58 protein-coding genes, 1 tRNA gene and 1 pseudogene (1 of these 60 cut by a window edge) are annotated in these 57671 nt (G+C 41.9%); 36 read left to right on the top strand and 24 right to left on the bottom strand.

Features of this window, described 5'->3' with window-relative positions; genetic code table 11:
• The 4 genes from GY065_RS10885 to GY065_RS10870 form a co-directional block, all read left to right on the top strand.
• Positions 1-42, top strand: partial view of a hypothetical protein gene (locus GY065_RS10885; RefSeq protein WP_174834128.1) — the end only. It extends 123 nt beyond the left edge of the window; only the last 42 of its 165 coding nucleotides appear in the window; its start codon lies beyond the left edge, outside the window; its stop codon occupies positions 40-42.
• Positions 43-66: 24 nt separating this feature from the next.
• Complete coding sequence (locus tag GY065_RS10880; RefSeq protein ID WP_025331533.1) at positions 67-1458, top strand: NAD-dependent succinate-semialdehyde dehydrogenase; 1392 nt, start codon at positions 67-69, stop codon at positions 1456-1458.
• Positions 1459-1790: 332 nt separating this feature from the next.
• Positions 1791-2573, top strand: a complete 783-nt coding sequence (yaaA, locus tag GY065_RS10875; protein WP_174834127.1) for a peroxide stress protein YaaA — start codon at positions 1791-1793, stop codon at positions 2571-2573.
• A gap of 120 nt (positions 2574-2693) precedes the next feature.
• Positions 2694-3032 carry a zinc ribbon domain-containing protein YjdM gene (locus tag GY065_RS10870; protein ID WP_025331531.1) on the top strand — a complete coding sequence of 113 codons (339 nt, stop codon included), beginning with the start codon at positions 2694-2696 and terminating at the stop codon, positions 3030-3032.
• Positions 3033-3150: 118 nt separating this feature from the next.
• Here GY065_RS10870 and GY065_RS10865 read toward each other — a convergent pair whose 3' ends face one another.
• The 3 genes from GY065_RS10865 to hutW are packed head-to-tail and all read right to left on the bottom strand — an operon-like array spanning position 3151 to position 5732.
• Complete coding sequence (locus tag GY065_RS10865; protein ID WP_174834126.1) at positions 3151-3795, bottom strand: NAD(P)H-binding protein; 645 nt, start codon at positions 3793-3795, stop codon at positions 3151-3153.
• 10 nt (positions 3796-3805) lie between these two features.
• On the bottom strand, positions 3806-4309 hold the full coding sequence (gene hutX / locus GY065_RS10860; RefSeq protein ID WP_202984086.1) for a heme utilization cystosolic carrier protein HutX: 504 nt from the start codon (positions 4307-4309) through the stop codon (positions 3806-3808).
• Between the two features lie 40 nt (positions 4310-4349).
• Positions 4350-5732, bottom strand: a complete 1383-nt coding sequence (gene hutW / locus GY065_RS10855; RefSeq protein ID WP_174834125.1) for a heme anaerobic degradation radical SAM methyltransferase ChuW/HutW — start codon at positions 5730-5732, stop codon at positions 4350-4352.
• Between the two features lie 460 nt (positions 5733-6192).
• On the opposite strand from hutW, the gene GY065_RS10850 reads away from it, so the two are divergent.
• Entirely contained in the window at positions 6193-6729 is a 537-nt protein-coding gene (locus GY065_RS10850) for a hypothetical protein (protein ID WP_174834124.1), read from the top strand.
• A gap of 446 nt (positions 6730-7175) precedes the next feature.
• Positions 7176-8258 carry an ADP-ribosylglycohydrolase family protein gene (locus GY065_RS10845; RefSeq protein WP_174834123.1) on the top strand — a complete coding sequence of 361 codons (1083 nt, stop codon included), beginning with the start codon at positions 7176-7178 and terminating at the stop codon, positions 8256-8258.
• Between the two features lie 255 nt (positions 8259-8513).
• Here the strand turns inward: GY065_RS10845 and glmS are convergent, their stop codons facing one another.
• Positions 8514-10355 carry a glutamine--fructose-6-phosphate transaminase (isomerizing) gene (gene glmS / locus GY065_RS10840; protein WP_174834122.1) on the bottom strand — a complete coding sequence of 614 codons (1842 nt, stop codon included), beginning with the start codon at positions 10353-10355 and terminating at the stop codon, positions 8514-8516.
• Between glmS and GY065_RS10835 the strand changes: the two genes are divergently transcribed.
• A complete protein-coding gene (locus GY065_RS10835; protein WP_174834121.1) occupies positions 10345-10686 on the top strand; it encodes a hypothetical protein in 342 nt (113 codons plus the stop codon). The genes glmS and GY065_RS10835 overlap by 11 nt on opposite strands.
• Positions 10687-10790: 104 nt before the next feature.
• Here GY065_RS10835 and GY065_RS10830 read toward each other — a convergent pair whose 3' ends face one another.
• The 6 genes from GY065_RS10830 to GY065_RS10805 all read right to left on the bottom strand — a co-directional run bounded on the left by GY065_RS10830 (position 10791) and on the right by GY065_RS10805 (position 16536).
• Positions 10791-11063 (bottom strand): FeoC-like transcriptional regulator, encoded by a 273-nt coding sequence (locus tag GY065_RS10830; protein WP_100115984.1) that lies wholly within the window; start codon positions 11061-11063, stop codon positions 10791-10793.
• A gap of 144 nt (positions 11064-11207) precedes the next feature.
• Positions 11208-13532 (bottom strand): Fe(2+) transporter permease subunit FeoB, encoded by a 2325-nt coding sequence (gene feoB, locus GY065_RS10825; RefSeq protein ID WP_174834120.1) that lies wholly within the window; start codon positions 13530-13532, stop codon positions 11208-11210.
• Positions 13529-13771 (bottom strand): FeoA family protein, encoded by a 243-nt coding sequence (locus GY065_RS10820; RefSeq protein WP_051506485.1) that lies wholly within the window; start codon positions 13769-13771, stop codon positions 13529-13531. Before GY065_RS10820 ends, feoB begins: the two co-directional genes overlap by 4 nt.
• Before the next feature lie 326 nt (positions 13772-14097).
• Entirely contained in the window at positions 14098-15468 is a 1371-nt protein-coding gene (glmU, locus tag GY065_RS10815; protein WP_174834119.1) for a bifunctional UDP-N-acetylglucosamine diphosphorylase/glucosamine-1-phosphate N-acetyltransferase GlmU, read from the bottom strand.
• 81 nt (positions 15469-15549) lie between these two features.
• Positions 15550-15819, bottom strand: a complete 270-nt coding sequence (locus GY065_RS10810; protein WP_025331518.1) for a hypothetical protein — start codon at positions 15817-15819, stop codon at positions 15550-15552.
• 72 nt (positions 15820-15891) lie between these two features.
• The gene (locus tag GY065_RS10805; RefSeq protein ID WP_084562505.1) at positions 15892-16536 is read right to left on the bottom strand and encodes a pyrimidine 5'-nucleotidase; all 645 of its coding nucleotides are present in this window, start codon (positions 16534-16536) and stop codon (positions 15892-15894) included.
• 97 nt (positions 16537-16633) lie between these two features.
• Here GY065_RS10805 and GY065_RS10800 point away from each other — a divergent pair, with 97 nt between their 5' ends.
• The 4 genes from GY065_RS10800 (at position 16634) to fba (ending at position 21459) form a co-directional block, all read left to right on the top strand.
• Entirely contained in the window at positions 16634-17641 is a 1008-nt protein-coding gene (locus GY065_RS10800) for a thiamine ABC transporter substrate binding subunit (RefSeq protein WP_037394268.1), read from the top strand.
• 145 nt (positions 17642-17786) lie between these two features.
• Positions 17787-19337 carry an iron ABC transporter permease gene (locus tag GY065_RS10795; RefSeq protein ID WP_174834118.1) on the top strand — a complete coding sequence of 517 codons (1551 nt, stop codon included), beginning with the start codon at positions 17787-17789 and terminating at the stop codon, positions 19335-19337.
• Entirely contained in the window at positions 19331-20266 is a 936-nt protein-coding gene (locus tag GY065_RS10790) for an ABC transporter ATP-binding protein (RefSeq protein WP_174834117.1), read from the top strand. Before GY065_RS10795 ends, GY065_RS10790 begins: the two co-directional genes overlap by 7 nt.
• Before the next feature lie 128 nt (positions 20267-20394).
• Positions 20395-21459: a class II fructose-bisphosphate aldolase gene (gene fba / locus GY065_RS10785; protein ID WP_025331513.1), complete on the top strand. Its 1065-nt coding sequence runs from the start codon at positions 20395-20397 to the stop codon at positions 21457-21459.
• 101 nt (positions 21460-21560) lie between these two features.
• Here the strand turns inward: fba and hpaC are convergent, their stop codons facing one another.
• The 5 genes from hpaC to ffh all read right to left on the bottom strand — a co-directional run bounded on the left by hpaC (position 21561) and on the right by ffh (position 27867).
• Entirely contained in the window at positions 21561-22091 is a 531-nt protein-coding gene (hpaC, locus tag GY065_RS10780; RefSeq protein ID WP_244621526.1) for a 4-hydroxyphenylacetate 3-monooxygenase, reductase component, read from the bottom strand.
• Position 22092: 1 nt separating this feature from the next.
• Positions 22093-22545 carry a homoprotocatechuate degradation operon regulator HpaR gene (gene hpaR, locus GY065_RS10775; RefSeq protein ID WP_037475056.1) on the bottom strand — a complete coding sequence of 151 codons (453 nt, stop codon included), beginning with the start codon at positions 22543-22545 and terminating at the stop codon, positions 22093-22095.
• 329 nt (positions 22546-22874) lie between these two features.
• Entirely contained in the window at positions 22875-25724 is a 2850-nt protein-coding gene (locus GY065_RS10770; protein ID WP_174834116.1) for a valine--tRNA ligase, read from the bottom strand.
• 424 nt (positions 25725-26148) lie between these two features.
• Positions 26149-26313 carry an SEC-C metal-binding domain-containing protein gene (locus GY065_RS10765; RefSeq protein WP_037475061.1) on the bottom strand — a complete coding sequence of 55 codons (165 nt, stop codon included), beginning with the start codon at positions 26311-26313 and terminating at the stop codon, positions 26149-26151.
• Positions 26314-26508: 195 nt separating this feature from the next.
• Positions 26509-27867: a signal recognition particle protein gene (gene ffh / locus GY065_RS10760; protein WP_174834115.1), complete on the bottom strand. Its 1359-nt coding sequence runs from the start codon at positions 27865-27867 to the stop codon at positions 26509-26511.
• 223 nt (positions 27868-28090) lie between these two features.
• Between ffh and GY065_RS10755 the strand changes: the two genes are divergently transcribed.
• The 20 genes and pseudogenes from GY065_RS10755 to GY065_RS10660 all read left to right on the top strand — a co-directional run bounded on the left by GY065_RS10755 (position 28091) and on the right by GY065_RS10660 (position 43900).
• Positions 28091-28891 carry an inner membrane protein YpjD gene (locus GY065_RS10755; protein WP_174834114.1) on the top strand — a complete coding sequence of 267 codons (801 nt, stop codon included), beginning with the start codon at positions 28091-28093 and terminating at the stop codon, positions 28889-28891.
• 49 nt (positions 28892-28940) lie between these two features.
• Positions 28941-30338: an MFS transporter gene (locus GY065_RS10750; protein ID WP_174834113.1), complete on the top strand. Its 1398-nt coding sequence runs from the start codon at positions 28941-28943 to the stop codon at positions 30336-30338.
• Between the two features lie 80 nt (positions 30339-30418).
• The gene (locus GY065_RS10745) at positions 30419-31411 is read left to right on the top strand and encodes a nucleoside hydrolase (protein ID WP_174834112.1); all 993 of its coding nucleotides are present in this window, start codon (positions 30419-30421) and stop codon (positions 31409-31411) included.
• A 238-nt stretch (positions 31412-31649) separates the two neighbouring features.
• A complete protein-coding gene (locus GY065_RS10740; RefSeq protein ID WP_037475072.1) occupies positions 31650-32489 on the top strand; it encodes a MurR/RpiR family transcriptional regulator in 840 nt (279 codons plus the stop codon).
• Between the two features lie 144 nt (positions 32490-32633).
• Positions 32634-33092: a hypothetical protein gene (locus GY065_RS10735; protein ID WP_174834111.1), complete on the top strand. Its 459-nt coding sequence runs from the start codon at positions 32634-32636 to the stop codon at positions 33090-33092.
• 99 nt (positions 33093-33191) lie between these two features.
• The gene (locus GY065_RS10730) at positions 33192-33845 is read left to right on the top strand and encodes a YiiX/YebB-like N1pC/P60 family cysteine hydrolase (RefSeq protein WP_194241856.1); all 654 of its coding nucleotides are present in this window, start codon (positions 33192-33194) and stop codon (positions 33843-33845) included.
• Positions 33846-34330: 485 nt separating this feature from the next.
• The gene (locus GY065_RS10725; RefSeq protein ID WP_371731960.1) at positions 34331-35038 is read left to right on the top strand and encodes an AzlC family ABC transporter permease; all 708 of its coding nucleotides are present in this window, start codon (positions 34331-34333) and stop codon (positions 35036-35038) included.
• Positions 35031-35333, top strand: coding sequence for an AzlD family protein (locus GY065_RS10720; RefSeq protein ID WP_025331502.1), 303 nt, complete (start codon positions 35031-35033; stop codon positions 35331-35333). The genes GY065_RS10725 and GY065_RS10720 overlap by 8 nt, the downstream gene beginning before the upstream one ends.
• A gap of 343 nt (positions 35334-35676) precedes the next feature.
• Complete coding sequence (locus tag GY065_RS10715) at positions 35677-36276, top strand: nitroreductase family protein (protein ID WP_037475083.1); 600 nt, start codon at positions 35677-35679, stop codon at positions 36274-36276.
• A gap of 1884 nt (positions 36277-38160) precedes the next feature.
• A complete protein-coding gene (locus tag GY065_RS10710; RefSeq protein WP_174834109.1) occupies positions 38161-38361 on the top strand; it encodes a hypothetical protein in 201 nt (66 codons plus the stop codon).
• Between the two features lie 342 nt (positions 38362-38703).
• Complete coding sequence (locus tag GY065_RS10705; protein ID WP_025331498.1) at positions 38704-38955, top strand: hypothetical protein; 252 nt, start codon at positions 38704-38706, stop codon at positions 38953-38955.
• A gap of 43 nt (positions 38956-38998) precedes the next feature.
• A complete protein-coding gene (locus tag GY065_RS10700) occupies positions 38999-39199 on the top strand; it encodes a hypothetical protein (protein WP_144353296.1) in 201 nt (66 codons plus the stop codon).
• 281 nt (positions 39200-39480) lie between these two features.
• On the top strand, positions 39481-39681 hold the full coding sequence (locus GY065_RS10695; RefSeq protein ID WP_174834108.1) for a hypothetical protein: 201 nt from the start codon (positions 39481-39483) through the stop codon (positions 39679-39681).
• 281 nt (positions 39682-39962) lie between these two features.
• On the top strand, positions 39963-40163 hold the full coding sequence (locus GY065_RS10690) for a hypothetical protein (RefSeq protein ID WP_174834107.1): 201 nt from the start codon (positions 39963-39965) through the stop codon (positions 40161-40163).
• A 233-nt stretch (positions 40164-40396) separates the two neighbouring features.
• Complete coding sequence (locus tag GY065_RS10685) at positions 40397-40675, top strand: hypothetical protein (RefSeq protein ID WP_144353295.1); 279 nt, start codon at positions 40397-40399, stop codon at positions 40673-40675.
• Between the two features lie 234 nt (positions 40676-40909).
• Positions 40910-41200 (top strand): hypothetical protein, encoded by a 291-nt coding sequence (locus GY065_RS10680; protein WP_174834106.1) that lies wholly within the window; start codon positions 40910-40912, stop codon positions 41198-41200.
• Positions 41190-41710 (top strand): annotated as a pseudogene (locus GY065_RS13645) (O-acetyl-ADP-ribose deacetylase). Before GY065_RS10680 ends, GY065_RS13645 begins: the two are co-directional and overlap by 11 nt.
• Before the next feature lie 746 nt (positions 41711-42456).
• Positions 42457-42807 (top strand): hypothetical protein, encoded by a 351-nt coding sequence (locus tag GY065_RS10670; protein WP_174834105.1) that lies wholly within the window; start codon positions 42457-42459, stop codon positions 42805-42807.
• 282 nt (positions 42808-43089) lie between these two features.
• Positions 43090-43536 carry a hypothetical protein gene (locus GY065_RS10665; protein ID WP_037474354.1) on the top strand — a complete coding sequence of 149 codons (447 nt, stop codon included), beginning with the start codon at positions 43090-43092 and terminating at the stop codon, positions 43534-43536.
• Entirely contained in the window at positions 43517-43900 is a 384-nt protein-coding gene (locus GY065_RS10660; RefSeq protein ID WP_174834104.1) for a hypothetical protein, read from the top strand. Before GY065_RS10665 ends, GY065_RS10660 begins: the two co-directional genes overlap by 20 nt.
• A gap of 507 nt (positions 43901-44407) precedes the next feature.
• Here the strand turns inward: GY065_RS10660 and GY065_RS10655 are convergent.
• Positions 44408-44920, bottom strand: a complete 513-nt coding sequence (locus tag GY065_RS10655; protein WP_100116985.1) for a ClbS/DfsB family four-helix bundle protein — start codon at positions 44918-44920, stop codon at positions 44408-44410.
• Positions 44921-45259: 339 nt separating this feature from the next.
• On the opposite strand from GY065_RS10655, the gene GY065_RS10650 reads away from it, so the two are divergent.
• Genes GY065_RS10650 through GY065_RS10640 form a run of 3 tightly spaced genes read left to right on the top strand, consistent with a single transcriptional unit; the run spans position 45260 to position 47634 of the window.
• Positions 45260-46270, top strand: coding sequence for a peptidase U32 family protein (locus GY065_RS10650; RefSeq protein ID WP_174834103.1), 1011 nt, complete (start codon positions 45260-45262; stop codon positions 46268-46270).
• A gap of 16 nt (positions 46271-46286) precedes the next feature.
• On the top strand, positions 46287-47210 hold the full coding sequence (locus GY065_RS10645; RefSeq protein WP_174834151.1) for a U32 family peptidase: 924 nt from the start codon (positions 46287-46289) through the stop codon (positions 47208-47210).
• Positions 47197-47634: an SCP2 domain-containing protein gene (locus GY065_RS10640; protein WP_174834102.1), complete on the top strand. Its 438-nt coding sequence runs from the start codon at positions 47197-47199 to the stop codon at positions 47632-47634. Before GY065_RS10645 ends, GY065_RS10640 begins: the two co-directional genes overlap by 14 nt.
• 75 nt (positions 47635-47709) lie before the next feature.
• On the opposite strand, the gene ubiG is transcribed toward GY065_RS10640, so the two are convergent.
• The 4 genes from ubiG to GY065_RS10620 all read right to left on the bottom strand — a co-directional run bounded on the left by ubiG (position 47710) and on the right by GY065_RS10620 (position 53035).
• Positions 47710-48459 carry a bifunctional 2-polyprenyl-6-hydroxyphenol methylase/3-demethylubiquinol 3-O-methyltransferase UbiG gene (gene ubiG, locus GY065_RS10635; RefSeq protein ID WP_037391979.1) on the bottom strand — a complete coding sequence of 250 codons (750 nt, stop codon included), beginning with the start codon at positions 48457-48459 and terminating at the stop codon, positions 47710-47712.
• Between the two features lie 5 nt (positions 48460-48464).
• Complete coding sequence (locus GY065_RS10630; RefSeq protein WP_232617020.1) at positions 48465-50087, bottom strand: glycosyltransferase family 39 protein; 1623 nt, start codon at positions 50085-50087, stop codon at positions 48465-48467.
• Positions 50088-50241: 154 nt separating this feature from the next.
• Positions 50242-51654 (bottom strand): amino acid permease, encoded by a 1413-nt coding sequence (locus GY065_RS10625; protein WP_370524053.1) that lies wholly within the window; start codon positions 51652-51654, stop codon positions 50242-50244.
• 310 nt (positions 51655-51964) lie between these two features.
• Complete coding sequence (locus GY065_RS10620; RefSeq protein WP_174834101.1) at positions 51965-53035, bottom strand: metallophosphoesterase; 1071 nt, start codon at positions 53033-53035, stop codon at positions 51965-51967.
• Between the two features lie 306 nt (positions 53036-53341).
• On the opposite strand from GY065_RS10620, the gene GY065_RS10615 reads away from it, so the two are divergent.
• Positions 53342-53417, top strand: a tRNA-Arg gene (locus GY065_RS10615).
• A 76-nt stretch (positions 53418-53493) separates the two neighbouring features.
• On the opposite strand, the gene GY065_RS10610 is transcribed toward GY065_RS10615, so the two are convergent.
• The 3 genes from GY065_RS10610 to GY065_RS10600 form a co-directional block, all read right to left on the bottom strand.
• A complete protein-coding gene (locus GY065_RS10610; protein WP_174834100.1) occupies positions 53494-53943 on the bottom strand; it encodes a lysozyme inhibitor LprI family protein in 450 nt (149 codons plus the stop codon).
• 354 nt (positions 53944-54297) lie between these two features.
• A complete protein-coding gene (locus GY065_RS10605; protein WP_037393333.1) occupies positions 54298-54747 on the bottom strand; it encodes a lysozyme inhibitor LprI family protein in 450 nt (149 codons plus the stop codon).
• Positions 54748-54761: 14 nt separating this feature from the next.
• Entirely contained in the window at positions 54762-55238 is a 477-nt protein-coding gene (locus tag GY065_RS10600) for a LysM domain-containing protein (protein WP_174834099.1), read from the bottom strand.
• Positions 55239-55704: 466 nt separating this feature from the next.
• Here GY065_RS10600 and GY065_RS10595 point away from each other — a divergent pair, with 466 nt between their 5' ends.
• The gene (locus GY065_RS10595; protein ID WP_174834098.1) at positions 55705-56238 is read left to right on the top strand and encodes a hypothetical protein; all 534 of its coding nucleotides are present in this window, start codon (positions 55705-55707) and stop codon (positions 56236-56238) included.
• 615 nt (positions 56239-56853) lie between these two features.
• Here the strand turns inward: GY065_RS10595 and GY065_RS13100 are convergent.
• Positions 56854-57432: a hypothetical protein gene (locus GY065_RS13100; RefSeq protein ID WP_202984085.1), complete on the bottom strand. Its 579-nt coding sequence runs from the start codon at positions 57430-57432 to the stop codon at positions 56854-56856.
• Positions 57433-57671 lie beyond the last annotated feature (239 nt).

Raw genomic sequence — 57671 nt, 5'->3', positions numbered from 1 at the left:
GGCACACCAAAAATAGCCAACAGGGCAGTAACCGTGGTGTAACTTTTACTCATGAGAGGTAATTATATGGCGTACGCTAGTACCAATCCTTATACCGAGCAACAGGTAAAGGCATTTTCTGATACTACCGATATTGAGCTGGAAGCAGCATTAAATCATGCTGATGCCGCTTTCCATCAGTGGAAAACTACTACATTTGCCCAGCGTGCGCGTATTCTGCAAAACGCTGCGGATATTCTGCGGGCTAATATTGAAGAATATGCCAGTTTACTCACACTGGAAATGGGTAAACTGTTTAGTGAAGCTAAAGCAGAAACTGAGCTTTCAGCACAGATTCTTGAATATTATGCAGTTAATGCTGAACGGCAGCTTCAGCCGGAAGTGTTACCGGTTACATCCAATAAAGGTAATCGTGCCCGTATTGAATTTGCTCCGCAGGGTATTATTCTGGCTGTTGAGCCATGGAACTTCCCTTATTACCAGATAGCACGTATTGCAGCCCCGCAACTGGCTGCCGGTAATGTGATTGTGCTGAAACATGCTTCTAATGTACCTCAGTGTGCAGCGAAAATGGAGGCGATGTTTCTTCAGGCCGGTTTAATGGCCGGTGCTTTCCAGAATCTCTATCCAACTCATGCTCAACTGGCCAAAATCATTGCAGATCCGCGTGTACGCGGTGTAGCGCTGACTGGCTCTGAAAGTGCCGGTGCCATTGTTGCCGCTCAGGCCGGAGCCGCAGTGAAAAAATGTACCCTTGAACTGGGTGGTGCAGATGCGTTCATCGTACTTAATGACGCAGATATCGAAAAAGCAGCTAAATGGGCTGTCTTCGGACGTCACTGGAATGCTGGTCAGGTATGTGTCAGTGCCAAGCGTATTATTGTAGAAGATGGTGTATACGACCGTTTCCTGAGTTTGTATCGTCAGGGTGTGCAGCAATTGCGCATGGGTGATCCGATGGATGCAGCCACAACACTGGCTCCGCTGTCTTCACGCTCAGCCGTTACTGGTTTACAGCAGCAGCTGGATGAAGCAGTTAAGCTCGGTGCGCACGCTGAGGAAATCCCGCTGGACATGCCTGCTCAGGGCTGTTTCTTCCGGCCAGTTATTCTGACCAATATTCAGCCGGATAATCCGGCACGTCACTGGGAATTCTTTGGTCCGGTTTCTTCAATTTACCGTGCTAAAGATGCAGCACACGCTATCGAGATTGCTAACGATAGCCCGTACGGATTAGGCGGATCTATCTTTACTGCTGACGAAGAACGCGGTGCACAGCTGGCTCAGCAGATTGATACCGGTATGGTATTTATTAATCATCCAACCATGGTAAAAGCTGACTTACCTTTCGGTGGTGTGAAACGTTCCGGATTCGGACGTGAATTACTGGATCTGGGCTTAAAAGAATTTGTTAATGCTAAGCTGGTAAGTATTGCCGATATTGACGGTGAATTCTAAGCAGAGCAAATAAAGCAAAACAGGGCTGACAGTGTGCAGCCCTGTTTTTTTATTTTCGGCTGTCAGTAAATTAATTTTTTTCTTTATTTTCTCCATTGTGGTTAGCAATCTGTTTTTCGGTTCAGTAAAGTGTTTACCTGGAGAGACATATACGTTACTGAAATGTAATATATATGTAGCATTATGCTAAATTCCGGCTATTGTGTTCTGCTGACAATATTTTCTCAGGTAAAGTGGTGATATCGAGTTTTTATGCATTATCTGATTGATAATAATATTTTATTTCACCATGATGAGCATAAATGTGTACCAGTGATTGAACAGGAGGCCGTATGTTAACCATTATCGCTGCACCCACCAGTCAGGACTTTGCTAATCCGCGCCTGAGTGAAAAGTATACTCAGCCACAGTTTCTTAAACAGAGCGAACAGTTAGTACATTATTGCCGTCAGCTAAGTGTGAAACAGCTGGAAGAATTGATGCACATCAGCCCGCATCTGGCTGAGCTTAATCAGCAGCGTTTTCGTGACTGGCATACGCCATTTACCCCTGATAATGCTTTACAGGCGGTTTTTGCCTATAGTGGTGATATCTACACCAGACTGAAAGTCAGTGATTTATCCCTGCATGAACTGGATTATATGCAAACCGCCGTATGTATTCTTTCCGGTTTGTACGGCATATTGCGTCCGCTGGATTTAATCCAGCCCTACCGCCTGAGCATGAATGTACGTCTGGAGAATCCTAAAGGTATTAATTTGTATCATTTCTGGCATGAAACCCTGACCAGCCATTTGAATCAAATAGAAACTGAAACCATCATTGATTTAGCTTTTGATAATTATTTCAAAGCAATAGATAAGGATAAACTTAAAGCACAGGTAATTAAACCGGTTTTTCTGGATGAAAAAGCGGGTAAATACATGAATGTTAATGCTTATGCGAAAGAAGCCATGGGATTGATGACTCGCTTTATTGTACGCAATAAACTGCACTCACCTAAAATGCTGCATGAATTCAATGAGCATGGTTACCAGTTTGCTGCACATGAATCAAGTGAGGATGAACTGGTGTTCAAACGTTCAGAAAAAACAGCTCAGCAATACCGTAATTAGGCATATTATTCAGTATAGCTGTACAAAAGTTGCAAAAAAAGCAGAGCAAGTACATAAAAATGTGGTAGTTGTAGCAAAATTAGGTACAATCGCCGCTTTTACCATCGCAAAGGTGTAACCATGTCTGAATCAACCCCAATCTGCCCGCAATGTGCCAGCGAACAAAATTATTTTGATGGTAGCTTTACTGTCTGTCTGGAATGCGGACACGAATGGGATGCTGCTAGCAATACCGGTTCATCACAAGAGCTTGATGTTAAAGACAGTAACGGTAATCCGTTGTCGACTGGTGACGACGTTATTCTGATTAAAGACCTTAAGCTTAAAGGTAGCAGCACTGTTCTGAAAAAAGGTGCCAAAGCTAAAGGTATTCGTCTGGTTGAAGGCGATCATGAAATTGATTGCAAAATTGACGGCATGAAAATCATGCTTAAAGCGTGCTTTGTGAAAAAGGCCTGATATTTTTTCAAAGAGATACGTACACAAAACCCACCATGTCTGCCAATTTTTAATTGTAGATAGGGTGGGTTTTGATCTGTGGATAACTAAGTTATCCACATACAGGCGCCAATATGCTCTAATTATTGTCAGAAGTTAACCTCGGATCAACGACTGCATAGATGCGGTTGTCCAGAACACTGGCACTTATTCTTTGCATAATGACATTAGCCAGTTCAGTACGATGAATAAAACCATGTACCTCCTGCTGATAAAAACATTTACCTGTGCCAGTAACGTCACCATTAGACAAACCGCCCGGACGCAGAATTTCATAATTCAGCTTACTGGTTTGCAGCCATACCTCTGCCAGAGATTTTTCCCGTACAGCATGCCCGAAAGCAGTTTTTGCGCGTTCAGACATAGTATGCCATGAGTCGCCGCAGCCCAGAGAGGTAACCAGCAGCATCCGGGAGATACCAGCTTGTTCAGCTGTATCAATAATCAGGCGCTGAGCCAGATAATGTGCGCCAGCTGATCCACCCAGAGTAGAGACAATTATGGTATTGGTGCCGGCAAGCCGGCATATTTCTTTGACACTGGATTCATCGGTAGCATCACCAACCACAGTCTGCACACCCTGCTGGTTTAATTCAGCGGCAAAAGCGGCATCGCGTACCAGTGCCGCACAGCGCCATTCAGATGATTGTTGTAATGCCAGCTGTAATACCTGATAGCCGGTGCCTTTTTTGGGGCTCACCCCGAACAATAATAGCGTTTTCATCAGTTTTTCCTTAGTCTGGACGGAAACGTTGAGCCAGAATTCTGAATTTATCTAATTGCTGTGCTTTTAATTGTCTTTGTTCATCACGTCCGACAAAAATTTTAAACATAGCTTCACCCTGACGGTTCAGAAAAATAATTCCCGCGGTAGCCATATGCATAAAACTGCGCTCAACAAAAGCGATATGTGCACAGTTTTCTGCCCGGATATGCCCACCGAATGCTTGCTTATGCTGCAAATTAAAATAACCGGCACCATATTTTCCAGCTGGCAGTTCACCGGAAAATTCAGCAATAATGTCCGGAGTGTGAACCAGAAAAGTAATTTCACCCCATGTAAGCACTTCCTGCCACACAGTATCAAATTGATTTCCGTCTGTCATCACTGCATCAGGCATGGCTTCAATTACTGCAGTTAAACTAGTCTGATATTGCCGGGCAATCTGTTCCAGCGTACCTTCCGGGTTACTTTGCATGAAAAGTTTAAGATTATTACTTGCAGACTGTTCAGTCATTCTTATTTCCTTAAATTAAAACTGTTTTGACGCTGAGATATTACGGAGCAGCGGTATGCCCTGGCGCGGATTTTCCGCTTTGGCGCATCTGCATCATTTTTTCCTGCCGCTCAAGATGTTCCGGATTATTCAAAGACAATAGTAATTGCTGCAAAGCCTGTAACAGATTGCTCGACCAGAAACGGCCTGATGGTGTTAGCAACAGACAGCGTGCATCATTGACGAGTAAACCCGCCTGCTGCCATTGTTCCAGTAACGGATCCAACAAGTGAGCCTGTGTTGTCAGTGCCGCTAAATCAACCCGACCCTGTTCTATACCAGCCTGAAGCTGATATAACCATTCTCCTAGTAAAGATTGGCCGGTAAGCATCATCAATGGCTTTTTGCCTTGTTTCAGCCGGGTATAGTACTCAGCCAGATCGCGTTGCAGCATAAATGACTGACCGCCCAGCCGGCCACCGGCACCGGAGCCAAATGCAAAGAAATCAGCACCCTGCTTAATTAGCAGATTATATAAATTTCGTTCACGTGTGGTTTTAGCCCAATGGCTGTTACTTAGCTGCATCCAGCCCTGCCGGCGTAAAAAAGCTTCACCCTGTAAATAAAAATGACATTTATCCGCTACTGAAGGTAATTCAAGTTGGCCGTTTTCCACCCGCTTAGCCAGCGGTGTGGAAGAGAGCAGATTTAGAGCATACAAATCCACACCATCCAGCGGCAGACCGGCAGCAAGTTCTAAATCTGTCTGCCAGCTCTGAGGCGTCTGCCCGGGTAATCCGAACATCAGATCGCACACCAGTGCTACACTGTCTTTAGCGGCAATCCGTTCAAATGTTTCTATAATCTGTTCACGTTTGGATAGGCGTCCGAGCTTCTGACGAATATTGGTATCGAAAGTCTGAATACCGATTGAAAACCGGTTTGCACCTGCTTCTATATAACTATCTGTACGTGCCTCATCGAAATCAGAAATTCGTCCTTCAATAGTAATTTCACAATCAGGTGCAAGAGGTAAAGACTGTTTCAGTAAACTGATTACCCGGGCTAGCTGACCGGCGGGCAGAGCGGATGGTGTACCACCTCCGAAATAAACCGCATGAATGGGTGCAGACTGTAATGCCGGATTGTTGATTTCCAGAGTGATTTCGGTTAGTAAAGCATTAATATATGCTTCAGTATCAAATTTGCGCAGCAGATTCTGGTAAAAACCACAAAACTGGCAGTGAGTATCACAAAAGGGGATATGAATATAAATCAGCCTTTTATTGCCGGTAAGTTTGGTTTGCTGTAATTGTTGCCATTGCTTTTCGATATCTTCCGCAGCCAGTGGCATACTTGCGCGTAATGGCATCACAGCCCAGCGATCCTGAAACGGTAAACCAGAACATGCAGCATAATAACGGCTTAAATCCAATGATTTCATAACACAGACATAAATTGAAAGCTGCAAGAATTAAATAATAATTATTATCATATGGCAATGGTTTTATGACCATGTATACTTAACAATATCCTGTTTATTGATACATATCAACAGACATGAATATGCCAATAAAAATGTTTATTCTGTAGAATAATTGTGTAAAAACTATTTTATGCGTGCCAGAATTCATCTATCAATGATTAAAGGTAAAAATTAGATGGATTAGTAAAAAGAAGAGAAGATGAAGCTAAATTTTGAGAAAAAGGATTATAGTAATGAAGAAAATTCTACTAATTATATTAATATTTATGAGTAACAATGTTTTTAGTGATAGTTTAATAGATAAAGTGAATAATGGTATGAATAAAGAAATAAAACATAATTCAACTATAATAGATAAATTATCTAAAATTCTTTTAAAAAAAATATTGATATTTTTCAGGAGGAATGGGAAAGTGAGTTGAATAAAAAATGTAACTGGGTACGTGATAATATTGATGTTTACCTCTGCGGTCAGGAGGATAGACTCAGTTATTCATTATGTTTACTTAGCGAACAAAATTCTTTTATTAATGAATTAATTTTATTGATATATCATAAAAAGATACCAGTAAATATTAAATTACAAAAATACATCACTAAAATTCCAGAGCAAAAACAATATAATATTTATTTCAATCTATTAACAGAGAAATATGCTTCAAAATTTTGCAACACATTTTATACTTCAACAGATATTAATGATTGTATGAATCGTTTCCTTTTAACTCAATATCAGCCCGAAGAATATGGATTTAAGCTTACAGTGGATAAGAGTTATCTATATGATTCTCCAAATTTAAAAAATAAAACAAAAATATATTTAATTAGGGAGGATAAAATCGAATTATTAAATTATAAAAATAACTTTTATGAGATCGAATATACAAAAAAAAAAAATAAGATAATTAAAAAATGGCTTCACTGTTCTGCTATTGATGCTTGTATTTCTGATTAATAAAATTAATCTTAAACGGCAAGAGAAATATTTAAAATAAATGTTTCTCTTGCAAACCTTAATTTAGTTGTTGCTAAAAATTATTTATTATCATCAAACGGTTATCTATGGGTAAAAAAATGCGGCTGAATCAGATGGGAGTGTGAATAAATTTATCTTTCTGAATTAAAGCTTTATAAGCCTAAAACTGAATTTATAAAAATCAATATTGATTAAAGTTCTGATTTTTGAATTAATTGAATTTATTAAATGGTAATTATATAAACTCTGTATTCTGACTATATATTTAATTGGCAGCAGGTTATCTTTATGGCTAAGCATTATTATTGAATATTCTGAAAATAAATAAAAATTTGATAATCTCAACAGTTAAAACAGGAAATAATAAAGAAAATACTGTATAGTTAACATTTGTAAATTTATTATTCATCCACCGGAAATAAATTATGCAACAAACCCAATATGTCCGGCAGATTACCGGATTGCTTATTGGTACCGCAGTTGGTGATGCAATAGGGCTGGCTCGTGAAGGTATTGCTCCTAAGCGAGCCAGACGTATGTTTGGCGATAAAATTCAGCACAACCTGATTGTTACTCCATGGGGGAGAATAGGGTTATGCAGTGATGATACTGAGCATGCAGCGATGGTGGCACAATGTCTGCTGAGCTGTAAGCTGAATCCGAAGGATTTTAGTGGCCGGCTGGGCAGAGGCATGAGGCGATGGTTTCTGACCATGCCGGCCGGTTTGGGTATGGCTACTTTAAAAGCCTGCCTGAAATTGTGTCTGGGTATAAATCCGGCTAAAAGCGGTAATAATTCTGCCGGTAACGGAGCGGCTATGCGTGCACCGGTTATAGGCTGGTTTTTTGCCGGTAATCCAGACATCATGCGTGAATGTATTCATGCAGCTACCATCATAACTCATACTGATCCGCGTGCTGAAGAAGGCGCATGGGTGATTGCCATGGCTGCCGGTTATGCCAGCCGGCAGCAGTCTGAGGTGTCTGCTGACAGTTTCTTTGCTGAGATTATGCCTGCGCTAAGCGGAGAGCAGCTTATCAGTCACTTGCAACTGGCTCAGCAGAAACTTAAGCAGCAGGCTCAATTGCATGATTATCTGCTGGCGCTGAAACTGGAAAAAAAAGGGATTACTGGCTATATCAACAATACCGTGCCTGCTGTTATCTATGCATGGCTGCGCTATTATGGTGATTACGAACAAACCGTCAGTGCATTAATACATGCGGGCGGGGATACTGATACCACGGCAGCCATTGCCGGCGCTCTTGCCGGGATTTATGCGGGCGAAGCAGGTATTCCGGAACAATGGCTGCAAGGTGTGAAAGAATGGCCAATGAGTATGAATTATCTACGTAAACTCTCGGTGGCACTCGCTGACAGAAAACATCATCCGAAACAGATTATCAGTCTGAAACAGCCACCATATGTTTTCTTATTATGCAGAAATATACTTTTTTTCTGCATAATCATGTTGCATGGTTTCAGACGGCTGTTACCGCCCTTCTAAATTATTAAAAATTAATACTCTTGTTCTTGATAAAAACTTATAACTATAAAAATATCTTTAAAATTCAATAAATAAGCCACCTTAAAGGTGGCTTATTATATAAAATTAATCAATATTTAAATTATGATGGTATTTTAACCTTATAAATAGAAATCAATGTTTAGTTAGGTAAAGCAAAAAACTAACAACTCTGCTGTAGTTATGCAGTAGGGGCTTTTAATGTAGTTAAAGAATTAAAAGACATATACTGGATATTTATTCTACAGTCACCGATTTCGCCAGATTTCGGGGTTTATCTACATCAGTGCCGCGAGCCAGTGCGGTGTGGTAGGCCAGTAGCTGTACCGGTATGGTGTGTACAATCGGGGAAAGTACGCCCATATGGCGCGGGGTACGGATAACGTGTACGCCTTCATCGGCGCTGAATTCGCTGTCCAGATCGGTGAATACAAAGAGCTCGCCGCCGCGTGCGGCTACTTCCTGCATATTGGCTTTAACTTTCTCGAGCAGGCTGTCATTAGGTGCAATCACCACTACAGGCATATTCTGGTCTACCAGTGCCAGCGGACCGTGCTTAAGCTCACCGGCGGGATAAGCTTCGGCATGAATATAGGTAATCTCTTTAAGTTTCAGAGCACCTTCAAGGGCGATGGGGTAATGAATGCCGCGGCCTAGAAACAGTGCGTTATTTTTAGCGGCAAACTGATTTGCCCAGCCGGCAATTTGCGGTTCGAGATTAAGTACATGCTGCACGCTGCCGGGAAGCAGGCGCAGCTCATTAGTATATTGCTCTTCTTCTTCAGGGGTAACCAGTCCGCGCATTTTGCCCAGTGTTACCGCCAGTCCGAACAATGCCACAAGCTGAGTCGTAAAGGCTTTGGTAGAGGCTACACCAATTTCGGCACCGGCGCGGGTATACAGTACCAGTTCACTTTCACGCGGCAGAGCCGATTCCATTACATTGCAAATAGAAAGGCTGTGCTGCATGCCCAGTGACTGGGCATATTTAAGCGCTTCCATGGTATCAAGTGTTTCGCCAGACTGAGAAATCGTGATGACCAGCTGTTCCGGGTCGGCAATAACTTTGCGGTAGCGGTATTCACTGGCAATTTCGACGTCTGTCGGTATTTGCGCAATGGCTTCCAGCCAGTAACGGGCAGTGAGTGCGGAGTAGTAGGAGGTACCGCAGGCAAGAATTTTAATGTTACGGATTCGCTCAAAGATGCCGGCAGCACTGGCGCCAAAGTTTTCTGGCTCAAAGCCGCCTACCAGAAATACTTCGGCGGTATCGGTGATGGCTTTGGGCTGTTCGTGAATTTCTTTTTGCATGAAATGGCTGTACAACCCCAGTTCGAGCGAAGCTAAGGACAGTTCAGACATTTTGATTTCACGTTCTGCCGGCTGATCGTGTTTGTCGAGCAGAATATCAATGCCTTGTGTGGATAGCTGAACAAGGTCGCCATCTTCAAGAAAGACAACACGACGGGTATAAGCAATAACGGCGGAAACATCGGAAGCGATAAAGCTTTCATTTTCACCCAACGCCACTAACAGCGGACAGCCCATACGCGCAGCTACAAGTTTATCGGGATTATCTCTGGCAATAACGCCGATGGCATAGGCACCCTGAAAACGTTTGCAGGCAGTTTGTACCGCCTGAAACAGGTTGCCGGTGCTGGTGTGGGTATATTCGTAATGGATGCTGTGAGCGATGACTTCCGTATCAGTTTGGGATGTGAATTCGTAACCCAGTGCTTGTAGCCGGCTGCGCTCACTTTCAAAATTTTCGATAATGCCATTATGAACAATGGCAATCATATTGTTAGAAATGTGCGGATGAGCGTTGGGTTCAGTAACACCACCGTGTGTTGCCCAGCGGGTGTGACCAATGCCCAATCTGCCCTTGAGTCCGGCAGCCTGAGCGGCTTCTTCCATAAATTTAACGCGGCCGACACGGCGTACGCGCTCAATACCGTTCGGTGTCCATACGGCAATGCCGGAAGAGTCATATCCGCGGTATTCCAGCCGTTCCAGACCGCTGGTAAGAAATTCTACTACGTTATTCTGTGCGCGAATGGCGCCAACTATGCCACACATGGTTTATCCTTTTTCAACAGGCATGGTTGCAATGCAATTACGGTTTTTTTACCTGGCTGGAATGCGGCTATTGCGGTTTGCGGGTTATGCCGTGCTGATTCCAGTTTATGTGTATCGTCTGCCTGATGATGCTGTTTCAGTTTTATTTGAAATGAAGATTGTAATGGAAAAGGCGGATTTGTACAGTAAACTTTGTTTACAGCCTGCTGTACAAACAGACAGATATGTTTATGCTAATGGTTTTCAGGATGATGTTGGGGAGGTAAATTATCTTTATATATCAGATATTTTATTCATTTGTTCTGTGGGTGTCATTAAGTATCTGGTTTAGGGATATGTTAGTGGTATTGATTTATGCCGGCAAATTGTTAATGTGTTTTCACCTGAAAAGACAGTTCTGCATCCAGGTAAGTCAGATTTGAAATTTTTGCTGGTTCAGGCTAAGCGGCTAATCGGAATGGTTCTGTCTGTGCCGGTGACGGCCTGATAAATTTTTCTGGCACCTTCAGGACAAATAAAGCAGTCGCTGCATTTACTTTGCTGACAGGAAGGCTGGTAAGGACCTATCTGGCGGATGATCCCTTTTCTGAGCCAAAAATTAAGCATCTGCTCCATGGCACTTTCCTGCACCTGAAAATGGCGGGACAAATCCTGCAGGCTGGCTTGTCCGATAGTGATAAGGTAGTCACGAATGGCAGTGATAAGCATATCCGGTAGTCCTTTATCTGGGTTGGCTGATGGTTTGTTCCTGCTGTATGAATAACTTAATACAAACAGATAGTGATGATTTTGCAAATATCACTATCTGTTCAGGTAAATAAGTTTTGGTAATTAGTAAAAATGCCTGATTACTCAGTGACAGCAGCTACTTTTGCTGTGCGGGCAGTTTTTCATGGTTATCTGGCAAGTCTGACGCCGGCTGCCGATAAATTTCATACTGCAAACAACAAGAATAAACAGGCAGACTACTCCGCCAATCCAGTATGCGGCACTGGTACTGTGACTAAGCTGGTGGTACTGGTAGTAAATGGTGGCACAGCTCCAGCCGGTAAAGAATGTCCAGCCGGCTACAAACAGCATCCAGCGTCCACCGGCTTCGCGGTAAATGGTGCCTAGAGCAGCCGCACACGGTGTATATAGCAGGATGAATATGAGATAGGCCATTGCGGCAGCACTACTGCCGAAAGAGGTTTCCAGTTTGGTTACTGTGCGTCCGGTCATGTCCATATCCTGCTGTACGCTGTCAGCACTCTGATTCAGCGCACTAAACCCCAGAGGATCGAGAAAGGAACCGGCCAGTTCGTTTAAGTTGGCTGGTATGGTGTTCAGGGCTTTGATGACACCGGCCTGAAAATTAAAGGTTTCTTCTCCGCCATCCTCTTCCGCTTTCATAGAGTACAGGGAGTTGAGGGTGGCAATGACGGCTTCTTTGGCAAAGATACCGGTAAATATACCTACCGTAGCCGGCCAGTTTTGTTCATTGATACCCATAGGTGTGAATACTGGGGTAACTTTCTGACTGGCAACCGACAGTACAGACTGGCTGCTGTCATTGTGGCCGAATGATCCGTCGCTACCCAGTGAGTTAAGTAGGCTAAGAATGGTTACCATGAGTACGATGGCCTGTCCGGCACGGAAAATAAATCCTTTCAGACGTGACCATGTCAGGTAAAGCATGCCGCGCAATGTGGGCAAACGATAAGCGGGCATTTCCATAATAAAAGGGGTAATGTCACCGGGCAGCAGGGTGTGCTTGAGAATAATACCGGTAAGAATGGCAACACCGATACCGAGCAGATAAAGGATAAAAACCACGGTTGAGGCGTTTTCAGGAAAAAACAAAACAGCAAACAGGGTGTAAACCGGCAGTCTGGCACCACAGGACATAAAAGGTATCATGCTGATAGACATGAGACGGTCACGGGCGCAGTCCAGTGTGCGGGTACCCATAATGGCGGGTACACCACAGCCGAAACCGACCAGCATAGGAACAAAGGCTTTGCCCGGCAGACCAATGGCGCGCATGCCGCGATCGACTACCATTGCAGCACGCGCCAGATAGCCGGAATCTTCGAGAAATGACAGGCACAGAAACATGGCTGCAATAACCGGAATGAATGTGGCCACTGTTTGAATACCACTGCCGATTCCGTTGGCCAGAATAGCAATCAGCCACTCGGGAGAGCCGAGTCTGGTGAGCAGGGCGGAGAAGCCATCGACAAATATGGTGCCAAAGAGGATGTCGAAAAAATCGATAAATACAGAGCCGAATTTAACCGCTACCATAAACATCAGGTACATGACGAACAGAAAAAACGGGATGCCGGTATAGCGGCCCAGGGTAATACGATCAATTTTATCGGATAAGGACAGATTTGCTTCACGCGGCTTTTCAATTACAGAGCGGCTTAGCTTATCGATGGCATCATAACGGGCACTGGCAAGGGCAACGTCGATTTCATGGTTACACCAGTCGGACAGGGCATCACGGCATTGTTGCAGGATATGCTTTTCAGTTTCAGTAAGAGAAACGGGGTTCTGTTTAAGTAATAATTCGATCAGCGACCACTGGTCGAGCTGGTGTACGGCACTATCGGCCGGAAGCTGAGCCAGATAGTTGCGGATAATGGTGCTTTGTTTGCTACCAAGAGTATCCAGCTCGGGATGGGCAGCTACAGGGTTGGTGATGGCCTGTGCAATTGCCTGTTTGAGTTGCGGTATTCCGGTTTTTCGCGCAGCGGAAATAGCGATAACCGGACAGCCAAGCTGTTTGCTCAGTGTGCTGATGCTAATATTTTCCCCTATGTTATGCAGGGCATCGATCATGTTGAGAACCACCAGCATTGGCCGTTTGAGGTCAAGCAGCTGGAAAGTCAGGTACAGACTGCGTTGCAGATTAGTGGCGTCGATAATGTTGATTATCAGGCTGTCTGGTTCATTGAGAACAAACTCACGCGCAATCATTTCATCTTGAGAAGCAGCTATGTCGAGATTTTCTATGGCATAGGTACCGGGCAGGTCGATGATTTCTACCTGTTGCTGGTTTATCTGGATACTGCCGGTTTTGCGTTCTACAGTTACCCCAGGCCAGTTTCCTACCTGCTGGCGTGAACCGGTAAGCGCATTGAAAAGCGTACTTTTGCCGCTATTGGGATTGCCGATTAATGCTATTTTCATTGTGTTGCCTCAACTACGCCGATGGCTTGTGCTTCACTGCGCCGCAGGCATAGGTAAAATCCGCGGGTTTTGATTTCCAGCGGATCGCCTAATGGTGCTGTACGGATTACGGTAACGTGGCTGCCGGGCGTAATGCCCATGGCTAACAGACGCCGGCGGAAGGGCAGAGATTCGGGCAACAGTCGGGTTATAACTGCCGGCTGACCAAACGGTAGTTGATCAAGAGTAAGTATTGGCACTGCGGTTGACCTTCAGTAGTAGGTAAGGTGTCTTTGTTATTATTGGGAATCATTTTTATTGTGCATGATATTACTTTTGCCTGTTAATTTGCTTGTATGAATGGCTAAGAGAAAATGCTTTATTCAGTTATTTTGTAAAGAATATAGTGAATAAAGTGATTATTTTGCGAATTATAATTATTTTGTGTATTTTTTAAACGTAGATATGTAATGCTTTTGATTAAAGTATGGCGGGTTTGGTCAAACAGATGTAAAGGTGGGAAAGATTAGTGAATACAGATAATCAGCCCGGCAGGCAGGATAACACTGGCGGGCTGATAAAGAGATTATTTTTCGTTGTTTTTTTCTGGTCGCTGCCATTCTGACAAAGTTGTCTGGCGACTGCGTGACAGTGTCAGTTTGTCTGGCGGACAGTTTCTGCTCAGAGTACTGCCGGCACCGGTAGTGGCACGGTCACCTATAGTGATGGGCGCAATAAGCATATTGCCGGAACCGATGCGGACATGATTGCCAATGGTAGTACGGTATTTGTTAACTCCGTCATAATTACAGGTGATGGTACCGGCGCCAATGTTGCTGTTTTCGCCAATAGTGGCATCGCCCAGATAGGTAAGATGATTGGCTTTGCTGCCATAGCCAATGTTGCTGTTTTTAACTTCGACAAAATTACCGATATGCACTGCGTCACCAATCTGTGCCTGCGGTCGCAGACGTGCAAACGGACCAACCCGGGCATCGCTGCCAATATTGCAGTTTTCCAGATGGGAATTGGGGTGAATGATGGTACCGGAGCCGATGGTGGCGTTTTTAATCACACAATTGGCACCAATGGAAACGTTGTCACCGAGATCTACATTTCCTTCCAGAATGACATTAATGTCGATTATTACGTCTTGTCCGTGGGTTAGCTGTCCGCGTAAGTCGAAACGGGCAGGGTCACGCAGGGTTACGCCAGCCTGAAGCAGTGCTGTAGCCTGCTGCTGTTGCAGGATGCGCTCCAGCTGTGCCAGTTGCAGTTTGTTATTAACGCCGGCTGCCAGCCATGATGCACGCACTTGCAGCGGATGAACGGGAATATTGTCCTGTTGGGCCAGTGCAATGACATCAGTCAGGTAGTATTCTTGCTGACTATTGTTATTTTGCAACGCATTGAGCCATTGGGTCAGCTGACAATTGGGCAGTACAAAGATACCGGTATTGGTTTCGCAAATGGCTTTTTCCTCTGCGTTGGCATCTTTTTCTTCGACAATGGCGACAACATTGCCATGTTGACGGATGATGCGGCCATAGCCGGCCGGATTGTCGAGAACGTCTGTCAGTAATCCTACGTCTTTACCGGCAGTGCTGAGTAATTCTTCCAGTGTTTGCTGATCGATAAGGGGTACATCGCCATACAGAATCAGAGTGCGTCCGCTGTCGGATAAATGTGGCAGAGCCATTTTGACTGCATGGCCGGTACCCAGTTGCTGGTCTTGTTCCACCCAGCACACGTCTGCCTGAATTCGTTCCCGTACCAGCTCTTTGCCGTGACCAATAACGACGGTGATATTGTCCGGATGCAGACTCTGTGCGGTATTAATAACACGTTCCAGCATGCTGATACCGCCGATTTCATGCAAAACTTTGGGCAGGCGTGAATACATCCGGGTACCTTTGCCGGCTGCAAGGATGACGATATTTAAGGGTGAATTAGCCATAAATTTGTATATATTAAGATGTGAAAACGGGCTGTCGGTAATCTGGCATGATTCCGGCAGCCCTGTACTGATGTATCTGAATTATTCGGCACTACTGTTTGAATCTGACCAGTGTGTGTGTGCCGGTAATTTTTCGTCTGCATCCCCTACAGTGGGTTTCATCACGTGCGGTTCGGGGCGCATGCTGTTATAGCGCATATTGTGTGAGTAGGTGCCATCCTGATAAACCACACGTGTACCCGGTTCATATTTCTGGCGCAGTTTTGTCTGTCCGCTGGCATCCTGATAGGTTTCCCATGTGCAGCCACTGATGGCCAGTAGACCGCAAATTAAACAGATTCCGGCACGCATGGTGTTGTCCTTTGAGGTTAGTCGTTTGTACAGGGATATTGTAGAGAATTTGTGTGCCTGCGTATAGTTGCTTTATAACAGAGACGGGGCAATCTGTAGCAGACTGTGCATATCCGGTACAGCCGCATCGATTCCGGTAGCCGGATGGCTGTGTGTTCCGAACCATACTGTTCGCATGCCCAGTGTATGTGCTGTTTTCAGATTGGACAGGCTATCGTCTACCATAATGCATTGCTCAGGGCGGATATGCAGCTGCCGGCACAGACTGTGGTAAGCATGCGGATGAGGTTTGTAAAGCATTTGTACATTATCAGTACCAAACAGGGCATGGAAATGTGATTCAATTTGCATGGTACTGATCAGTGCCTGTACATAATGGCTGGGACCATTGGAAAAAACGACTTTATAGCCGGGCAAATGGGTCAGAGTATGCTGTATTTGCGGCACTGGCTGCAACAGAGGCAAAATTTGTTCCAGCGGGTGACATGCCAGCAGAAATTCCTGAAGATTGATTTCCGGATGGTGTTTTTGCAGTCCGGCCAGTGTAGCGCCATAATCCTGCCAGTACTGCTGACGCAGCCGGGAAGCGGCAATATCGTCGATATTCAGGGTGGTGGCTATATAGGCTGTCATGTGCTGATTGATAATACCGAATATGCCTGCATCAGCCTGATGCAGGGTATTGTCGAGGTCAAATAGCCAGTAATGAGTTGTCATGATTTGTAAGATGGCGTCAGATTTTTACTATAAACGTCTAAAACGGGTATGATTGTATATGAAGAATACCTAATGATTTTAATGGCAGGAGACCGGAATGAAAGCAGGTAAGTGGTTAATCGGAGTGCTATGTCTGTTACTCAGTATGGTTGCACAGGCACAGACAGAAGTACGTCTGGCTGTACATGATTCATTTGCTTTACCTAAAAATGTTCTGGCTCAGTTTGAGCATGATAATAATGTGAAACTGACTGTGATTAAAGTCGGTAGCGGAAATGAAATGCTCAACAAGCTGATTTTAACTCGTGCTAAACCGATTGCTGATGCAGTATATGGTCTGGATAACAGTAATATTGCCAAGGCTCAGCAGTTTAAACTGTTTGCTCAGGCACAGCCGTCTGGCCGTCCGGTTAATGTTTCTCTGCCGCAGGCTCTGGCAGTGGATTACGGCTATATTACGATTAATTATGATAAAGCATGGTTTCAGAAACATGGCAAAGCTGTGCCGCGCTCGCTGGAAGAACTGGCCAGCCCAGCTTACCGCGATTTACTCGTTGTGCCCAGCCCGGCCACTTCAAGTGTGGGACTGGGTTTTCTGCTGGCGAATATTGGCGGCTTAGGAGAGCAGGGCACCTGGCAATGGTGGGCTAAAATGCGCCAGAATGGTGTAAAAGTGACTAAAGGCTGGAGTGAAGCTTATTACACTGAATTTACCTTGAACGGAGGCAGCCGACCGATGGTGGTAAGCTATGCTTCCAGTCCGATAGCAGAAGTTTATTATGGTAAGGGTAAATACAAAACACCGCCAACTGCCGATTTACGCTTTAAAGGGGCAGTGTTCCGCCATATCGAAGGTGCTGCGGTGCTGAATCATGCCAGTCAGCCTGCACTGGCCGCTAAACTGGTGCAATATTTGCAAAGCAATCAGGTACAGAATGCCATTCCGACATCCATGTGGGTTTATCCGGCTGTAAAAGGCGTGTCTTTGCCGCCGGTATATGCTCATGTAAAAATTCCGACTACAGTAACGCAGCCAAGTATGGCTGATATGGCAGCTAAGCAGCAAAGCTGGGTTAAACAATGGGTAAAGGTAGTGCAGCGCTGAACAAATAACCTGTACTGTCGCCATGCGGCTGTTTATTGCGGCCGGAGTAAGAAATAAAAACAGGGCATGGGTATGCCCTGTTTGGTTATACAAATACTGAATCTGAGGTAATCGTCTGGTAAATAAAGATGTAAACGGTATTGGGATGAAAGTTATCAGTTTCGGGCAAAAATTGCTGCCGGTGCTGTTTTCATTACTGCCGCTGTTTTTTTTGCTGGCTGTGGTGCTGTTACCATTGCAGGCAATGCTGCAACAAACGGATGCAGACAGTTTCCGTATGGTGTGGCAGGACGAATATATGCGTCGCTTACTGGGCTGGACAGCTTCACAGGCTGCTATCAGCAGCGTGCTGACGTTGTTGCTGGGTGTACCGGTAGCATGGATAGTTACCCGTTTGCAGTTTAGCGGCCGAAACTGGGTACTGCGTTTGCTGATGCTGCCGTTTGTAATCCCCACCTTGGTAGCTGGCGTGGGTATTCTGGCATTGTTTGGAGCACAGGGTTTATTGTGGCGCGGCTGGGAAGGTACGCCATGGTTATTGTTATACGGTAATGTATTTTTTAATCTGCCGGTAATGGTACGTGCCGGCTATCAGGGTTTGTGTCAGGTACCAGCAACACGTATGTATGCGGCACAGACACTGGGTGCCGGAACGTGGCAGCGTTTTGTCAGGATTGAAATTCCGCAGATGCTGCCATGGCTGGCCGGTGGTATGTGTCTGGTGTTTTTGTATTGTTTTTCCGGATTTGGTCTGGCTTTATTGCTTGGCGGTGAGCATTACATTACGCTGGAAGTGCAGATTTATCAGCTGATAGCTTATGAGCTGGATATGGCACAGGCGGGCGTGCTGGTGTTGTGGGTACTGGCCACAACTTTTCTGTCCGCTATTATATATGCGGTTCTGAGTAGATATTCTGCTCAGAAGGCAGTGATACAGATGTTGCCGCCGCAATTGCCAACAACCGGGCAGAAAGCCGGACTGGTAATGGCTTTGCTGCTGTTGCTGGGGTGTTGTGTGCTGCCGCTGCTGGCTGTGTGCTGGCGTGCTTTGCTGGCTGGCAGTTCATGGCTGGTATTACTGGAAAGTACAACGTGGCAGGCAGTACTGAATACTTTAAGCTTTACTTTAATGGCAATCATGCTGGCATTACTGCTGGGTTTTTTGCATGCTGCGCTGGCAAAGCGGCTGATGTGGGTGCGCAGTCTGACATTTTTACCATTTATGGTATCACCAGTATGTGTGTCATTCGGGCTGTTGTTGTGTTATCCCGGCTGGACAGCATCATTAAGTATGCTGATATGTACGTATGCGTTGCTGGCTTATCCGTTTATTACTAAGGATGTACTGGCCGCATGGGACAGTTTGCCTGACAGTTATACACAGGCTGCGCGTACACTCGGTGCCGGCCGCATGCAAGTATTGCTGTATGTTATTGTGCCCCTGTTACGACCGGCTTTGCAGCGCGGGCTGGCGCTGGCTGCGGCTACCTGTATCGGTGAGTTTGCGGCTACGCTGTTTCTGTCGCGGCCGGAATGGCAGACGCTGACTACACTGATTTATCATTATCTGAGTACCGCCGGACGGGATAATTATGACCGTGCGATGGTGCTGACCTTGCTGCTGATGATGCTGACCATGCTGATATTTGCGTTAGTGGAATGGAGTAAGGACAAAAAGGAAACGCATCTATGCTGAGCTGGCAACAAATTAATAAAAAATTTTCCGAAAAAGTTGTTGCCGCGGATTTAAGTCTGGAGGTGGCCGACGGTCAGCTGGTGGCGGTACTGGGAGAAAGCGGCAGCGGTAAATCAACTTTGCTGAATATGGCTGCCGGTCTGGTACAACCTGATAGCGGCAATATTTTTATTAACAAAGAAAATATAACTTTTTTATTGCCGGAACAGCGCCGTATCGGGCTGATGTTTCAGGATTATGCTTTATTGCCGCATCTGAATGTGTGGCAAAACGTGGCTTTCGGACTGCGTATGCACGGGGTAAGCAAACCGCAAGCACAACAGCAGGCCATGCAAATGCTTGCCGAGGTGGGGCTGTCTGAAGCAGCTGCCCGGCAGGTAGATGTATTATCCGGCGGAGAGCAGCAACGGGTGGCACTGGCCAGAGCACTTGTTCTGCAACCGCAGGCATTGTTGCTGGACGAACCATTTTCAGCACTGGATACAACATTGCGTGCCAGTTTGCAGCAATTAACTGTGCGTTTATTGCGTCAGCAAAAATGTCCGGCTGTACTGGTTACTCACAGCCCGCTGGAGGCTTTTGCGCTGGCTGATCGTATTTGTCTGCTCAGGCATGGCCGCTGGATACAGCAGGGTACCGCTGTACAATTGCTGGCACGACCGGCTGATGCATGGGCTGCGCGTTTACTGGGTTGTGATAATGTCAGCGATGTTTGTTACATTCCGCAAAACGCTCTGCAATATGATCCTGAAAACGGAACACAGGTACAGGTAACAGAAGTATGTTTAACAGCCAGATCATATGATGTACAGTTGCTGCATCCTCAATACGGAATATTACGCTGGTGGCTGCCGCTGCATTACGCTGTGCAGGCAGGAGACTGGCTGCCATTAACGGTGCAACATCAACAAATTGTTTTCTTTCAGTAATACAGTGTCTGTTTGGCGGTAAACTGAATTAGTGGAAGAATGCATGCTCATGCCTACAAAAACGGTGCATAGTGGTATAATTGCGCCGATTTTTTTACCAATTATTGCAAGTACACACGGAGAACCTCATGGCTTTAGTTTCTATGCGCCAACTGCTCGACCATGCTGCGGAAAACAGTTATGGCCTGCCGGCGTTTAATGTCAATAATCTTGAACAAATGCGTGCGATTATGGAAGCGGCCGATGAAGTTAACGCTCCGGTGATTGTGCAGGCCAGTGCTGGTGCACGCAAATATGCCGGTGCCCCGTTTTTACGGCACCTTATTCTGGCTGCCATTGAAGAATTTCCGCATATTCCGGTTGTGATGCATCAAGATCATGGTGCATCACCGGAAGTATGTCAGCGTTCAATTCAGCTGGGCTTTTCATCGGTGATGATGGATGGTTCGCTGCTGAGTGATGCCAAAACACCTTCCACTTATGAATACAATGTAGATGTCACTCGCAAAACTGTCTATATGGCACATGCCTGCGGTGTATCAGTAGAGGGTGAAATCGGCTGTCTGGGTAATTTGGAAACCGGAGATGCCGGTGAGGAAGATGGTGTGGGTGCGGCAGGTAAACTCAGCCATGAACAGATGCTCACCAGTGTGGATGAGGCAGCGCGTTTTGTACAGGATACGGGTGTTGATGCTCTGGCCATTGCTATTGGTACCAGCCATGGCGCCTATAAATTTACCCGTAAGCCGACAGGGGAAGTACTGCGTATCGACCGCATCCGTGAAATTCATGAACGTTTACCTAATACCCATCTGGTTATGCATGGTTCCAGCTCAGTACCGCAGGAATGGTTACAGGTGATTAACGAATTTGGCGGCAATATTCCGGAAACGTATGGTGTGCCGGTAGAAGAAATTGTCGAAGGTATTAAATACGGTGTACGCAAGGTTAATATTGATACAGATTTGCGTCTGGCCAGCACAGGTGCTATCCGCCGTTTTCTCGCTACGCATCCGGCAGAATTTGATCCGCGTAAATACTTTACTGAAACCATTAAAGCCATGAAGCAGGTTTGTATTGATCGTTATGTGGCCTTTGGAGCTGCCGGTCATGCTAGTCAGATTAAACCAATTTCTTTGGAAAAAATGGCAAATCGTTACGCAGCTGGCGAGCTGGTACAGATTGTAAAATAAGTATTTTTACATGTAATAATGGACTGTCCGGGAAAGGACAGTCCATTATTGTTTTATATACTGCTTTTTAATTTATCTGCCGGTGTGGCAAGAAAATTGATTCAGACACAGTCTGCTTCACAAAATGGTATGGCAGTCTGAGTAAACCGGCGCTGAAAATACAGTAATCCCTGATTTTCCTGTGAATTAATATTTATGTGCTCAACTGCTACATAAAATACGCTGTGGCTGCCCATATCATGGCTGTCGACAATGTGACCGTGCAAATGCGCCAGTGCTCCTACTAACTGAGGCTGAGCGGAGTGGTGATGATTTTGCCAGTCGTTTTGCAGAAAACGCTCGGTTACCGGAACTGATGTTATTCCGGCAAAATGTTCCGCAACATCCTGCTGAGATGAAGCCAAAACGTTAACGCATAAACGCCCGTTGGCGCGAAGAATCGGTTGAATACGGGCGTTTTGATTAATGCATAATAATAGAGTAGGGGGTGTATCTGTTACCGAGGTTACAGCAGTGAGGGTAATGCCATAGCGGCCTGCTGAACCTTCTGTAGTAATAACATGTACTGCAGCAGCAACTTTTGACATAGCTTCGCGATACAGCAAAGCCATGGCTGAAAGTGGTTGATTCATTTTATTCGGTTTCTGATTCTTCTTTATCTATTGCGATGTTGGTAAATTCTTTCAGCATTGAGCTCAGTTGTTGTAATCTTTCCTGAGAAAAACGCTGTTCCAGTACTTTGTAACGTGCATCTACTGAACGACACAAATCTTCATACAATTTTTCTCCGATTGGGGTCAGCTTGAGAAAAACCCGTCGCTGATCATTGGAAGGTTTGAGACGGACTACATAATTCAGTTTTTCCAGTCTTGTCAGGATGCCGGTCAGGCTTGGACGCAAAATACAGGCTTGTTTAGCTAAATCCTGAAAATCCATGATACCATTTTCTGCCAGTAAACGGGTAATACGCCATTGCTGATCGGTAATGCCAATATCGTTCAGCATCGGGCGAAAATGGGAAAGTAATGCTTCACGAGCCTGAATTAGGCCGATGTTGAGAGACGAATATTTAGACGTATTAACCACCTGATAACTCCAATCTTTACAATATATCCAGCTTGCATGAAAATTAAGCAAAATACGATTTATAAATAAAATCTATAAATCATTTTTTATCAATTTTACATAATATTATTATAAATTTGAATAATTATGTGTAAATAAATTACAAAACAAGTACATTGTATTTAAATAATGGGTTGTTTTAGAATAAAAATTGAATTTTTTACTTATTATTGCAATATTTTTGATAATTATTAAAATACCATCAGCCTGAATGCATATATATATGCTGCCAGTTTATCTAGCTTATACATACATTCTTGGGCTGATGGTTATAGAAAAATGTAAATAATTTAATTATGGTATTTTTGCAACTGTTGTGTAATTTTGGTTATTTTATCCTGTAATTGATTCAATTCTGAACGATCTTTTTCTACCAGATGTGCAGGTGCCTTGTCGGTATATCCCGGTTTCGCCAGTTTTGCTTCAATTTTGTCGATATTTTTCTGTAATTTTTCTGCTTCTTTCTGTAAGCGCGCCGTTTCAGCTGCTTTATCTACCTCGACTTTCAGCATCAAGCGCACACCCTGACATACTGCTACCGGGGCATCGTCACTTTCTGGCAAATGGGTTACCTGTCTGGCTTCACTCAGACGTGCCATCAGTGGCAGATATGGAAGAATTTCACCCAGATCGGTATTGCTTTCAATCAATAAAGGTACTTTTACACTCATCGCCAGCCCCATTTCACCACGCAAATTGCGTACTGAATTAACCAGCTCCTGCAAATAATGCATCTGATTTACCGCATCAGCATTATTCAGACTGCTGTCAGCCTGTGGCCATGCGGCCAGCATGATGCTGTCAGTATGTTTTGCGTTAGCCAGTGGTGCAATAGTCTGCCACAGTTCTTCAGTGATAAACGGCATAATCGGATGCAGCAGACGCAGTACTACTTCCAGAACGCGTACCAGTGTGCGCCGCGTTGCGCGCTGCTGTGCTTCATCACCACGTTGCAACTGAGTTTTGGCCAGTTCTACATACCAGTCACAGTATTCATTCCAGATGAATTCATATAAGGTCTGAGCAGCCATATCAAAACGGTAGGTGTCCAGTGCTTCACTCACTGCTGAAATGGTTTGCTGCAGACGGGTCAGCAACCATTTATCAACAAAGCTGTAACTTAGCGGCAGGCTTTCATCCTGCCCGCAATCGTGATTTTCAATATTCATCAGCACAAAACGGCTGGCATTCCACAATTTATTGCAGAAATTACGATAGCCTTCGGCACGTTTGAAATCGAAATTGATACTGCGGCCAAGGCTGGCATAGCTGGCCATAGTGAAACGCAGAGCATCGGCACCAAATACCGGAATGCCGTCAGGAAACAGTTTTTGTGTCGCTTTGATTACCTGCGGCGCTTTTTCCGGGCGGCGCAAACCGGTAGTACGTTTAACCAGCAGGTTTTCCAGATCAATACCGTCAATCAAGTCCACTGGATCAATGACATTGCCTTCAGATTTAGACATCTTCTTACCTTCATGGTCACGCACCATGCCATGAATATACACATCATGAAAAGGTACTTTGCCGGTGAAGTGGGTAGTCATCATAATCATGCGTGCTACCCAGAAGAAAATAATTTCATAACCGGTTACCAATACCTGAGAGGGTAGGAATGCCTGCAATTCCGGTGTTTTTTCCGGCCAGCCAAGAGTAGAAAACGGCACCAGAGCTGAAGAAAACCAAGTGTCCAGTACATCTTCGTCACGGGTCAGAACCGCATCTTCACCCGCCTGTGCCTGTGCTTCGGCTTCATTACGCGCTACATAAACATGGCCGTTCTGGTCGTACCATGCCGGAATCTGGTGACCCCACCACAACTGGCGGGAGATACACCAGTCCTGAATATTGTTCATCCACTGGTTATAAGTATTAACCCAGTTTTCCGGAATAAAGCGTACTTGTCCGCTTTCCACTGCATGAATACATTTTTCAGTCAGGGTTTTACCTTTAAACTCTGATTCCGGTTCCGGATTGGCAACATTATTATCAGCACTGCGGGTCATAGCCACAAACCACTGACTGGTCAGCATTGGTTCGATTACACTGCCGGTACGGTCACCTTTAGGTGTCATCAGTTTGTGTTCTTCCACTTTTACCAGTAAACCCTGAGCTTCAAGGTCTGCGACCATCTGTTTGCGTGCAGCAAAACGATCCAGTCCGGCATATTGTGCCGGTAACGTAATACCAGCCTGAGCTTGACCCTGAAAATCAAATACTTCTGCCTGCGCTAGTATTCTGGCATCCAGGCTAAGTACATTAATCAGTGCAGTCTGATGACGTTTACCCACTTCATAGTCATTAAAATCGTGAGCCGGTGTGATTTTAACGCAGCCGGTACCGAAATCTTTATCTACATACTCATCAGCAATCACCGGAATAGTGCGGTCGGATAATGGCAGCACCAGCTGTTTTCCGATGAAACCGGCATAACGTTCATCATCGGGATGTACCGCTACGGCTACGTCGCCCAGCAAAGTTTCCGGACGGGTAGTGGCAACAATCAAAGCGTTATCCGGATCATCAGCCAGCGGATAACGGATATGCCACATATGACCGTTTTCTTCGATATTTTCCACTTCCAGATCTGATACAGCTGTACCCAGTACCGGATCCCAGTTCACCAGCCGTTTACCGCGATAAATCAGACCCTGTTCAAACAGGCGTACAAATACTTCGCTAACCACTTCGGCACGTACATCGTCCATTGTGAAATATTCACGGCTCCAGTCTACAGAGCAGCCGACACGGCGCATCTGTTCGGTAATGGTGCCGCCAGAGAATTTTTTCCAGTCCCAGATTTTGGCAATAAATGCTTCCCGGCCTAAATCATGGCGGGTAATGTTTTCTACTGCCAACTGGCGTTCCACCACAATCTGCGTAGCAATACCGGCATGGTCAGAACCGGGAATCCAGCACACATTTTCACCTTTCATGCGGTGATAACGGGTAAGGCCATCCATAATAGTCTGGTTAAATGCATGCCCCATATGCAGGGTACCGGTTACATTAGGTGGTGGCAGCTGAATAGCGAAAGAAGATTTGCTTAAATCCAGTGACGGTGCAAAATAGCCGCGTTGTTCCCATTGCTGATATAAACGGGTTTCGATTTCACTCGGAGAATATTGGGTGTTTAACATAGTTATGAATTGGAAAAAAATCAAAAAATAAGATTCTGATTATAACCCATGCGCTGAGGCATGGTTTAAGACGATGCGCTTTTGTCAGAATCCGGATATCAAAGCAAACGGTCTTATTTTCAAAATACAGGTTAAGTCGAATAAACGATTAATTATTAAGCGAATGCCATATATGAAAATTATCAGTACAGGCGGATAATTAACTAATAAATGTATATTTCTGTTGCTTTATCTGTTTATTATCTGTGTAAGTGGGGTAAAACTAGTGCAGAATCCCAATCAATTATCCCCCGGTATGCGTAGAATATAGGGGGAAGTAATTAAAAGTGGATTAAATCAGTAGCAGTGATTACTGGCAGACATCAGCGGAAGTAGTCATGCCTGTTGCTGCCATCGAAAGCAGCCGGTTTTCAGACAACACTTCTTAAAAGCTGCGGCCGGAGTTGCATGGACAGGGATCATTGCGCCCCAGCTTTTCATGCAGAACTTTGTCGCTATGAACAGTTCTTATCAGTCCGCGTTTAACGTTGGTTTCTGACGGGAAACCTCTGCGGCGTTTGCTGGTTGGCTCAAAAAAAGCCTTTATCATTAAATTTGCGCATTATCGTGTACTCCTTTTTAAGATAATGTAATTAAACAGCAATCATAAATTGCTCGGAATATTTTACTGTAAAAATATAAGATTATCCATACAGGATACTTGTTATAAGCTATTTTTCAGGGAAATAGCAGAAAATAAAAAGCTGCCTGAATATGAATTCAGGCAGCGTATTGAAGACTTGGATTATTGCGGTAATATACCTTTCATGCCTTTGGCCAGACGCATCAGTTTGCCCATACCACCCTTAGTAAACGATTTCATCATTTTTTGCGACTGTTCAAATTGTTTGAGCATTTTATTTACTTCCTGAACAGTAACACCGGAACCATTGGCAATGCGGCGTTTACGGCTGGCTTTAATCAGCATCGGATTGGCGCGTTCTTTGGCTGTCATCGAGTTAATGATAGCCTCCACTTGTCCCATGGCTTTTTCTGCTGTACCTTCCGGCACCTGTTTGGCCATTTGCCCCATATCGCCAGGCAGCTTCGCCATAATGGATTCAATCCCACCCATTTTACGCATCTGCTGAATTTGTGCTTTGAAGTCATTCAGGTCAAAACCTTTGCCTTTATGCAGTTTTTTTGCCATCTGCTGCGCGGTTTTTTCATCAATGCCTTTTTGCACATCTTCAATCAGTGAAAGTACATCCCCCATACCGAGAATGCGTGAAGCCAGACGATCCGGATAAAACGGTTCCAGACCGTTGATTTTTTCACCTACACCAATAAATTTAATCGGTTTGCCGGTTACATGGCGTACAGACAAAGCGGCGCCACCACGGGCATCACCATCCATTTTGGTTAGTACCACACCAGTCAGAGGCAGCGTATCATTAAAAGCCTGTGCCGTATTTACGGCATCCTGACCCTGCATGGCGTCTACTACAAACAGAGTTTCTACCGGATTAATCGCTGCATGTATCTGCCGGATTTCATCCATCATTTTCTGGTCAATAGCCAGCCGGCCGGCAGTATCCACCATCAGTACATCATAAAAATGTTTTTTTGCATGATCCAGAGCATTCAATGCAATGGTCACCGGCTGTTCACCTTCGTGTGAGGGGAAAAAGTCCACTTCAACCTGCTGTGCCAGTAGTTTTAACTGCTCAATTGCCGCCGGACGGTATACGTCGGCAGAAACCACCAGCACCTTTTTCTTCTGCTCATTTTTCAGCAGCCGGGCCAGTTTGCCTACCGTGGTGGTTTTACCTGCACCCTGCAAACCTGCCATCAGAACCACGGCTGGTGGAACTGCAGCCAGATTCAGACTGCTGTTTTGTGTGCCCATCAGTTCGGTAAGAGCATCGTTTACCACACCAATAAAAGCCTGTCCGGGCGTAAGACTGCCAATAACATCATGACCTACTGCACGTTCTTTTACCGAAGCCATAAACGTTTTTACAACTGGCAGGGCAACGTCTGCTTCGAGTAATGCCATACGCACTTCACGCAGAGCATCTTTGATATTGTCTTCACTTAAACGCGCCTGTCCGCGCAGAGTTTTCGCGATTTTACTAAAGCGATCTGATAGATTGTCTAACATCGAAACCATCTCCGGCTAATTGTAAGCGGTTTGTATATATCTGGTGAAAGTTGCTTGTTTTCAGCTTAATCACAGAGTAAGTGGGTATGATAAGTAGTGATTTGGTTATAAAATGGCAACCCGTTGCTATGCCTGCCCGAATTTCGGGCAGGCATAGCAATAATCAATACCTATTTTACACTATCCGCGCTAATTTTTGGCGCGCTATTGCTGCGGAAAAATCATGAGCTTATTGCTGCTGGTGCTTATTCTTGCTTATGCCGTGCTTTCTGTACTGGCATGGCGGTTCTGGCAACGTCATACTGATGTGCCTTACCCGCTGCGGGGTGAGCAGTCACTGTTACTGCTGATATTGTTGCTGCATACCTTTGTCGTATGGCAGCCAATGATACAGCAACAAGTGCTGCTGGTAGGGTTTGGTCAGGCACTCGATCTGATTACCTGGTTAATGGTACTGCTGTATTGGGTAGGCAGTTTTCGCTATCGCCTGCAGGGATTGCAGCTGGCACTGTTTCCTTGTTCGGCACTCGTGCTGTTGATTGCCTTACTGCTGCCCGGACAGGCTATTGCTTATCCGATGCACAATACAGCATTCATGATACATGTTTTGTCGGCATTGCTGGCTTATGCCCTTTTTGGCATTACAACCCTGCTGGCTGTGCTCATGCTGGTACGCAATCATTATCTGCATCGGCGTAAAACTGTTCCGCAGCAATCATTCCTGCCGCCTTTGCTGGCTATTGAAAAATTAATGTTTCAGGGTCTGCAGGCGGGATTTGTGCTTCTGACTATAGCGGCTGTCAGCGGCACAGTATTTTCCGAAGCTGTATTTGGTGAGCCGGCACGTTTTAATCATAAAACGGTATTCGGCGTGCTGTCATGGATAATCTATCTGGTTATCCTGCTCAGACATCATATGCAGGCATGGCGCGGGAAAAAAGTGGCATGGTGGGTTATTGTGTCATTTGTCAGCCTGATGCTGGCTTATTTTGGCAGCAAGTTTGTGCTGGAAATTTTGTTTTAATCTTTTTTGTAACTAGTTTCACCCTGATTTGTAACCATAGGATATTTGAATGAGTGACTTACAATCGTCAGTTGACAGCCCGAAGCAGAGCGCAGCTGAACAGCGTTTAGCCACACCTGAAGGACGACGGGAATTTGTTAGAGCAACACTTTCCTGCTGGCTCGGAACCACCATGGAGTATGTGGATTTTGCTTTATACGGTCTGGCCGCAGGGCTGGTATTCGGAGATGTATTTTTTCCGGGAGAAACGTACACAATTGCTCTTCTGTACAGTTTTACCACTTATTCAGTCGGCTTTGTTGCTCGCCCGATTGGTGCTATATTTTTTGGCCGTCTTGGTGACCTTAAAGGACGTAAATTTGTACTGGTAACTACTATTGCTTTGATGGGCATTTCCACTACGCTAATTGGTTTTATCCCTAGCTATGCCACTATCGGGATATGGGCACCAGTTCTTCTAGTTGTACTGCGTTTTATGCAGGGTTTCGGAGCAGGTGCTGAACTTTCCGGCGCTACAGTAATGCTGGGAGAATATGCACCCCCCAAACACCGCGGTCTGATTGCTTCGATTATCGGTATCGGTTCCAACAGCGGTACATTGGTCGCTTCGTCTGTCTGGCTGCTGGTGTTAATGCTGAATAAAGAAGATGTAGCCAGCTGGGGTTGGCGGATACCTTTTATTCTCAGTGCACTGATTGCTCTTGCCGCTACTCTTATTCGCCGCCATTTACGGGAAACTCCGGTATTCGAGCAGGAACAAAATGACGCAAAACAATCCCAGTTACAAAAACCTGAAATATCAGCTTCACAAACTACGGTGACAGCTGAAAAAACTTCCTTTCTGGCACGTAATAAAGCATTTTTCGTCATGTTGGGCTTACGTATTGGTGAAAATGGCCCATCTTACCTGGCGCAGACATTTGTTATCGGCTATGTTGTCAAATCTCTAAAAATGAATGAAAACGTTGCGACTTCTGCGGTATTTGTTGCGTCTTTGTTAGGCTTTTTTGTGATTCCGTTTGCCGGCTGGTTATCCGACCGGTTTGGCCGCCGTATTGTTTACCGCTGGTTCTGTTTGCTGCTGATGCTGTATGCTGTTCCGGCTTATATGTTTCTGGAAACACGAGATCCATTTATCGTAGCCAGTATTATTGTTATTGGTATGTGTCTGGCGTCACTGGGTATTTTCGGTGTACAGGCAGCCTATGGGGTAGAACTGTTCGGGGTGCGTAATCGTTACTCTAAAATGGCTTTGGCCAAAGAGCTCGGAGGTATCATGTCAGGTGGTATTGCGCCATTAGTTGCCACAGCATTGCTGGATCATTACAAGATATGGTGGCCGATTGCAATTTATTTTGCAGCAATGGCAGGCATTGGCTTTATAACTACATTCTATGCTCCGGAAACTCGCGGACGCGACCTGAATGCGGTAGAAGACGCTATTTAACTGCTTTAACCAATTGATAGAATCACCAATAACGGAGTCAGTTACTGACTCCGTTATAATTGAAGCACAGGTAAATATTTATGAAGCGTATCGTAATTGACTGTGATCCCGGCAATGGTATTGCAGGTGCGAATGTAGATGACGGGCTGGCACTGGCGCTGGCACTGGCTGCAGATTCAATTAAACTGGAATTGATTACCATTGTGGCTGGTAATACACCACGGGATACCGGTTTTCAGGTAGCGCACCAATTAATGCAGGAATTGAATCAAAGCATCCCGGTAGTAAAAGGAGCTGCTCAGGCATTACTTGAACCGGCTGCCCCATGGCGTGAACAACTGGATAATAATGTACGCAAACAGGGATTATTGTCTTTATGGGACAATCTGCCACCGCTGCCGCCATTAAATGATCATAGTGCGCCACATGCAGCTCAGGCAATTGGTGAACTGGTGTGTAATAACCCCGGTGAAATTACCGTGGTGGCTATTGGTCCGTTAACCAATATTGCCCATACCATCCAGCTTTATCCCGATTTTGCCCGGTCTGTTGCCGAAATTGTCATCATGGGCGGTGTATTTCAGCTGGACAGCTATCTTAAGGATACCAACTTCGCTGTTGACCCTGAAGCAGCCAAAATTGTTATCGAAAGTGGAGCCAATATTACCCTTGCACCGCTGGACGTAACTACACAGACACTGCTCACCCATCAGGATCTGGATAAACTTCAGAGCTTTGCCAATCCGCTTGCAGATTTTATTGTCCGTACATCACGTCCGTGGATGGACTATTCTATTCAAACACGTCAGCTGGCCGGTTGCTGGATTCATGATGTATTGTGTGTCGCCAAGCTGATTGATGAAAGCATTGTTACCAGCTCACCTTATATTGTTGATGTATCCACTGCGCGCGACTGTACCCGTGCCAGCAGCCGTCGCTGGAAAGAAGGTGCACTCAGACTGACTGTCGGTATGCCCCCAGTCAGTCATCAGCCTGTTAATGTAATGGAGCAGGTAGATAATCAGCGTTTACTTGAAATTATATTTAATGCATTAGGTCAGTATCGCTGCTAGAAAATATTAGAATATCTTACAGTAATAACAAAAATCTGTTCTAAATACCGCTATAATAAATATTTATGGTTTTAATAACCATCATGATAACGATAATCCGCATCAAAATATTGCATTTGTTTATTTCAGTGTTAGGATAGGCACGCAATACAAGAGAAATCAGCAGGTTTACCATGTATAAATTAATTATCAATATTTCTCTTCCTGTTTTGTGGCAACAACAAAACAGGAGAGCATAATGTTAGCCAAAATCAGTCAGAAATTACCTGAATTATCTTCAGCGGAACGCCGGGTGGCTGAATGTGTACTGGCGCAGACCAAGTGGTTTGTACACGCAGCTGTAGCCACTATTGCCAAAGAGGCACGCGTCAGCCAGCCTACGGTTATCCGTTTTTGCCGTACCATGGGCTATAGCGGGTTACCTGAATTTAAACTCAATCTTTCCGCCAGTATCGGCCATGACGGTATGCCGTATGTTCATGAAGAGCTTAACAGCACCGATTCTATGCAGGATGTGCTGAATAAAGTTATAGCCAGTACCGCAGCCACGGTGCTTGGCAGCCGTAAATCCCTTAATGCGGCTGACTTGGAAACCGCAGTCAGGCTGATGGCCAAGGCTCGCCGTATAGAATTCTATGGCGCAGGCAATTCAGGTATTGTTGCAATGGATGCTCAGCACAAACTTTTCCGTTTTGGTTTGTCTACAGTTGCTTATACTGATAGTCATGTACAACTGATGGCTGCTGCCGTATTGTCACCACAAGATGTGCTGGTTGTTATTTCGCATTCAGGTTCTTCACGAGATTTACTTGATGCAATTAAAATTGCCAAGGGTAACGGTGCAAAAGTAATCGCTCTTACCCGTGCCGGATCACCCGTCGCACAAGCCTGTGACTGTGTCATTAGTGTTGTTACCCCTGAAGACAGCGAAAAATATACCCCGATGATTTCCCGTCTGCTGCAGCTGATGGTAGTTGATATGCTGACTATCGGCCTGGCCTTGCATCTGGGCGAAAATGTAAGCGAAATGCTGGCAAAAACCAAGGCAGGGGTTAAGCTGAAATTTTTACAACATTAATTTCAGCAGAAAAACAGCTTTTGGTATGATTTACTATCAGCCAATATGATTACCTGTATAAAATTTCTGCCGGTTGTCAGCGGGTTTGCATTGTCCCCTCAGGCACGGTATTTATCTTAAATTATTACAACGAAATGAGCGCTAGTGAGTAACAAAACCCGTCAAATTAAACGTCAGACCGAACAGCAGAAAAACGTTAAAACTTCAGGAGTGGCTACGCAGCAGAAAAGAGGCTCTGCCATCTTGGTAGGCATTATTGCTATTTGTCTGCTTGCAGGAGGGCTGTATATCGGCGGTTGGTTTAATCTGGTTACACCGGCACAGATTCAGCAGTGTGAAACAGCAGTCAGACAAACATTTCCACAGGCTGCTGATCAGAATGTCTTGCTGCCCAAATGTAATAATCGCCATATGATTGAAGGCATGAGCAGCCCGGGCAGCCAGAAACTGAGTTCTAAACAGATACTGGAAAGTCTGGATGTGGGCAAAACTGTTGATTTAGTTTCTATGTTTATCGGTGGAGCGCTGATTGGTGCGGCTATTGCTGCATTTGCTGCCAGCTACCGTATTTTTCAGCGCAAGCTTGGTAAAAATACCGATTGATTTAAAAGCGTACTTTACAGCCTCATTCTATAAATACTGGTTAATCAATGTATATGCAGTATAATTAATCATTATTTACTAAAAAGATTTAGTTTGTACATGAATAAAAAAACTATCCGTTTATTGCTGGCTCTGGTGTGCAGTTTATTCTTCAGCCTGAATGTCTATGCCCAGAAATTCTTTAAACCACAAAATGGTGATCTTATTTTTCTGGAAAATTGTGACGGCGGTATGGATAGTGCCATTAAAGCTGCTACCAGTGGTCTGGCCGGATATAATTTTACTCATGTCGGAATTGTCTGGCAGAAAACCCCAAATCAGTATTTTGTTATTGAAGCTACCACTCCTAAAGTCCGTATCACATCTCTGAAAACATATCTGCATCCCAAAAAACAGTGTCAGCCGCGAGCAGTAGTGGGCAGATTGAAAGCACCTTATCAGGCACTGATTCCTTCTGCTCTGATTTATGCACAGCAAAAAGTAGGTAAAAAATACGATGATGCCTTTGATATCAATAACGATCAGTATTACTGTTCTGAGCTGATTTATCAGATATTCAAGGAAGCCAATAACGGGCAGGAAGTATTCCCTTTACGCGCAATGACCTTTAAGTCTAAAGATACTGGAGAATTTCCTGATTACTGGATAAAGCATTTCCAGAAAATGGGTATTCCGATACCTGAAGGTCAGCCCGGAAATAATCCGGGTGATATGTCCCGCTCTGATTTAATTGATATTGTTCATTATTATTAGTCATTAACCAACAGACCGGCATTAATTATGCTGGTCTGTTTCATTATAGAAACTAAACTTTATCCGGCACATACCAATTTAACCAGTCACTAATTATGAGCCAGATAAACGGATTAATACAGATATCCGTACTATTCCTGAATAATGAAAATTAATAGCATCAAAAATTTTATACCGAGTTAGCTGTCTTATATTTATAATTAGCAAAATGACAACTGTATTTTTAAAGACAGAATTTTATACATCAATACAAAATCATTCTATTAATAGAATAGAAAGCGAATGGGTAAAATAATCCAATTGTAATCAACTTGCATAAAAAAATTCAAAGCTATAATATTATAATCACATAAAATTATTTATTTGTATCGAGTCTGACCAATTAAGCTATATTTCATTATCAATATCGGTATTTTATGTTTACGTTGTGTAAATATTCTCTTTATAATACACAACACTCAATTTATACCGGAAAGCACCAAACAGTGTCATTGTCTGCCGTAACACAACCAGGACAGGAATTTAAAAGAGGGTTGATTACTGCTTTGCCGGTTATGCTGAGTTTTATTCCGTTTTCATTGGTTTTAGGTGCGCAGGCAATTCAAAAAGGAATGAGTACCGGTGAAATTTCACTGCTTACTGCGGTAAACTTTGCCGGTGGTTCCGAATTTGTAGCGGTTAATTTGTGGACTTCACCCCCGCATTTAGTCTTAATTGCTTTAATGACATTACTGGTAAACAGTCGCCATATTCTGATGAGTGCGGCACTGACACCTTATCTAAAAGATCTGCCCAGACGAAAAGTATTATCTGCACTGTTTTTAATGTGTGACGAAAGCTGGGCACTGGCATTTACTGATGCGAAAAACTCACCAAAGCAGAAATTCAGCTATTATTTTTATCTTGGTGCCGGCATAGGTTTGTATGCCGTCTGGATCGGATTCACTACTGTGGGGGCGCTTATCGGGCCGGTTATTGGCGATGTCACTCATTACGGCTTTGATATGGCCTTTGTAGCAGTGTTTCTGGTTTTACTCAAAGGAATGTGGAAAGGTTTTACTGTAGCTATTCCATGGCTGGTGAGCCTGCTGGCGGCAATTGCCGGCTATCTTTTCCTGCCTGGTGCATGGTATGTATTACTGGGTACAATAGCAGGCTTAACTGTAGCTTTTATCATGGCAGCGTATGATTGATTTATCAGCTTTACTCACTATTCTGGCCATGGCGGTAGTTACTTACATCACCCGAATCAGTGGTTATCTGTTATTACGCAAGCGTAAGCTTAGTCCGCGCCTGGCCAAAGTCCTTGAATCCATCCCCGGCTGTGTCCTGATTGCCGTAATCGCTCCTGCCTTTGCCACAACCAATCCGGCTAATCTTTTGTCCGTTATCATCACGATATTACTGGCGTGGCGATTTTCACTGTTGCCAACAGTGGTGTTCAGTATTGCTATTACGGCTTTTTTGCGTCACTATCTGCTCAGCTAAATACCGCATATTCCTGACCCAATAACAGTAATAATTTATAAAAATATATTAAAAACAGTCTGTTTAATAGAACAAATCTGGCATTTTCATAGAAATAAAAAAATCAATTCCTGTAAGGAAATGCTGTGTAACAACGACTTCAAACCGGCGCAATTATTATCAATTCCAATTTATTTTGTTTGTTATGTTCTGTTTTTTAAGAGAATAAAATTTATTAATATCTGAAATGAATAAAATTTAAGCTGATAAACAGGGCTGGGTAGACTTAAATTTTTCCGCTAGTATATTAATGTATGTTGGAGCTAATTTATTAATTTAAATGCATAATGATAAAGGAAAGAACATGAATAATACATTAATAGAAGCCATTGAAAAACGTCGTACCCAGTATGCACTCGGCAGGAATATTACTCAGGCACAGGAAGAAATAACTGCTTTAATAGAAGAAGCCATTAAACTGTCTCCGTCAGCTTTTAATTCGCAAAGTTCACGTGCTGTAATCCTGTTTGGTCAGCAAAGTGAAAAATTCTGGCATATTGTCATGAATGAATTGCGTATCATAGTACCTGCAGACAAATTTGCCCCCACAGAAGCCAAAATTAATAGTTTTGCGGCTGGTGTCGGTACCATATTATTTTATGAAGATCAGCAAATCATCACCAGCCTGCAACAGCAATATCCCAACTATGCTGAGCAGTTTCCTGTCTGGTCGGAACAGGGAAGCGGTATTGCCCAGTTTGCAGTCTGGTCTGCTCTGGCAAATGCCGGCATCGGCGCCAGCCTTCAACACTATAACCCTTTGCCGGATGCGGCAGCCGCTAAAGAATGGCAGATACCGGAAAGCTGGAAACTGCGTGCCATGATGCCTTTTGGTTCCAATGAAGCACCTTTCCCTGAAAAAAGTTTTATTGATGATACGGAACGATTTAAAGTATTTTACTGAATCAGATAATCAGATATCATTTATAAAATAAATTCTGTAATATCACCGGCCGGATTAGAATTTCTGAGATCCGGTCAAATTTTTAGCTTTTTTCCGAGCAGAACCATTCTTGAATATAATTCTGATATTTACTGTAGCTTTACAGTAATCCAGGTTTATCAAAAATAGATACTATTGGTTACAGATATTAATAACAGGAAGATATAAAAGCCTGTGGGATTAGATATTTAAGAGAATGAGATCTGGATTTAAGTATCCTGTGGTAGTTAACATAATATTATATAAGGGAAGAGAAAGACAAATATGAAATGGATTTGGAAACATAAAATATTTAGTGTATTTATACTTTTATCATTGTTTATTTCAGGTTAAGCAATATGGTTTATATTTATATTTACCGGCAGAATTGATGATCAGTATGGAACATATATATTTAAATATGATTATTATGGAGACTCTGGTATCGAATATGAACTTCATGATACTAGTAATAAGCATAACTACCATGCACTTGTACCTAATTATGTGAAAAAAGGGGACAGTATATTTTTTACCTATATAAACGGTACTTTCGATGAAGGATTCTGTTATTATGAGAGAAAAATATATTTAGGAAAAATTGATTTAAAAACTAATAAATTAGAAAATAATATAAACATTAATTTATATTTTTATAAGTATTCTTATTAATATAAGTATAATTAAATTATTTTAATATTCTAATGAAATAATACTTTGTTTTACACAAAATTGGTGGGGATTACCTGTCAATTGTTTATTAACAAGTGAATTGAGATTATTATCGACTAGATACCTTCAACCATTCTTTAATGAAGCGCCATATACCCCAACAAAAATTTATAATCAAAAATGAAAGGAAAGATGAAGTCAAAAAGAGTATCAAACCATCTGTTATAGTAATAGGCCCCTTGTTAAATATTAAGAGAAATGCAAACATAACAATATTTAAAATAATAAAAGAAGTCCAATATAGTTTCCTTTTAAAAGTATCTTTTGACCATCCTAATTCTATAAAACCTCTACAAAATTCTTGAATGATATTTCCTGCAATGTGAGCAATAAATTCGCCTAGCATATAATAAACTTATAATATATAAAAGGATTATAATAAATAATTTCGCGGTATATAGCAATATTATAAGGATAGTAGTAATTTCGGAATTAGGATTAAGAATAAATATATTAGAATATAACATTGCTTATCTTCCTAATTTTCAAAGTATAATTGGTTAACAAAGTTTAAACATAAAACAAGAATAAGCTATCAATCTCCGAAAAATATATTTACAGGAAAAGAACTCGATCAATATGGTGCTAAAAGGTTTAACAAATATTTATTGTTACCGGTGCTGGACGATGCAGACCTTTTAACATGTATTATTCATTATCGGTTTATATAGTCTTGCTTAGGATATGATAAAAAATTATCCAAAAATTTATTTTGTCAGCTGGGTAATTCAAATTGTATTATCATATATTTAATAATGATTAAATTTAATCATTTATTAAAACTATTAAATTTGATAGGAGCAGGTTTATCCTCCCCAACTATCAGCATAGGCGGGATAGCAACAGCCACAGCCAGCCCTGTAGTTTTATACCAGATAGGACATTTGAAAGATAGTTTTGGCAGAAGTATAGACGCTAATAGTAATTAGCCAGTTAAAAAGAAAAATATAAATCCTTATTATTTAGATTATAAGAAAAAAAGATTTGAAGGTACAATGCAAAATAAAAACAATATAAACCTATCAATCCCGATTCTGGTAAGGTCAACTAAACTTCAGAAAGGAGTGCATTATCATGAAATACCACATTAAAATTATATTCCTGTTAAGTATGTGTTTGTGCTTGGAGGGTTGTATGGACGCAGCTATAAGATTCTGGAATGGTCCGGGCTGGATATCAGCAGCACATAAGAAAGCTAGTAAGGAATGTTTTGATGAGCTTCAATTAACTGTGCCTAAACCAAATGTCCCCTTGTATTCTGAAGCATATAGTGAATGGCTTATTAACGTTTATACACCTGCATCAATAGAATGTATGAAGAGAAAAGGTTTTTAAAAATTGTTGAGTACCATATTAGAATTATATTCCTGATAGATATGAATATGTGCTTGGATAATTGAATGGACTCAGCTATAAGTTTCTAGAACACTTCAAGCTGAACATTAGCAGCATATGATGAAGCTGAAAATGAGTGGTTGACTAACGTTTGTACACCTGCATCAATAGCATGAATAAGAAGAAAAGTTTATTAGTCTCAGACAAATTTTAAATAGACAAAAATGGAGTATAAAGTGGCAAGTAATATTAAGAAATTTAGCTTAGTTGGATTTGTTATATTATGTGGATGCAGTACAGATACTTTACGGTTTGAGATAAAGAGTAGAAAACAAATAATTCATGTATTCGCATAGTAGTTATTTCAGAGAAATACCTTATAAATTTTTGAAAGATAGTTATGGCAGAAATATAGATAAGAATGGTAATTTAACAGGTAATATTGAAGTTAATAATCCTTATTATAAAGATTTTAGAGACAAGTGGTTTGAAGGTCCAAATCATAATAAAAATGATACAAACCCATCAATACCGGTTCTGGTAAGGCCAACGAAACCTCAGGAAGGAGTGCATTATCATGAGACACCACATTAAAATTATATTCCTGTTAAGTATGTGTTTGTGCTTGGAGGGTTGCATGGAGGCAGCTATAAGATTCTGGAATGGTCCGGGCTGGTCATCACCAGCAAGAAATAGAGCTGATCAGGAATGTTTTGATGAGCTTCAATTAACTTTGCCTGACCCACATTACCCACCGGGTTCTGAAGCAAGTAATGAATGGCTTAGTAAAGTTTATACACCTGCATCATTAGAATGTATGAAGAGAAAAGGTTTTTAAAAAATGTTTCTATAATGGTTCAAGCAGGACATTAACAGCTTATGATTTTGTAATCTGATAAATTAGCCTTGAGCTGAATTTTATAATAGTAATATTAAAAGATTGAATACAGGGCTATATCGATATCTTAAAGATGATTTTTGCATACTAGTGCAACTGAAATAAAAGAAACTAGCCTATTTTGGTAAGGCCAACGAAACCTCAGGAAGGAATGCATTATCATGAGACACCACATTAAAATTATATTCCTGTTAAGTATGTGTTTGTGCTTGGAGGGTTGTATGGAGGCAGCTATAAGATTCTGGAATGGTCCGGGCTGGTCATCACCAGCAGAAAACAAAGCTTATCATGAATGTTTTGAAGAGCTTCAATTAACTGTGCCTGCCCCACACTACCCACCGGGTTCTGAAGCATGGGAGGAATGGATGACTAACGTTTATATACCTGCAACAACAGAATGTATGAAGAGAAAAGGTTTTTAAATTAAGTTTCTATAATGGTTCAAGCTAGACATTAACAGCTTATGATTTTGTAATCTGATAAATTAGCCTAGAGCTGAATTTTATAATAGTAATATTAAAAGAGTGAACACAGGGCTGTATCGATATCTAAAAGATGATTTTTGCATACTAGTGCAACTGAAATAAAAGAAACTAGCCTATTCTGGTAAGGCAAACTAAACCTAAGGAAGGAATGCATTATCATGAAACACTGCATTAAAATTATATTTTTGTTAAGTGTATGTTTGTGCTTGGAAGGTTGCATGGAAGCAGCTATAAGATTCTGGAATGGTCCGGGCTGGTCATCACCAGCAAGAAATAAAGCTCATCATGAATGTTTTGAAGAGCTTGAATTAACTTTGCCTGACCCAAATGACCCCCAGGGTTCTGAAGCAAGGAATGAATGGATGGCTAACGTTTATGGACCTGCAAGAATAGAATGTATGAAGAGAAAAGGTTTTTAAAAATTGTTGAGTATCATATTAGAATTAAGTTTCTGATAGATATGAATTTGTGCTTGGATAATTGAATGGACTCAGCTATAAGTTTCTAAAACGCCTCTAGCTGAATATTAGCAGCAATGATTAAGCTGAAAATGAGCGGTTGGCTAACGTTTATACACCTGCCTCAATTGCATGTATGAGAAGAAAGTATATTAGTCTCAGACAATTTTTAAATAGACAAAATGGAGTATAAAGTGGCAAGTAATATTAAGAAATTTAGCTTAGTTGGATTTATTATATTGTGTATATTATGTGGATGTAGTACAGATGCTTCACGATTTGAGAAACTGCTAGCATTAAACGGATATCAGGGTAGTCGGGTAGTAGTATATCCTTCTGGCTGGTATGCTGAGCCACCTGCACAATATTTGGTAGATGAACGTGGACGTTATATTGATGCGAATGGAAATTATACTGATCATCCCGTAGAAAATCCCTATTACAGAGATTATATAAAACGTTTTAAGAAATAATAAATTTGCATGAGCATTAATTGTAATAAATAACATTATTAGTTTATTTCACAATAGAAATAGATTTTGGGAAAGAAGTAAAAGTGAGGGTAGCGGGTACTTGTTTGAAATTTATATAAAATAAGGTAATAAATGCATTGATATTATCAATGATAAATATTAGTATAAAAAGGAGGTTCATTAACACCGAATGTCATTAATATCAATATTCTTGATAAAAAATAAAGGATTAATATGATGGATATGCGCTATTTTAAAAATAATATTGCTCCTCAATTAAGTAACTATAAATTGACTTACAGCTCATATCCGAAGAGAGACTTTGGAAGTTTAGAAAGAGTTGTAATTGAAGGAAATGGAAAAATTGCAGGTATTGATATCTGGTCAAAAGGCTGGCTAGATATTGACATTTATGATCTACTTATTGATAAGCAAGTAATGAATGTACTTTTAGAACCAATCGAAATTCAAAAACAAGAAGATTCAATTAAGCAATTTTTGGAAATATTATTAAATGAAAAATAAAATAGAAATTATTCAGGGTGATATTACTAAAATTCCTGTTGATACGATTGTAAATGCAGCAAATAGTTCTTTATTAGGAGGAAGTGGTGTTGATGGTGCAATTCATCGTGCTGGAGGAAAAAAATTCTAGATGAATGTCAAAAAATACGAGCTAAGCAAGGAGGTTGTAAAGTGGGGGAAGCTGTAATTACTACTGCAGGTAATCTACCCGCTAAATATGTCATCCATACCGTAGGCCCTCGTTGGAATGACGGTAGTCATAAAGAAGTTGAATTATTAATAAATTGTTACATAAACTGTTTTAAACTTGCTTATGAAAATGGTGTTACAACCATTTCATTTCCTAATATAAGTACTGGTATTTATAAATTTCCAAAAGATAAAGCGGCAGAAATTGCCTTACAAACGATCAAAAATAATCTATCTAATTACCCATGTATAGAAAAAGTAAATATTGTTTGTTATGAGGTTGAAAACTATGACATATACCGTTCTATTTTGATGAATTAATTAGCAAATTTATACATATTAATTAAAATACTTACTATTGTATTTTAAACATACAGAAAAATAACGATGATATAATTAGTGATACTTACATTACTTTTAAACTTCTTATATTTGGTTTCTGGTGATGTAAAATCTGATAGATATTTTTCGATTAAAAAGCAAATTCGTAATATCATTAATATTTATAAAGTCAATGTGTTAATAATCGACGGTAATGTTTTTTATATCCTAGATAATTTTATATTAAACAGAAGCAATAGTATCAATAATGCAGTGCATGACATCAATACTTTTTCAATTCATCAATTGCAAATAATCCATTCGCACTCTATCAATCTAGGGAGATTTTAACCTTTTTCCAATAACACTAATCCTGAACAAGGAAAGGGAACGATTGAAACGACTATGTAGAAGAACAAGCTGTTAGTGTTCCTGCAAAGCAGTCTAAAATTTCATTAAATCCGGTTTAACAATATGATGTATATGGAAATGAAATTGTTTATCGAGCTAAGTCGCAAAAACAATGTGAAGGTATTTTTAAAATACCAGCATAATACCATCCACAACAGTAACCTCTGTTTAACTAGTATTAAATTATTCATCACAAAATGCTATGGAGTAACAATAAAATTGATTGTTAAATAATGCACATTTTCTGAGTTTGAAAAAATAGGTTTTGTAGCGAATTCAGCTACTGCAAAAGCATTATCTTACATGTCGACACAAATTGGCAGGAAAGAAATATTATGCAGATTCGAACAGTTAAACTTCGCTTACTTATCCTGACAAGTATTGCAATATTCCTGAGCAGCTGCAGTATCTCCGACTGGTACAATGGTTATTATGTTGAAAAATCAGCGATTAAAGAAAGACAGAGAAATAGAGATAATTATTACAATTCTGAATCGCCGCAAATGCAAGAGCTGAGAAAGCATAATGACAAATATTGTTCAGATTTAGCATCTAGGCCAGAAAACCGGATTGCAAGGGACGGTTATCCAAATGGTGTTGTCAATCAAGCTATGTTTATTGGGTGTATGGAATATCGTGGCACACCTACATATGAATCTTATGCCTCAATGCAGCAAAAAAAATGATGAAGAGCGAAAGATAAGTGAGTAATGTAAGTAATTTCAGTCTTTTATATCTTATTTTGTTTTATATTGTAATATTTGTGTTAATATCTATAAAATAAAATTGTATTTATATCCGAAATAAATTTATCAGGTATGAATGCAGTTATTAACGGTCTGAAATGATGTATTTTGCATAAATTAAAACTGTATAAAGCAGGCTAATACTTATGGTTATAAAAACTGCAGTTACTGATTTATGAGATTAATGGTAAACGCTATTTTGCATTTGGAGGAAAGAAAAATATGCAGAAACGAGTCGTAAATATTCGCTTACTGATTCTGACCAGTGTCGGTATATTATTAAGCGGATGCAGTCTATCCAACAAATATATTACTTATAATGGTGCTTATTACCTTGATGAGACTTTGCAGGATTCAGCTGGCAATGTTGCTATTGATAAAAATACCGGCAGACCTATTCCAAATCCTGAGTTCGCAATCGTTGCAATGACTGTAGGTAAACCTAAGCTGAATCAAGATGGACGGTATATTAATCCGTCATTACCAAAGGCTTATGTAATTGGCGCAGATGGAAATATTAATATGGTTGATCGTGATGGAAATATGACAACAATTGATCGGAAAACGAAAAAAATAATTAAAATCACGCAGATACCGATTCACGAAATCCATGGCAGACGCTATTTTGAATTTGAAGGAAAGAAATATTATGCAGATCCGAATAACTAAAATCCATTTCCTCATTGTTGTCGGTATCGGTGTATGTTTAAGTGGTTGCAGTTTACCTGACTGGTACAATGGTGAATATGCAGAAAGAGAAGCAATAAAAAAATATTTAAAAGCTGACGATGATTACTATAATGCCGAGTCGCCGCAAATGAAGGAGTTGAGAAAACAAAATCAATCATATTGCGTTGATTTAGCATCAAAGCCGGAAAACCGGATTAAATTGAGAGGCTCTGACAAACTTTTTTTTAATGAGCCTATGTTTGTTCTGTGTATGAAAAATCGCGGAACACCTACATATGCAACTTACTCTTCAATGCAACAGGAACAATTGGGGGCTGAGTTCAAAACAAAAAGTAAAAATTAATAATGTATGTATTGATAGTCTGATATATCGCCGTGTATTTAATTTGTTTAATAACATTAAATACATGGCTGTGTATATTTATGTCTGACATTAATCTGTTTAATCGAATATGAGTTAAATTAGTGGCAGAAAGCTGATTATATTTATCACAAAATAGTGAACTGACTAAATTAATAAATAGATAAAAAGTATTTATATCCATACTTATAACTGATTTTATTTGAAGTATTTTAATTTAACTATCTATTTAGAGAATAGTTGAAATTTTATAATTAATTGATAGTTTTACAGAATAATATTTTAATCATTATTAAAAATAGCTGAGAATAATAGTTGAATGATTAGAATAGATTAAAAAAATACTATTAAAATAAAATTTTTTTCTTAAATATAAGATTGATATTATTATAGATAGGAATATTTTTAGATCATGGACAATAGAAAATAAGCTAAATTGACACAGTTTAATCTATATAAATATTTCGGTAAATTTTAAAAATAAATAAGTTATTCGGCAATTTTTTTTAGTAATTTATTCAATCGTCCTGTGGCATTTTTATAAGGGGATGAGGTATTAAACTGAATCATGCGTCCGCGTGTATATTTTTCATGCCAGGGCGAGCCATACAGCTCTTCATTACTAAAGCTATCAATAAGTGAAATCAGATTCTTTTTGTTGGTCTCCAGAAGAGAGAGTAGCTGTTTGAAGTCGGTGATGTCCTGATAATCACGATAGAATTTCTGTGCCAGTAATCCCAGTTGATTCCATTTATATCCTGCTTCCGGAAAGGCAATTTTCTGCCCTGACTGTTCCTGTTTATGCCATGACAGTACCAGTTCTCCCCAGCCAATTAAATAAGACACAAGTTGTGCAGCACTCATCATTGTACCTTTAGCATGGCCTTCCATCAGAGGCAGATAGGCTTTCTGTTCAGGAACAGCAGCCAGCTTTTTGGTCAGTAGTGTATAGTTTTTATTAATTGCTTCAATTAGTTCTTGTTTAGATTCTGGTATTGCCATTTGGTTCTCCCTACCTTCAGACATTAACTATATGAACTATGCGGTACAGCATAACATATTTTGTGGCAGATAAATGGAAGCGCTATGGTGATTCGGGAAATAAAACTACGGCAAAAGCCAGCTTATTTAGACAATCATTCTTATGTCCACTGTTATTTTTATTAAACTTTTTATTTATTTATGTATCTATTGGTTAAATAAATATTAAAAATATTTTGATTTAATTTTTGCTTGTTTATTGTCAATAAATTCGATTGTATTAGATGTTTTAATTCTGCATTTGTGCAGGTATTGATACCTGCTGATTGATGTTTTTATTTATGGGGTTGGTGAAAACAGATGAGTAGGAAAATACCTGAACTGGTGTGCCCGGCAGGTAATTTACCGGCGCTGAAAATGGCAGTAGACCATGGAGCGGATACGGTTTATATGGGGCTGAAGGATGCAACTAATGCGCGCAATTTTACCGGTCTGAATTTTGACTATAAGTCAGCCGCTGAGGGAATTGCTTATGCACATCGGTACGGGCGTAAGGTGCTGATGGCAATTAATACTTATGCACAGGCCGGCGATGTACTGAAATGGCAGCAGGCTGTGGATACAGCGGCTGAGCTGGGCGTGGATGCGGTTATTCTGGCTGATCTGGGGATGCTGGCTTATGCGCGAAAAAAACATCCTCAGCTAGCATTGCATATGTCGGTACAGGGGTCGGCTACGAATTATGAGGCGATTAATCTGGCTCAGGAGCTGTTTGGTATTAAACGGGTGGTATTGCCGCGGGTGCTGACTTTACCTCAGGTGGAACAGGTAATTAAACATACTTCTGTGGAAATTGAGGTGTTCGGGTTTGGCAGTTTGTGTGTGATGGTAGAGGGACGTTGTCTGCTTTCAAGTTATGTAACGGGAGAGTCACCTAATACTTTCGGTGTGTGTTCACCGGCAAAATATGTTCGCTGGGAGCAGCATAACAACGGGATGGATGCGCGGCTGAATAATATTCTGATTGACCGGTATGGTGTGGATGAGCCGGCCGGTTATCCGACTTTGTGCAAAGGGCGGTTTCAGGTAAATCAGGAAACGTATTATGCGCTGGAAGAACCAACCAGTCTGAATGTTATAGAAATTTTGCCGCAATTGCTGGAAATCGGTGTGGCGGCGATTAAGGTGGAAGGCAGGCAGCGCAGTCCGGCCTATACAGCTCAGGTCACTAAGGTATTACGGCAGGCTCTGGATATGGCAATACAAAGTCCGGAACAGTTTAGTGTTAATCCGTTGTGGCAGCAGGCACTGGCCAAAGTCTCAGAAGGCCAGCAGGTAACGCTGGGTGCTTATAACCGGCCGTGGAAATGATAAGGGAATGTAGATGATGCAACAGGGTAAACTGGCTTTATCGTTAGGGCCGATTCTGTTTTTCTGGCATAAGCAGCAGATTGTGGATTTTTACCGGCAGATGGCTGAGCAGCCACTAAAAACGGTTTATATGGGTGAGACGGTATGTTCCCGCCGGCAGGAGCTGAAAGTAGCCGACTGGATTGATTTGGCTCATGATGTTGCTACCAGCGGGCATGAGGTGATTTTATCATCACAGGTGCTGCTGGAGAGTGAATCTGATTTAAAGCGGCTGCGTAAAATGACAGAACAAGCTGATTTTCAGGTAGAGGCTAATGATCTTGCTGCGGTGAGGCTGCTGCATGCAAAGGGAATTCCTTTTGTTGCGGGGCAGGCACTGAATATTTATAACGAGCAGACGCTGGCATTGATGCAGTCGCTGGGGGCTTATCGCTGGATTGCTCCGGTTGAGCTGGGCGCAGACCGGCTGGCCAAGATGATTGCGGCAGTGCCGGATATGACCTGTGAGGTATTTGGCTGGGGAAAATTGCCGTTGGCTTATTCTTCACGCTGTTTTACCGCACGGCATTACAATCTGAAAAAAGACAGTTGTGAATTCAAATGTCTGGAACATGCTGATGGTCTGCTGCTGAATACACGCGAAAAACAGGCTTTTCTGACTATTAACGGGATTCAGACAATGTCTGCCGGCTATCATTCTTTACTTGCCAGTTATCAGCAGCTGATGGCTATTGGTGTGAAATATTTAAGAATTTCTCCGCAAAAAGAGTATATGGCGGAAGTGATTGAATTGCATCAGCAGGTTCTGGACGGAGCAAAAAAGGCAACTTCTGCTTTATCTGAGCTCAAAATGCATGCAGGTAATGTACTGGTGGATGGTTACTGGTATGGTAAAGCCGGAATTAATCAATGCGAAGGGATGATACATGCAGGTGCCTGATAAAGTAATGCCGGTATTTTTGAAAAAGATAATTTCAGTACTGCCGGCAAAACCACCGGCATGGGTATTGGTTAATACCTTAAATCAGTTACTCAGAAGAGAGATACTACTGGCAGATATGTCTTTGCTGGCCGGACGTCATTTCCGGATTGTGGTATCGGATTTGGGGCTGGATTTATGTTTCAGTGCCGACAACGAGCGTTTTATGGCTGCTGATGCTGCTGATGTAGTGGATTTGTGTCTGAGTGCTAATACCGCCGATTTTATGAAGATGCTGTTGCGGCAGGAAGATCCGGATACGCTGTTTTTCAATCGCCGGCTGAAAATTGAGGGTGATACAGAACTGGGCTTGGTGGTAAAAAATCTGCTCGACAGTATTGACTGGTCGACTGTTACTGTTATGAAGTCACTGGTAGGGCAGTAGCTACAGGCGGTGATTCAGGAACAGTTACAGCAGCCGGTATCTGGTTATGATACCGGCTTTTTACATAGGCAGTTATTAATCTAAAGGACGGCGACAGGCAATCATGTAATTGACATCCAGACTGTCGGTAAGGTGATAGCGTCTGGTCAACGGGTTGTAGGTAAAGCCACTGCTACCCAGCCATTCCAGACCAGCCTGACGACACAGGCGTGCCAGTTCTGCCGGCGTGATGAATTTGCGATGATCATGGGTGCCATGCGGCATCAGTTGCAAGATGTATTCTGCTGCAATGATGGCTTGCATGTATGATTTGATATTGCGGTTGATAGTGGAAAAACAAACTACGCCGCCAGGCTGGACTAATTGTGCACAGGCATGCACTACACTGCCCGGATCGGGTACATGTTCCAGCATCTCCATACAGGTAACTGCTCCGAAGCCGGCCGGCATTTCTGCGGCTAAATCTTCTACACTGACCATACGGTAGCTTACGTTGCCGACATGTTCCTGCATAGCGTGTAACTGGGCGATTTTCAGGGATTTTTTGGCTAAATCGATACCAGTAACGCTGCTGGCACCGGCTTTTGCCATGGCTTCGCTCAGAATTCCGCCGCCGCAGCCTACATCCAGTACATCTTTACCGGCCAGCCGGGCATAACTATCAATAAAACTGAGCCGCAAGGGATTAATGTCATGCAGAGGTTTAAACTCGCTCTCTTTGTCCCACCACTTATGTGCTAGCTGGCTGAATTTGTCGATTTCGCCGGCATCGACGTTGGCGGGTGTGGCCGGCAGACTGGTTTGTTGCTCTACTGGAGTATTCATAATTGTTATTCCTTTGTTGCAGTGGATTTAACCCACAAGGCGATGATGTTGTTTTTTTCACGCGGACGGGCACCAGACCAGATTTCATGCCATTCAGGCGGCGGAGTGGTTTTGGAGTCTCTGCTGATTAGACGATAGTTACAGTGCGGATTATCCGGCAGCAGAGGAATCCAGCTATATTGCTGCCATGCAATACGCATGCTAAAGCTATTCTGGTTAACGCTGATGCAGTCATGCATATTAATAAAAGCCTGTTGTTGTTCTTCGCTCAGACTGTTTTGCATTTGCTGGACAACCGGCCGGGCGGATTTGGCTGCATCCAGCCATGGTAAGAACAGAGTAAGCAGCAGTGACCATACCAGTAATACGCCGGCAGCCCAGTTAGTGACTGCCTGTCTGCCGCGGATATGCTGGCGGGTAATGGCCCATAGCCATAATGGAGTCAGTACGCAGGCAACAATTACCGGAAAGTAGTTTACATCGTAGCGGTAGTACGGGCTGAAATAAACTGCCCGTTCGGCCAGTTTGGCCGGCCAGCCGTAATTCATGGCAATAAAGCCCAGCCAGAGAAATACAGCCAGAAAGCCGAAAGCCATAATGCCGAACCAGTTGAGAAATGCTATGGCGTTGCGACGCAGGGCATCCAGCTGTGCTGCTCCTAATACAGCCAGCGGTGGCAGGAGAAATACTAATAAATCCTGATATTGCTGTGGCAGCAGAGCAAATACAAGCAGAGACAGGCTCAGCCAGATAATACCGAGAATACCCCAGCGCAGATTGTTCAGTTTACAGCGTGTAGCTGTCCAGATGGCTAATGGCCATGCAGGGAAAGCAAACCAGATTAGATTTTTCAGGTAATACCCAAGTGAGAAATGTGCCTCAAAATGGCGGAAACCGCCGAATGGTGCGAGGGCATGGTATTGCCACCACAAATTGAATATATTGGCAGCGGTCTGATGTAAGGCCAGTGGCCAGATCAGCATCAGCGGTAAAGCACAGAGCAGGGAGATGAGTAATACCAGATGGTAGCGCCGGCTTTGCCATTTCGAATGCAGCAGCAGACTGAATGCGATCAGAATCAGCAATAGCGGCCAGAGTAAACTGCCGGTTAAAGACAGAACTGCCAGACCGCCGCCGAGCATCATGCTGGCCATCATAATACGCCGTTCCGCCAGCGCAAAACCATACCAGCACATGGATGCACCAAGACAGAGAATCATGCTGTCGTTAATAAAGTGTGCCGGTATCAGCAGACCGGTACATCCTAATAAAATCAGTACCGCAATCCGGCCATAGCCTCGCCCGAGAAATTCTCGCGCAGAACCGCCAATACAGGAAAACGTGAGTACTATGAGGATAACATTGGTAAGACGGGTGGCTTCATAGACATCCATCCGTTTCGGGCTGAATAAATGCTGACATAAGGCAGCCAGCCATGTATATAAGGGAGAAGCATCCCAGTTTATCTCGCCAAAAATAGTCGGAACTGCCCAGTTTGAAGTTTGCCACTGACTGACGGTAGTAAACAGATAGGGTTCACCCGGTGTCCATAAATCATGATGCAGTACACCCGGCCACAGCCACACAAATACCAGTAACAGCAGCAGCCATGAACGTTTTTTGTTCATGTGAGGTGAACTGCCGGATTTTGCGGGGGTATAGGTAAGCATGAGATTCTGACTGCAATAAATGATAAATCAACGGGCTTAATGTTAGCTGAAAATGCAGCAGGCAGCCAGTTGTGGCTGCCTGTAGTCTGTATGATTAATGTAAATACCGGTTTTAATCGATATGTTTGCTGAGATTCACCTGGTCGAGAGGTACTTTACGAGTATGGTAGCGTAACTTGTGATACAGATAGAATGCTGCGAATACCGGCAGCCCCATATAGGTGATGGCAAAGCGCTGCCATTTAAAATCACCATGCAATAGTAACTGGCTGTCCTGTCCGATTATCACCAGAATACACAGTAAAAGCGCCAAAATGGGGCCGAACGGAAACCATTTGGCACGATAAACCAGAGAATTCACATCATTACCCTGCCGCACAAAAGCACGCCGGAAACGATAGTGGCTGATGGCAATACCCAGCCAGGCAATAAAACCGGTAAGACCGGATGCCGCAACAATGTATTCGTATGCACCTTCATCGACACTTTCCAGCAGGAAAATAGCCAGTACGACAATTGCTGTTGCCAGCAGTGCCAGCACAGGTACACCGCGACGGTTTACTTCAGCAAAAGTGCGGTGAGCCATGCCGTCTTTACCCATTGCATACAACATACGGGTAGATGCATAAAGACCGGAATTGCCGGCAGAAAGAATAGAAGTCAGAATCACAGTGTTCATTATGGCTGCGGCAAAAGCCAGACCGGCACGCTCAAATACCAGTGTAAAGGGCGATTTTGCAACCTGATCCACATCTGCACCAAGCAGAGCATCGCTGTTATAAGGAATAAGCAGACCAATTACCAGCATAGCCAGAATATAAAAAATCAGAATGCGCCAGAAAACCTGTTTGATTGCTTTGGGAATACTTTCCTGCGGATTTTCTGACTCACCGGCAGTAATACCGATAAGCTCTGTTCCCTGAAATGAGAAACCGGCAATCAGAAATACACCGAGTACGGTAAAAAATCCGCCTGACCAGCCATGTCCGAGAATCGGTGCATCGCCGATAGTGAAATTACTTAAGCCTATATACTGGCCGCCAAGAATACCGAAAATAGTCAGTACACCCACGCCCAGAAACACAATTACCGTAACTACTTTAATCAGAGCGAACCAGTATTCTGATTCGCCGTAGGCTCGTACAGATAAAATATTCAGCAGAAACACGAGAGCAAAAAACAGTAGGCTCCAGCTCCATGCCGGCATAAAGCGCAATGGTTCCCAGTAGGTAATGACCAATGAAGCTATGGAAATGTCGGCTGCAACGGTAATCACCCAGTTAAACCAGTAGTTCCAGCCCAGTGCAAATCCCAGTGACGGATCCACAAAACGGGCGGCATATGTAGAGAATGAACCGGAGGTAGGCAGATAAGTTGCCATTTCCCCGAGCGAGGTCATCAGGAAATACACCATAATCCCGATAGCCATATACGCCAGCAGTGCTCCTCCCGGCCCGGCATCGTGAATGGCACTGCCGCTAGCCATGAATAATCCCGTACCAATACTGCCGCCAATGGCAATCATTGACAGATGGCGGGTTTTCAGATGGCGTTTAACTTGATTGGAAGAGGAGTTGGTGTCTGTCATTCTGGTATTGAGTAAATAATCTCTGGTATACATGAATGTATGGCAGTATCCGGCATACATTCATTACTCTGATACCGGCATAATGATGCAACGGCACCATCTGAAACAATGTCCAGTGTGCTATACCAAAGTGGATTGCAGATTAATGTATAAACAGCATTTGCCGGAGTTATTATCCTTTTTGCATATACTGTTTTGCTGTAAAAACGTTCATTATAACAAATGTATTGTTGACTGGCAGGATTATTCAGCGGTTGTGTTCAGCAGGGCAGTATTTACCACTATTTAACATGATGAGATTTTCCGGCCAGCGCAATGCGGCCAGATGCATCCGGCTGTCTGCCGGTAAGATGGCATTTTTGCGCTCACGCCAGCGGGCACCTATGGAAAAATCCACACAGAATACCTGTTGCTGCTTACCCAGCCAGTGAGTTGGTGGTTCCGGAAACAGATCTTTGCGATGCTCGGCTACGCCTGCTGTGCCATACCAGCTGCGCCAGTAATGCCCGATAATTACCGCCACCGGATCAGTATATTGCTGCCACCACGGTTTTCTTACTGTAAATCGCCAGCGGCCGTTTATATAAAATGGTTGCTGAGTTAAAGCCTGAATACCGCTGGTCAGTGCACGTATAGGATTATGGCAGCTACGTAATAAATCATAATGAGCAACACCGGGCTGAAATGGCATGGTGTAGTTTTCATCTTCCAGTTCTGTTTTTAGCTGCTGTGTTTCCTGTATATAAGATTCGTACCATTCAGTCTGGCGGAAATCATCAAAAAAACGGTTCTCCCAGTAGTGATACTGTTTAATCAGAGATTTTTCACCACAATGAATCAGTTTATCAATGCTTTCCGGTAGCCATGCGGCATGTACAATGCGTAAATCGTCGCGTTGCAGAATCAATGGCCATTGTGCCATGGTTTCCTGTAGTTGCCTGCGCTTGTCTTTCGGATAATGCTGCCATGGTGCAAAACGTGTTTCATCCTGCGGACGGTTGTCAAAATACCAGCCCGAACCGTCTTTAGGATCATCAATCAATAAATTCAGTTCATGATTGCCAATGATAGTAAATGCATTTTCAGCTGCGACTGCTTGAATTACCCAGTCGAGTACAGCCGGACTATCCGGTCCGCGATCACATAAATCGCCGACAAATACCAGTTTTCTGCCATGTTTATGCCGTCCGTTCTCATCATAACCGAGAAAGTGCAATAATTGCTGTAAAGCTTCCCACTCGCCATGCACATCACCAATAACATCCAGTGCAGTACTGGCAGGAAGAGGACGGATAAATGAACATGAATCAGAATACATATATGTGGCCTGTTAAACAGACCTGACAGCTGTCTGTAGGGGTATTTCTTTGTTATAAAACAAAATTTAATGCACCAAAGTTATTAAACATAGCACAAAAATTTTACGTATGCCAAATTTACTGCAATTAATCTCTCATTTTGTGTGATTATTACCAGTATGAATAAAAATATGAATAAAATATTTAATTTCATATGGTTGCTTTTTAGAAATAGGCGGAGGATAATTTTTATGTTATATGGATATAAATTGCTTTTGCCAAACTGTCTGATTTGGGCTAAAATCTGCCACTCTTAATATTTATCAGCATCCATAGCTCAGTTGGAAGAGTGTCGGTTTCCGAAGCCGGAGGTCACAGGTTCGATCCCTGTTGGGTGCACCAGAATTTTTTAAGGGCTTTTAGTCTTGCTAAAAGCCCTTAAATTTTATACATATTTTAAATTATATATTCATGATATCTATTTAGGTAATATATCTGACATTAAATCTATTAGTTGTTGGTTTCGTCTGTTATTGAGTTCAGCTATACAGGCAAAAAGGCGCATTTCAAGTGCATTTTCGATTGCACCTCCTCCCAGAGAATAATTAAATTTACATTGGGCATCACGGTACTTAATAAATTCTTTGTTTGCTGCAGTCAAATTTGCTTTTGCTTTATTGATATAACTGGGTTCCTCATACCATTCAGAAAGTTTCTTAATCAATTTTGTTTCAGTATTTTGTAATTTTTTCTGACTTTTTAATGCTTTAGCTTTAAGGCATTCTGTCATCTCTGCTTCGGATGGAGTACTGTTGCTGCATTCTATACGTAAGTCTCGTTCGCTTGCTATAGAAACTGTTTGAGCTGCTAATGCCGATAATGGTAAATAAGTAAATAAACATATTCCAAAATATTTAATAATACTCACTTTTATTTATCCTTTCGTAAAAACTGCAATACATAATTAAGCTTTGCACAGTAAAATTTATCTCTATTGCCATTATAGTTCTTGGCTATCGAAATGGTAGATATGTCTTTCCAGCCTGTAATTACACGTTTTATGGCTCTTTTTCTATATTTGAGTTTCATATCAATTTTTAAATTCCAAGGATTAACCACTTCGGGATTCATATTTTGTAATATTTCAATAGCGGTTCGGTTTCCGAAGCCGGAGATCACCGGTTCGATCCCTGTTGGATACACCAGAATTTTTTTAAGGGCTTTTAGTAAAACTAAAAACCCTTAAATTTTATACATATTTTAAATTATATATTCATGATATCTATTTAATTGATATATATGACATTAAATTTATTAGTTGTTGGTTTCGTCTGTTATTGAGCTCAGCTATACAGGAAAAAAGAAGCATTTCAAGTGCATTTTCGATTGAACCTCCTCCCAGAGAATAATTAAATTTGCATTGGGTATCACGGTACTTAATAAATTCTTTGTTTGCTGCAGTCAAATTTGCTTTTGCTATATTGATATAGCTGGGGTCTTCATCCCATTTAGAAATTTTCTTAATCAATTTTTCTTCAGTATTTTGTAATTCTTTCTGACTTTTTAATGCTTTAGCTTTAAGGCATTCTGTCATATCTGCTTCGGATGGAGTACTGTTGCTGCATTCCATACGTAAATCCCACTCGCTTGCTATAGAACTTGTTTGAGCTGCTAATGCCGATAATGGTAAATAAGCTAATAAACATATTCCAAAATATTTAATAATATTCACTTTTATTTCTCCTATTATATGAACTTCAATACATAATTAAGCTTTGCACAGTAAAATTTATCTCTGTTGCCATTATAGTACATGGCTAGCGACATGGTAGATATCTCTTTCCAGCCTGTAATTGTACGTTTTATGGCGCCTTTTCTATATTTGAGATTAATCCCCGTTTTTAAATTATGGGGATTAACCTGTGGATTCATGTTTTTTAATATTTCAACAGTGGTTTTGTTGTTTTTTGCGATTCTATCAAAACTATCACCAGCTTTTACCTTGATAGAATAAATGGTTTTATTAGGATCTAATTTTGATTCAAAGCCGAAGTTCGCTAGTCTTTTAAGTAGATAAGCAATACCTAGGTGGATATTATGAGCACCTGTATCTATATTTTTTCTATAATTTTTTGGTACAATTAACTCATATTCTTGTTTTTTTATTGGATCTGGTGAAAGCAAATCACCTTTTCCTTGATCTCCTATATTACCAAATTGCATTGGTCTGCTATCCCACGCCTTGTGTTTTGCACCAGATTCAGTCCATAGAATAGCTTTGATATATCGCCACTCAAGATTTCTGTAATTAGGTGTATTAGCGAGATACTTGTTAAAAGCATTGACAGTTGTTTTTATTTCCTCATACCATTTATTCCATGCGTTTACCAGATATCCTCCAGATTTATTTTTAGCACATTCTTGAGCAGTGGCTTTAACACTTTCATAGGCTTTGTTAATCCGATCTTTCCATTGTTCATTAGGAGATAGATTGCAATTAATGATAAAGGGCCCTGATATAATTACTCCTTCATTGTTTATTGATTATTAAAAATAATATTTTGAATTATTTACTAAAATACTGAGATTTTACCTATGAAAATATTGTATGGTTTTTTAAGTTTATTGTTTTTTTTTTCAATTTGACTATACACAGCAAATAGCCAGTACTGAACATAGGAAAATAGTTATGTCTAAACCTGATTTTACTAATTCATTAACAGAGCAAGAAAGAGTGGATTTAATTACAACAATTAAAGTTACTATGCAGATAGTAGTTGATAATAGTTTATTAGAAGAACAAGGAAAAACTAAGTTTTTTGATTTATTTGAGCCTTTTTATCCTAAAAATGGTCCAATGAGTGCCTTCTTTATGAGTAAGAAGGAATTATTAAAAGTGACTCTTCGCAATAGTAGTAAAGATAAAATAATATGGAATAGAGGTAGTATTGGATTTGATTACAATAGGTTTGATATTAATGAGTTAAGAACCTTATTTGTTCCAGATGATTTTGATAAGCTACTAGATTTAACATTTGAAAAGGTCAATAAAGAAATTGTTGAATATGAGGGGAAAGAGGTAGGTTCTTATTATTTATATACTTATCATTGGAAATTAAATAATAAACTAAAAGTTATGTTTAAAGTGAACGATAATTTATATATTAAAGAAGATAATTATCCAAGAGATTTCTTTATGATAGATATAGTTTTAGATAACTAATTTATCTTTTTAATGATAATAAAAATAACCTTTTCCATTAAAGGCCTTTCTAGGCTTTTTTCATTCCAGTTATTTATTTACATACGTAATTATTTAATTAAATAAATAATTGTATAAATAGTGTATAGCTTCTGTTGAGTAATTGTAGACTGTTTGTAAACTATTTGTAGTCCATTTGTAAACTGTAGGAAGTGTAAAATATTATAGGCACGCTATGGACGTATACAAATTTCTACGAAATTGGTAGTCCCGTGCAACATTATGCAGGATAGACTTACATAGTTAAAAGCAATTTATCGTAAGTAGGTTTCAGTAATTTCTGGCCTAAAATGCCCCATTTCTTGGCTAATGGTTTCTAAGGCTAGTTCTCGGGGCAGTCCACTTGTTTGTAGTTCGTGCATACGTTCTTGAGCGTAGCAGTGGCGTACTCCATGTGCGCCCTCTGACCATCCTAATGCCCTATTAGCGGCTTTTGAGAAGCTGTCACTCCATTTTTTGTCACCTGACAGATCATAAAGTGCCTAGTACTTTACTCCACGATCTATTATTTCTAGTGGCTCTGGTAGTCTAGTTTGCTCTAATCGCTCCGCTAGGTCATAAGGAATAAGTACTTCTCTAACTAGGCCACCTTTGCCATGTACCGTATAAAGCTGACCTTCTCGACCCTGCACCCTGCCACTTGGTTTCTAAACAAGGCCTCTCATCCGCCTGGCGTTCTTCAACCGTTCTGATGGTTAAAAGCTCATGCGCTCGAAGTCCTGCACTATAGGCTATTTCGGTAGCTAATGACTGTTTGTCTCGTTGACTATCTGCAATCATTTCCACTTGCTCTTGAGTATAGGCTCTACTAGCTAATATTTGTTCGTGTTCAGACTTAATAACGGTTAGCGTTTCTTGCTCTGGTAAAGTACCCATTTGGTGCATCATGGCTTGTATAGCCTGACGCTCCATATCTAAGGTTTTTTGGCCTATTTCTTGACTTCGGATTTCTAGGTAGTTTATGGCTGTCTGAGAGGTTAAATCCTTAATCTCTCCAGTTAGGCCATATTCGGCCATATTTTTGGCTACTTGAACAAGACGTTCCTCGTAATTGCTAAGTGTTCTAACAGACTTAATAAAGCCACTTTTTTGTAAGCTCTTAGCGACGGATTTAGCTTGTTTTTCGGGGAGTGCTGTTTTACGAAAGCGAGCCATTTTTTTCTAACCATCGTATAACGGTTGTTAAGACAACCTTAATCCGTTTAGCACGTAGCCAACGCCGTATTTCAGTAGGGGTTACCTTAGCATTATGAAGTGCCAAAATCTCGCCTTTATAACGATCAAGCCTAGACTTTCTTTTCTTGTAAGAACTTTTCCTAATCGCCTTAGTTTGTTCTTTTAAGGCTTTGTTTGTCCTTGTTTACATCAAATGCCATCTTAGCCCTATCAATGAG

This window comes from Snodgrassella sp. ESL0323, assembly GCF_013346865.1.
Lineage (GTDB): Bacteria > Pseudomonadota > Gammaproteobacteria > Burkholderiales > Neisseriaceae > Snodgrassella > Snodgrassella alvi.
Note: the sequence above shows the minus strand (reverse complement) of the source record. Positions and strands in the feature narration are given on the sequence as shown.

Bases quoted from the DNA above. Each gene is read 5' to 3' on its own strand.
- GY065_RS10750 (WP_174834113.1), top strand. From the start codon at position 28,941: ATGAGTGACTTACAATCGTCAGTTGACAGCCCGAAGCAGAGCGCAGCT.
- GY065_RS10695 (WP_174834108.1), top strand. From the start codon at position 39,481: ATGGAGGCAGCTATAAGATTCTGGAATGGTCCGGGCTGGTCATCACCA.
- GY065_RS10805 (WP_084562505.1), bottom strand. From the start codon at position 16,536: ATGACAACTCATTACTGGCTATTTGACCTCGACAATACCCTGCATCAG.
- glmU (WP_174834119.1), bottom strand. From the start codon at position 15,468: ATGGCTAATTCACCCTTAAATATCGTCATCCTTGCAGCCGGCAAAGGT.
- GY065_RS10755 (WP_174834114.1), top strand. From the start codon at position 28,091: ATGAGCTTATTGCTGCTGGTGCTTATTCTTGCTTATGCCGTGCTTTCT.
- GY065_RS10660 (WP_174834104.1), top strand. From the start codon at position 43,517: ATGCAGATCCGAATAACTAAAATCCATTTCCTCATTGTTGTCGGTATC.
- GY065_RS10640 (WP_174834102.1), top strand. From the start codon at position 47,197: ATGCAGGTGCCTGATAAAGTAATGCCGGTATTTTTGAAAAAGATAATT.
- GY065_RS10715 (WP_037475083.1), top strand. From the start codon at position 35,677: ATGAATAATACATTAATAGAAGCCATTGAAAAACGTCGTACCCAGTAT.
- GY065_RS10810 (WP_025331518.1), bottom strand. From the start codon at position 15,819: ATGCGTGCCGGAATCTGTTTAATTTGCGGTCTACTGGCCATCAGTGGC.
- GY065_RS10830 (WP_100115984.1), bottom strand. From the start codon at position 11,063: ATGCTTATCACTGCCATTCGTGACTACCTTATCACTATCGGACAAGCC.
- GY065_RS10595 (WP_174834098.1), top strand. From the start codon at position 55,705: ATGTCTAAACCTGATTTTACTAATTCATTAACAGAGCAAGAAAGAGTG.
- hutX (WP_202984086.1), bottom strand. From the start codon at position 4,309: ATGACTGAACAGTCTGCAAGTAATAATCTTAAACTTTTCATGCAAAGT.
- ffh (WP_174834115.1), bottom strand. From the start codon at position 27,867: ATGTTAGACAATCTATCAGATCGCTTTAGTAAAATCGCGAAAACTCTG.
- GY065_RS10835 (WP_174834121.1), top strand. From the start codon at position 10,345: ATGCCACACATGGTTTATCCTTTTTCAACAGGCATGGTTGCAATGCAA.
- GY065_RS10630 (WP_232617020.1), bottom strand. From the start codon at position 50,087: ATGAACAAAAAACGTTCATGGCTGCTGCTGTTACTGGTATTTGTGTGG.
- GY065_RS10690 (WP_174834107.1), top strand. From the start codon at position 39,963: ATGGAAGCAGCTATAAGATTCTGGAATGGTCCGGGCTGGTCATCACCA.
- GY065_RS10765 (WP_037475061.1), bottom strand. From the start codon at position 26,313: ATGATAAAGGCTTTTTTTGAGCCAACCAGCAAACGCCGCAGAGGTTTC.
- GY065_RS10665 (WP_037474354.1), top strand. From the start codon at position 43,090: ATGCAGAAACGAGTCGTAAATATTCGCTTACTGATTCTGACCAGTGTC.
- GY065_RS10845 (WP_174834123.1), top strand. From the start codon at position 7,176: ATGCAACAAACCCAATATGTCCGGCAGATTACCGGATTGCTTATTGGT.
- hutW (WP_174834125.1), bottom strand. From the start codon at position 5,732: ATGAAATCATTGGATTTAAGCCGTTATTATGCTGCATGTTCTGGTTTA.
- GY065_RS10680 (WP_174834106.1), top strand. From the start codon at position 40,910: ATGATGGATATGCGCTATTTTAAAAATAATATTGCTCCTCAATTAAGT.
- GY065_RS10625 (WP_370524053.1), bottom strand. From the start codon at position 51,654: ATGATTGCCATTGGCGGCAGTATTGGTACGGGATTATTCATGGCTAGC.
- fba (WP_025331513.1), top strand. From the start codon at position 20,395: ATGGCTTTAGTTTCTATGCGCCAACTGCTCGACCATGCTGCGGAAAAC.
- GY065_RS10745 (WP_174834112.1), top strand. From the start codon at position 30,419: ATGAAGCGTATCGTAATTGACTGTGATCCCGGCAATGGTATTGCAGGT.
- GY065_RS10600 (WP_174834099.1), bottom strand. From the start codon at position 55,238: ATGCAATTTGGTAATATAGGAGATCAAGGAAAAGGTGATTTGCTTTCA.
- GY065_RS10650 (WP_174834103.1), top strand. From the start codon at position 45,260: ATGAGTAGGAAAATACCTGAACTGGTGTGCCCGGCAGGTAATTTACCG.
- yaaA (WP_174834127.1), top strand. From the start codon at position 1,791: ATGTTAACCATTATCGCTGCACCCACCAGTCAGGACTTTGCTAATCCG.
- GY065_RS13100 (WP_202984085.1), bottom strand. From the start codon at position 57,432: ATGGCTCGCTTTCGTAAAACAGCACTCCCCGAAAAACAAGCTAAATCC.
- GY065_RS10620 (WP_174834101.1), bottom strand. From the start codon at position 53,035: ATGTATTCTGATTCATGTTCATTTATCCGTCCTCTTCCTGCCAGTACT.
- GY065_RS10870 (WP_025331531.1), top strand. From the start codon at position 2,694: ATGTCTGAATCAACCCCAATCTGCCCGCAATGTGCCAGCGAACAAAAT.
- GY065_RS10770 (WP_174834116.1), bottom strand. From the start codon at position 25,724: ATGTTAAACACCCAATATTCTCCGAGTGAAATCGAAACCCGTTTATAT.
- GY065_RS10740 (WP_037475072.1), top strand. From the start codon at position 31,650: ATGTTAGCCAAAATCAGTCAGAAATTACCTGAATTATCTTCAGCGGAA.
- hpaC (WP_244621526.1), bottom strand. From the start codon at position 22,091: ATGAATCAACCACTTTCAGCCATGGCTTTGCTGTATCGCGAAGCTATG.
- GY065_RS10700 (WP_144353296.1), top strand. From the start codon at position 38,999: ATGGAGGCAGCTATAAGATTCTGGAATGGTCCGGGCTGGTCATCACCA.
- GY065_RS10730 (WP_194241856.1), top strand. From the start codon at position 33,192: ATGAATAAAAAAACTATCCGTTTATTGCTGGCTCTGGTGTGCAGTTTA.
- GY065_RS10655 (WP_100116985.1), bottom strand. From the start codon at position 44,920: ATGGCAATACCAGAATCTAAACAAGAACTAATTGAAGCAATTAATAAA.
- GY065_RS10710 (WP_174834109.1), top strand. From the start codon at position 38,161: ATGGACGCAGCTATAAGATTCTGGAATGGTCCGGGCTGGATATCAGCA.
- GY065_RS10705 (WP_025331498.1), top strand. From the start codon at position 38,704: ATGTATTCGCATAGTAGTTATTTCAGAGAAATACCTTATAAATTTTTG.
- GY065_RS10645 (WP_174834151.1), top strand. From the start codon at position 46,287: ATGCAACAGGGTAAACTGGCTTTATCGTTAGGGCCGATTCTGTTTTTC.
- GY065_RS10790 (WP_174834117.1), top strand. From the start codon at position 19,331: ATGCTGAGCTGGCAACAAATTAATAAAAAATTTTCCGAAAAAGTTGTT.
- GY065_RS10795 (WP_174834118.1), top strand. From the start codon at position 17,787: ATGAAAGTTATCAGTTTCGGGCAAAAATTGCTGCCGGTGCTGTTTTCA.
- GY065_RS10880 (WP_025331533.1), top strand. From the start codon at position 67: ATGGCGTACGCTAGTACCAATCCTTATACCGAGCAACAGGTAAAGGCA.
- GY065_RS10720 (WP_025331502.1), top strand. From the start codon at position 35,031: ATGATTGATTTATCAGCTTTACTCACTATTCTGGCCATGGCGGTAGTT.
- GY065_RS10865 (WP_174834126.1), bottom strand. From the start codon at position 3,795: ATGAAAACGCTATTATTGTTCGGGGTGAGCCCCAAAAAAGGCACCGGC.
- ubiG (WP_037391979.1), bottom strand. From the start codon at position 48,459: ATGAATACTCCAGTAGAGCAACAAACCAGTCTGCCGGCCACACCCGCC.
- glmS (WP_174834122.1), bottom strand. From the start codon at position 10,355: ATGTGTGGCATAGTTGGCGCCATTCGCGCACAGAATAACGTAGTAGAA.
- GY065_RS10670 (WP_174834105.1), top strand. From the start codon at position 42,457: ATGCAGATTCGAACAGTTAAACTTCGCTTACTTATCCTGACAAGTATT.
- GY065_RS10800 (WP_037394268.1), top strand. From the start codon at position 16,634: ATGAAAGCAGGTAAGTGGTTAATCGGAGTGCTATGTCTGTTACTCAGT.
- feoB (WP_174834120.1), bottom strand. From the start codon at position 13,532: ATGAAAATAGCATTAATCGGCAATCCCAATAGCGGCAAAAGTACGCTT.